Annotated in this window: 59 protein-coding genes (1 of these 59 cut by a window edge); 14 read left to right on the top strand and 45 right to left on the bottom strand. The window is 63.5% G+C overall.

Annotated elements, in window-relative coordinates:
* On the top strand, positions 1-264 hold the 3' portion of the coding sequence (locus L867_RS0116870) for a quinoprotein dehydrogenase-associated SoxYZ-like carrier (protein WP_051439045.1). Its footprint begins 567 nt before the window's first position; only the last 264 of its 831 coding nucleotides appear in the window; its start codon lies beyond the left edge, outside the window; its stop codon occupies positions 262-264.
* Here the strand turns inward: L867_RS0116870 and L867_RS0116865 are convergent.
* The 6 genes from L867_RS0116865 to L867_RS0116840 all read right to left on the bottom strand — a co-directional run bounded on the left by L867_RS0116865 (position 258) and on the right by L867_RS0116840 (position 6,325).
* A complete protein-coding gene (locus tag L867_RS0116865) occupies positions 258-848 on the bottom strand; it encodes a PQQ-dependent catabolism-associated CXXCW motif protein (RefSeq protein ID WP_028737971.1) in 591 nt (196 codons plus the stop codon). The genes L867_RS0116870 and L867_RS0116865 overlap by 7 nt on opposite strands.
* Positions 845-1,711: a substrate-binding domain-containing protein gene (locus L867_RS0116860; protein WP_028737970.1), complete on the bottom strand. Its 867-nt coding sequence runs from the start codon at positions 1,709-1,711 to the stop codon at positions 845-847. Before L867_RS0116860 ends, L867_RS0116865 begins: the two co-directional genes overlap by 4 nt.
* Positions 1,671-2,201, bottom strand: coding sequence for a c-type cytochrome, methanol metabolism-related (locus L867_RS0116855; RefSeq protein ID WP_028737969.1), 531 nt, complete (start codon positions 2,199-2,201; stop codon positions 1,671-1,673). The genes L867_RS0116860 and L867_RS0116855 overlap by 41 nt, the downstream gene beginning before the upstream one ends.
* Before the next feature lie 79 nt (positions 2,202-2,280).
* Positions 2,281-4,083, bottom strand: coding sequence for a lanthanide-dependent methanol dehydrogenase XoxF5 (xoxF5, locus tag L867_RS0116850; protein WP_028737968.1), 1,803 nt, complete (start codon positions 4,081-4,083; stop codon positions 2,281-2,283).
* A 275-nt stretch (positions 4,084-4,358) separates the two neighbouring features.
* The gene (gene fghA, locus L867_RS0116845) at positions 4,359-5,189 is read right to left on the bottom strand and encodes an S-formylglutathione hydrolase (protein ID WP_028737967.1); all 831 of its coding nucleotides are present in this window, start codon (positions 5,187-5,189) and stop codon (positions 4,359-4,361) included.
* 8 nt (positions 5,190-5,197) lie between these two features.
* A complete protein-coding gene (locus L867_RS0116840; protein ID WP_028737966.1) occupies positions 5,198-6,325 on the bottom strand; it encodes an S-(hydroxymethyl)glutathione dehydrogenase/class III alcohol dehydrogenase in 1,128 nt (375 codons plus the stop codon).
* Positions 6,326-6,494: 169 nt separating this feature from the next.
* Here L867_RS0116840 and L867_RS0116835 point away from each other — a divergent pair, with 169 nt between their 5' ends.
* Entirely contained in the window at positions 6,495-7,085 is a 591-nt protein-coding gene (locus L867_RS0116835) for a hypothetical protein (RefSeq protein ID WP_028737965.1), read from the top strand.
* A 9-nt stretch (positions 7,086-7,094) separates the two neighbouring features.
* On the opposite strand, the gene L867_RS0116830 is transcribed toward L867_RS0116835, so the two are convergent.
* On the bottom strand, positions 7,095-8,159 hold the full coding sequence (locus tag L867_RS0116830) for a quinoprotein relay system zinc metallohydrolase 2 (RefSeq protein WP_028737964.1): 1,065 nt from the start codon (positions 8,157-8,159) through the stop codon (positions 7,095-7,097).
* Between the two features lie 165 nt (positions 8,160-8,324).
* Between L867_RS0116830 and L867_RS0116825 the strand changes: the two genes are divergently transcribed.
* Entirely contained in the window at positions 8,325-9,137 is an 813-nt protein-coding gene (locus L867_RS0116825) for a quinoprotein dehydrogenase-associated SoxYZ-like carrier (protein WP_028737963.1), read from the top strand.
* A gap of 18 nt (positions 9,138-9,155) precedes the next feature.
* Here the strand turns inward: L867_RS0116825 and L867_RS0116820 are convergent, their stop codons facing one another.
* The 5 genes from L867_RS0116820 to L867_RS0116800 all read right to left on the bottom strand — a co-directional run bounded on the left by L867_RS0116820 (position 9,156) and on the right by L867_RS0116800 (position 14,407).
* Complete coding sequence (locus L867_RS0116820) at positions 9,156-9,506, bottom strand: hypothetical protein (protein WP_028737962.1); 351 nt, start codon at positions 9,504-9,506, stop codon at positions 9,156-9,158.
* A complete protein-coding gene (locus L867_RS0116815) occupies positions 9,503-10,183 on the bottom strand; it encodes a hypothetical protein (protein WP_028737961.1) in 681 nt (226 codons plus the stop codon). The genes L867_RS0116820 and L867_RS0116815 overlap by 4 nt, the downstream gene beginning before the upstream one ends.
* Before the next feature lie 74 nt (positions 10,184-10,257).
* A complete protein-coding gene (locus L867_RS0116810) occupies positions 10,258-12,504 on the bottom strand; it encodes a hybrid sensor histidine kinase/response regulator (RefSeq protein WP_028737960.1) in 2,247 nt (748 codons plus the stop codon).
* On the bottom strand, positions 12,501-13,670 hold the full coding sequence (locus L867_RS0116805; protein ID WP_028737959.1) for an FIST N-terminal domain-containing protein: 1,170 nt from the start codon (positions 13,668-13,670) through the stop codon (positions 12,501-12,503). The genes L867_RS0116810 and L867_RS0116805 overlap by 4 nt, the downstream gene beginning before the upstream one ends.
* 47 nt (positions 13,671-13,717) lie before the next feature.
* Complete coding sequence (locus L867_RS0116800; protein WP_028737958.1) at positions 13,718-14,407, bottom strand: response regulator; 690 nt, start codon at positions 14,405-14,407, stop codon at positions 13,718-13,720.
* A 425-nt stretch (positions 14,408-14,832) separates the two neighbouring features.
* Here L867_RS0116800 and L867_RS0116795 point away from each other — a divergent pair, with 425 nt between their 5' ends.
* Complete coding sequence (locus L867_RS0116795; protein WP_028737957.1) at positions 14,833-16,452, top strand: thiamine pyrophosphate-dependent enzyme; 1,620 nt, start codon at positions 14,833-14,835, stop codon at positions 16,450-16,452.
* A 36-nt stretch (positions 16,453-16,488) separates the two neighbouring features.
* Here L867_RS0116795 and L867_RS0116790 read toward each other — a convergent pair whose 3' ends face one another.
* The 5 genes from L867_RS0116790 to nirK form a co-directional block, all read right to left on the bottom strand.
* Entirely contained in the window at positions 16,489-17,088 is a 600-nt protein-coding gene (locus L867_RS0116790; RefSeq protein ID WP_028737956.1) for a DUF922 domain-containing Zn-dependent protease, read from the bottom strand.
* Between the two features lie 155 nt (positions 17,089-17,243).
* Positions 17,244-17,687, bottom strand: a complete 444-nt coding sequence (locus L867_RS0116785) for a pseudoazurin (protein WP_028737955.1) — start codon at positions 17,685-17,687, stop codon at positions 17,244-17,246.
* A 128-nt stretch (positions 17,688-17,815) separates the two neighbouring features.
* Positions 17,816-18,517, bottom strand: a complete 702-nt coding sequence (locus tag L867_RS0116780; protein WP_028737954.1) for a Crp/Fnr family transcriptional regulator — start codon at positions 18,515-18,517, stop codon at positions 17,816-17,818.
* 91 nt (positions 18,518-18,608) lie between these two features.
* Positions 18,609-19,505 carry an SUMF1/EgtB/PvdO family nonheme iron enzyme gene (locus L867_RS0116775; RefSeq protein WP_028737953.1) on the bottom strand — a complete coding sequence of 299 codons (897 nt, stop codon included), beginning with the start codon at positions 19,503-19,505 and terminating at the stop codon, positions 18,609-18,611.
* An 86-nt stretch (positions 19,506-19,591) separates the two neighbouring features.
* A complete protein-coding gene (gene nirK / locus L867_RS0116770) occupies positions 19,592-20,734 on the bottom strand; it encodes a copper-containing nitrite reductase (protein WP_028737952.1) in 1,143 nt (380 codons plus the stop codon).
* Positions 20,735-20,993: 259 nt separating this feature from the next.
* Between nirK and L867_RS0116765 the strand changes: the two genes are divergently transcribed.
* Complete coding sequence (locus L867_RS0116765; protein WP_028737951.1) at positions 20,994-22,205, top strand: NnrS family protein; 1,212 nt, start codon at positions 20,994-20,996, stop codon at positions 22,203-22,205.
* Between the two features lie 69 nt (positions 22,206-22,274).
* On the opposite strand, the gene L867_RS25565 is transcribed toward L867_RS0116765, so the two are convergent.
* The 4 genes from L867_RS25565 to L867_RS0116745 are packed head-to-tail and all read right to left on the bottom strand — an operon-like array spanning position 22,275 to position 24,800.
* Positions 22,275-22,595: a metal-sulfur cluster assembly factor gene (locus tag L867_RS25565; protein WP_051439056.1), complete on the bottom strand. Its 321-nt coding sequence runs from the start codon at positions 22,593-22,595 to the stop codon at positions 22,275-22,277.
* A 4-nt stretch (positions 22,596-22,599) separates the two neighbouring features.
* Positions 22,600-23,121 carry a DUF2249 domain-containing protein gene (locus tag L867_RS0116755; protein WP_028737950.1) on the bottom strand — a complete coding sequence of 174 codons (522 nt, stop codon included), beginning with the start codon at positions 23,119-23,121 and terminating at the stop codon, positions 22,600-22,602.
* Positions 23,121-24,479 (bottom strand): hypothetical protein, encoded by a 1,359-nt coding sequence (locus L867_RS0116750; protein ID WP_028737949.1) that lies wholly within the window; start codon positions 24,477-24,479, stop codon positions 23,121-23,123. Before L867_RS0116750 ends, L867_RS0116755 begins: the two co-directional genes overlap by 1 nt.
* Positions 24,480-24,518: 39 nt before the next feature.
* A complete protein-coding gene (locus tag L867_RS0116745) occupies positions 24,519-24,800 on the bottom strand; it encodes a DUF2249 domain-containing protein (RefSeq protein ID WP_028737948.1) in 282 nt (93 codons plus the stop codon).
* 215 nt (positions 24,801-25,015) lie between these two features.
* Between L867_RS0116745 and hemN the strand changes: the two genes are divergently transcribed.
* Positions 25,016-26,368, top strand: a complete 1,353-nt coding sequence (gene hemN / locus L867_RS0116740) for an oxygen-independent coproporphyrinogen III oxidase (protein WP_028737947.1) — start codon at positions 25,016-25,018, stop codon at positions 26,366-26,368.
* An 82-nt stretch (positions 26,369-26,450) separates the two neighbouring features.
* On the opposite strand, the gene L867_RS0116735 is transcribed toward hemN, so the two are convergent.
* From L867_RS0116735 to L867_RS0116710, 6 genes are all read right to left on the bottom strand, one after another.
* Positions 26,451-28,349: a nitric oxide reductase activation protein NorD gene (locus L867_RS0116735; protein WP_028737946.1), complete on the bottom strand. Its 1,899-nt coding sequence runs from the start codon at positions 28,347-28,349 to the stop codon at positions 26,451-26,453.
* An 11-nt stretch (positions 28,350-28,360) separates the two neighbouring features.
* Positions 28,361-29,167 carry a CbbQ/NirQ/NorQ/GpvN family protein gene (locus tag L867_RS0116730; RefSeq protein ID WP_028737945.1) on the bottom strand — a complete coding sequence of 269 codons (807 nt, stop codon included), beginning with the start codon at positions 29,165-29,167 and terminating at the stop codon, positions 28,361-28,363.
* A 187-nt stretch (positions 29,168-29,354) separates the two neighbouring features.
* Complete coding sequence (locus L867_RS0116725; RefSeq protein ID WP_028737944.1) at positions 29,355-30,701, bottom strand: nitric-oxide reductase large subunit; 1,347 nt, start codon at positions 30,699-30,701, stop codon at positions 29,355-29,357.
* Between the two features lie 28 nt (positions 30,702-30,729).
* The gene (locus tag L867_RS0116720) at positions 30,730-31,182 is read right to left on the bottom strand and encodes a c-type cytochrome (protein ID WP_028737943.1); all 453 of its coding nucleotides are present in this window, start codon (positions 31,180-31,182) and stop codon (positions 30,730-30,732) included.
* A 178-nt stretch (positions 31,183-31,360) separates the two neighbouring features.
* The gene (locus L867_RS25560; RefSeq protein ID WP_051439044.1) at positions 31,361-31,642 is read right to left on the bottom strand and encodes a cytochrome C oxidase subunit IV family protein; all 282 of its coding nucleotides are present in this window, start codon (positions 31,640-31,642) and stop codon (positions 31,361-31,363) included.
* Between the two features lie 4 nt (positions 31,643-31,646).
* Complete coding sequence (locus L867_RS0116710) at positions 31,647-32,216, bottom strand: cytochrome c oxidase subunit 3 (RefSeq protein WP_028737942.1); 570 nt, start codon at positions 32,214-32,216, stop codon at positions 31,647-31,649.
* Positions 32,217-32,318: 102 nt separating this feature from the next.
* Between L867_RS0116710 and L867_RS27480 the strand changes: the two genes are divergently transcribed.
* From L867_RS27480 to L867_RS27010, 4 genes are all read left to right on the top strand, one after another.
* Positions 32,319-32,474 carry a hypothetical protein gene (locus L867_RS27480; protein ID WP_104367982.1) on the top strand — a complete coding sequence of 52 codons (156 nt, stop codon included), beginning with the start codon at positions 32,319-32,321 and terminating at the stop codon, positions 32,472-32,474.
* A 13-nt stretch (positions 32,475-32,487) separates the two neighbouring features.
* Positions 32,488-32,961, top strand: a complete 474-nt coding sequence (locus tag L867_RS0116700; protein WP_028737941.1) for a hemerythrin domain-containing protein — start codon at positions 32,488-32,490, stop codon at positions 32,959-32,961.
* Positions 32,958-33,641, top strand: a complete 684-nt coding sequence (locus L867_RS0116695) for an NnrU family protein (RefSeq protein WP_028737940.1) — start codon at positions 32,958-32,960, stop codon at positions 33,639-33,641. Before L867_RS0116700 ends, L867_RS0116695 begins: the two co-directional genes overlap by 4 nt.
* Positions 33,642-33,726: 85 nt before the next feature.
* Positions 33,727-34,560 (top strand): IS630 family transposase, encoded by an 834-nt coding sequence (locus tag L867_RS27010; protein ID WP_028737939.1) that lies wholly within the window; start codon positions 33,727-33,729, stop codon positions 34,558-34,560.
* 12 nt (positions 34,561-34,572) lie between these two features.
* Here L867_RS27010 and L867_RS0116685 read toward each other — a convergent pair whose 3' ends face one another.
* From L867_RS0116685 to hupE, 16 genes are all read right to left on the bottom strand, one after another.
* Positions 34,573-35,817, bottom strand: a complete 1,245-nt coding sequence (locus L867_RS0116685) for a sensor histidine kinase (RefSeq protein ID WP_232363954.1) — start codon at positions 35,815-35,817, stop codon at positions 34,573-34,575.
* A gap of 106 nt (positions 35,818-35,923) precedes the next feature.
* A complete protein-coding gene (locus tag L867_RS0116680) occupies positions 35,924-37,378 on the bottom strand; it encodes a sigma-54-dependent transcriptional regulator (RefSeq protein WP_028737937.1) in 1,455 nt (484 codons plus the stop codon).
* Positions 37,375-39,066 carry an enoyl-CoA hydratase-related protein gene (locus L867_RS25550; protein WP_037173675.1) on the bottom strand — a complete coding sequence of 564 codons (1,692 nt, stop codon included), beginning with the start codon at positions 39,064-39,066 and terminating at the stop codon, positions 37,375-37,377. Before L867_RS25550 ends, L867_RS0116680 begins: the two co-directional genes overlap by 4 nt.
* Positions 39,067-39,074: 8 nt before the next feature.
* Positions 39,075-40,127, bottom strand: a complete 1,053-nt coding sequence (gene hypE / locus L867_RS0116670) for a hydrogenase expression/formation protein HypE (protein ID WP_028737936.1) — start codon at positions 40,125-40,127, stop codon at positions 39,075-39,077.
* A complete protein-coding gene (gene hypD, locus L867_RS0116665; protein ID WP_028737935.1) occupies positions 40,124-41,299 on the bottom strand; it encodes a hydrogenase formation protein HypD in 1,176 nt (391 codons plus the stop codon). The genes hypE and hypD overlap by 4 nt, the downstream gene beginning before the upstream one ends.
* On the bottom strand, positions 41,296-41,523 hold the full coding sequence (locus L867_RS0116660; RefSeq protein WP_028737934.1) for a HypC/HybG/HupF family hydrogenase formation chaperone: 228 nt from the start codon (positions 41,521-41,523) through the stop codon (positions 41,296-41,298). The genes hypD and L867_RS0116660 overlap by 4 nt, the downstream gene beginning before the upstream one ends.
* Positions 41,514-43,790, bottom strand: a complete 2,277-nt coding sequence (gene hypF, locus L867_RS0116655; protein WP_028737933.1) for a carbamoyltransferase HypF — start codon at positions 43,788-43,790, stop codon at positions 41,514-41,516. The genes L867_RS0116660 and hypF overlap by 10 nt, the downstream gene beginning before the upstream one ends.
* A 4-nt stretch (positions 43,791-43,794) precedes the next feature.
* On the bottom strand, positions 43,795-44,712 hold the full coding sequence (gene hypB, locus L867_RS0116650) for a hydrogenase nickel incorporation protein HypB (protein ID WP_028737932.1): 918 nt from the start codon (positions 44,710-44,712) through the stop codon (positions 43,795-43,797).
* Positions 44,712-45,053: a hydrogenase maturation nickel metallochaperone HypA gene (gene hypA, locus L867_RS0116645; protein ID WP_028737931.1), complete on the bottom strand. Its 342-nt coding sequence runs from the start codon at positions 45,051-45,053 to the stop codon at positions 44,712-44,714. Before hypA ends, hypB begins: the two co-directional genes overlap by 1 nt.
* Positions 45,046-46,158 carry a nickel-dependent hydrogenase large subunit gene (locus tag L867_RS0116640; RefSeq protein WP_028737930.1) on the bottom strand — a complete coding sequence of 371 codons (1,113 nt, stop codon included), beginning with the start codon at positions 46,156-46,158 and terminating at the stop codon, positions 45,046-45,048. The genes hypA and L867_RS0116640 overlap by 8 nt, the downstream gene beginning before the upstream one ends.
* Positions 46,155-46,682, bottom strand: coding sequence for a [NiFe]-hydrogenase assembly chaperone HybE (gene hybE, locus L867_RS0116635; RefSeq protein ID WP_028737929.1), 528 nt, complete (start codon positions 46,680-46,682; stop codon positions 46,155-46,157). Before hybE ends, L867_RS0116640 begins: the two co-directional genes overlap by 4 nt.
* A complete protein-coding gene (locus L867_RS0116630) occupies positions 46,672-46,887 on the bottom strand; it encodes a rubredoxin (protein ID WP_028737928.1) in 216 nt (71 codons plus the stop codon). Before L867_RS0116630 ends, hybE begins: the two co-directional genes overlap by 11 nt.
* On the bottom strand, positions 46,884-47,732 hold the full coding sequence (locus L867_RS0116625) for a hydrogenase expression/formation protein (protein ID WP_028737927.1): 849 nt from the start codon (positions 47,730-47,732) through the stop codon (positions 46,884-46,886). Before L867_RS0116625 ends, L867_RS0116630 begins: the two co-directional genes overlap by 4 nt.
* Positions 47,729-48,178 (bottom strand): thioredoxin domain-containing protein, encoded by a 450-nt coding sequence (locus tag L867_RS0116620; protein ID WP_028737926.1) that lies wholly within the window; start codon positions 48,176-48,178, stop codon positions 47,729-47,731. The genes L867_RS0116625 and L867_RS0116620 overlap by 4 nt, the downstream gene beginning before the upstream one ends.
* Before the next feature lie 175 nt (positions 48,179-48,353).
* Positions 48,354-48,644, bottom strand: a complete 291-nt coding sequence (hypC, locus tag L867_RS0116615) for a HypC/HybG/HupF family hydrogenase formation chaperone (protein WP_028737925.1) — start codon at positions 48,642-48,644, stop codon at positions 48,354-48,356.
* An 89-nt stretch (positions 48,645-48,733) separates the two neighbouring features.
* The gene (hupE, locus tag L867_RS0116610; protein ID WP_028737924.1) at positions 48,734-49,309 is read right to left on the bottom strand and encodes a nickel permease HupE; all 576 of its coding nucleotides are present in this window, start codon (positions 49,307-49,309) and stop codon (positions 48,734-48,736) included.
* A 111-nt stretch (positions 49,310-49,420) separates the two neighbouring features.
* Here hupE and tnpA point away from each other — a divergent pair, with 111 nt between their 5' ends.
* The 3 genes from tnpA to tnpC all read left to right on the top strand — a co-directional run bounded on the left by tnpA (position 49,421) and on the right by tnpC (position 51,819).
* Positions 49,421-49,807 carry an IS66-like element accessory protein TnpA gene (tnpA, locus tag L867_RS0116605; protein WP_028734975.1) on the top strand — a complete coding sequence of 129 codons (387 nt, stop codon included), beginning with the start codon at positions 49,421-49,423 and terminating at the stop codon, positions 49,805-49,807.
* Positions 49,804-50,157, top strand: a complete 354-nt coding sequence (tnpB, locus tag L867_RS0116600) for an IS66 family insertion sequence element accessory protein TnpB (protein ID WP_028734976.1) — start codon at positions 49,804-49,806, stop codon at positions 50,155-50,157. The genes tnpA and tnpB overlap by 4 nt, the downstream gene beginning before the upstream one ends.
* A 69-nt stretch (positions 50,158-50,226) precedes the next feature.
* Positions 50,227-51,819, top strand: coding sequence for an IS66 family transposase (gene tnpC, locus L867_RS0116595; protein ID WP_028734977.1), 1,593 nt, complete (start codon positions 50,227-50,229; stop codon positions 51,817-51,819).
* 54 nt (positions 51,820-51,873) lie between these two features.
* Here tnpC and L867_RS0116590 read toward each other — a convergent pair whose 3' ends face one another.
* Together L867_RS0116590 and L867_RS0116585 are read right to left on the bottom strand one after the other, a co-directional pair.
* Positions 51,874-53,055 carry an MFS transporter gene (locus L867_RS0116590; protein ID WP_028734978.1) on the bottom strand — a complete coding sequence of 394 codons (1,182 nt, stop codon included), beginning with the start codon at positions 53,053-53,055 and terminating at the stop codon, positions 51,874-51,876.
* Complete coding sequence (locus L867_RS0116585) at positions 53,055-53,408, bottom strand: DsrE/DsrF/TusD sulfur relay family protein (RefSeq protein WP_028734979.1); 354 nt, start codon at positions 53,406-53,408, stop codon at positions 53,055-53,057. The genes L867_RS0116590 and L867_RS0116585 overlap by 1 nt, the downstream gene beginning before the upstream one ends.
* Positions 53,409-53,479: 71 nt before the next feature.
* Here L867_RS0116585 and L867_RS0116580 point away from each other — a divergent pair, with 71 nt between their 5' ends.
* Complete coding sequence (locus L867_RS0116580; RefSeq protein WP_028734980.1) at positions 53,480-54,148, top strand: ArsR/SmtB family transcription factor; 669 nt, start codon at positions 53,480-53,482, stop codon at positions 54,146-54,148.
* Positions 54,149-54,259 lie beyond the last annotated feature (111 nt).

Here is a 54,259-nt window from a genome sequence, read left to right as displayed (position 1 = left end):
ATGAACCTCAAGATCAACCATCCCAGCCATTCCGGCATGCAGATGGACCAGATCAGCCTGCTCTTCATTCCGATGCGTTATGTCGAGACAGTCGGGATCGATCTGGACGGGCGCCCCTTTGCCGAGCTTACCGGCTCGATCTCGCTCAGTGAAAACCCGGAATTCAGGCTTTCGATCCCGGCAGCGGCCCATGTGATCGATGTGACGATGACGGACACAAACGGGACGATCAGCCGCAAGACGCAGAGGCTGACGAGTTACTGATCGGCGCCAGGCTCTGGTTGCAGCTGCACGGTCGGATGGCCGGCCGCGGCCCAGCCTTCGCTGCCCTCCGGATACCAGTAGACCTTGCCATAGCCGAGTTCCAGCGCGCGCTTGGCGGCGTTCCACGACATCCAGCAGTCGGGAAGGCAGAAGAACAGCAGCGGCTTCGTTTGGTCGCCCCCGGTCGCCTTTTCCAGACCGTTGCGGAAATAGGCGAGCGTGAGATCCGCCAGCTTGCCATAGCCGGTATTCGGCAGCCAGATCGCGCGCTCGATCGAGATGCGCGGCTTCTCGTTCCACACCGTGCCCTCGGGCAGGTTGGCCGGCTTGGGCGGCCGTGGCAGCACGTCGATGAAGGCGGCGCCCCCGCTCTCCCAGAGTGCATGCGCTTCGGCGGTCGAAACGACCGTCGCGCCGGCAAGCGTCGCCGGTACCGGAGCACGATATTCGTCTTCCCGGTAGGCTGTCGGCTCCTCGACCGTTTGTCGGATTGTTCCCGCCTGTGGCGCGGCTGTTTCCTCGGCAGCGAGCGCCGTCGGAAGCAACAGAAACATGCTGACAAGAAGCAGCTGCGCACGGGTCATTTTACTGCCTCCAGCGGGGCCGTACCCATGTCGTTCAGCAGTGGCACGCCCGCCTCCATCAGGATCTCGTTGATCTTCGTCTGATTGCGGCGGATGAGCGAGTTGAGCTTGCGCTCCCAGACCTTCTCGCCCTGCCGGACACCCATGGTGATGCGGTAGAAAAGCTTCGGAGGCAGCGGCTCCGAAAGAAGCGGCGTCACCTTGAAATCCGGGTGGCTCTGCTTCACCAGGGGGCCGCCGATCGGTCCCCACAGGATCGCCGCATCGATGACGCCGGCCTTCAGATCGGCCAGCATATCGCCGGCCGGATCCTGGTAACGGCGGTCGACCATCAGGTCATAGCCCTTGGCCTTGGCCAGAAGCCCATGAAGCGCCATGTGTGTTCCCGGCGGACTGCCCGCGACCACCCCGACGCGCTTGTCCTTCAGGGCCGGGTCGCCGATGGCCGTCACGCCGGCGAGCGGGCCGTCCGCGGGCACGATCAAGACGAAGCCCGAGGTGTAGTAGTGATTGGTATTCAGCACCATCTCGTCGCCTTGCGCATAGCCGATGACGACGTCGCAATTATAGGCCTGCAAGGTCTTGCGGATGAAGCCGGTCGCCATCGGGAACCAGGTATATTCCAGCGGCAGCTTGAGCTCGCTCGCCAACAATTCGGCAATCTTGTTTTCGAAACCTGCCCCCGACTTGTCGGACATCGGCAGGTTGGCCGGATCCGCGCAGACCCGGAATGCCGTCTTCGACACCAGGTCTGAGGTCTGGCCCGCCGCCGGGGCTGCACTGCCCAAGATGAGAAGCAGGCCTGCCAGGACGGAAAGGCGGCTAGTTGCCAAGGCAATCGGCTTCCGCTTGACGAATAGCATCGGATTTCGGCTCCTTCTTTCCCGGCCGGCCTCTCGGCAATGCCTCGCTGCCGCGCGCCTTCAGATAGGTATAGATGTCGTCGAGATAACACATCACATTGGCGTTCTGCCCGAACGACGGCATTACCGAGTTCTGCGAGGCATCGACCTTCTTTCGGCCGTTGGTGACAACCTCGACGAAGGCGTAGTAATCCAGGTCGATCGCCGAGGTCTTCAGCGCCGGCGCATAGCTCGACCCTTCGCCTTCCGGCCCGTGACAGACATGGCACTCGGAATGATAGCGGCGGAAGCCGGAATAGGTCATCCAGTCCATCGTCCCGTCCGGAGCGATATTGAAGGTCGGTACACCATCGGCGGTGTAGTAGCGGCCGTTCTCGTTGGTCACGGCAGTGATGTTGTCGGGCTTTGCCGCATCCTGCGCCGTCGCTGCACTGGCAAACAGCGCCAAGGCGGCAAACGAGGTCGGCAGAGCTGATAGTCTTCTGGTCATGTTGCGTCCTTTTGGGCCAGAGAACGAACTGGCGCGGGCTGATGTCACCCGCGCCAGCTTCATTGGCGTTGGGCTGCCGTTAGTTCGGCAGCGAGAACACGGTGAGCGTGCCGCCGAGCGCGGTGTAGTCGCTGAGGGCTGCATAGCCGCCCACGGCGCCGAGACCTTCGTTCGGGTTGGTCAGGCCGGCTGCAAGACCGATACCAGCCCAGCCACCGACACCCGAGAGCACGGCCACATACTGCTTGTCGCCATGGGTATAGGTCATGACGTTGCCGATAATGCCGGACGGGGTCTTGAAGCGATAGAGCTCCTTGCCAGTCTCGGAATCGACGGCCTTCAGGTAGCCTTCGAGCGTGCCGTAGAACACGACATCACCAGCCGTTGCGAGCGCGCCGGACCAGACGGAGAACTTCTCAGGCAGAGACCACTTGATCTTGCCTTCCTTGCCGTCCCAGGCAATGAAGTTGCCCATGCCGCCATGGCTGCCCGGAGCCGGATACATCGACAGCGTTGCCCCGACATAGGGCTGGCCGGCGGTGTAGCTGACACGGAAAGGCTCGTAGTCCATGCAGACGTGGTTGGTCGGAACATAGAACAGCTGGGTCTTCGGCGAATAGGCCGCAGGCTGCTGGTCCTTGGTGCCGAGTGCGGCCGGGCAGACACCGGTCGAGTTCACGTCTTCGCCGTTCTGTTCGGTCGAATACTGCGCGACGACCTGCGGACGACCATACTGGTCGGACTTCGGATCCATCACGACTTCGGTCGCCCAGTTTACGGCGGGGTCGTACTTCTCGGCCACCAGCAGGTCGCCCGAAACGCGGTCCAGCGTATAGCCGAAGCCGTTACGGTCGAAGTGGGTCAGCAGTTTGCGTGCCTTGCCGTCGATCTCCTGTTCGGTCAGGATCATCTCGTTGATGCCGTCATAGTCCCATTCGTCGTGCGGGGTCATCTGGTAGACCCATTTGGCCACGCCGGTATCGGCGTCACGAGCGAAGATGGTCATCGACCAACGGTTGTCGCCCGGGCGCTGTGACGGATTCCAGGTCGAAGGGTTGCCGGAACCGTAGTAGATCAGGTTCTCTTCCGCATCATAGGAATACCAGCCCCAGGTCGTGCCGCCGCCGATCTTCCACTGATCGCCTTCCCAGGTGTTCAGGCCGGAATCGGCACCGACCGGCTTGCCGAGGTGGGTGGTCTTCTCGGGATCGATCAGCGTGTCGCTGTCGGGACCCATCGAATAGCCGCGCCACAGAAGCTTGCCATCGGCGATGGAATAGGCCGTGACCGAACCACGCACGCCGAATTCGCCGCCCGAAATGCCGACGATGAGCTTGTCCTTGACCGGCAGAACGGTCGCCGTGTTGGTTTCGCCCTTCTTCGGATCGCCGTTCTTGACGCTCCAGACCACTTTGCCGGTCTTCGCGTCGAGCGCGACGACCGTGGTATCGGCCTGGTGCAGGAAGATCTTGCCGTCGGCGTAGGCTACACCGCGGTTGACGGTGTCACAGCACATGACCGGAATGACGTCCGCGTCCTGCTTCGGCTCGTACTTCCAGACGATCTGGCCTTCCTTGCTGAGATCGAGCGCGAACACGGTGTTCGGGAACGGCGCATGGACATACATCATGTCGCCGATGACCAGCGGCGAGCCTTCGTGACCACGCAGGACGCCGGTCGAGAAGGTCCATGCGACCTGCATCTTGCCGACATTGTCCTTGTTGATCTGGTCGAGCTTGGAATAACGCTGGTTGGCGTAGTCGCCCGTCTGGATGGCCCATTGGTTGGGGTCATCGATGATTTTCTGCAATTCCGGATTGGCGAAGGCGACCTGTGAGCCGCCTATGGTCAACACGGCAAGCAATGTGAGAAGTCGTTTCATTGTATCCTCCCGTTGAGTGATGCCGATCAGGGTCATCCACCCTCTTCGCCCCGGGAAAACCTCGCGGTCTCCTCCTTCCCGGCATCGGCTTTGCGAAAATCCCCCGAGACCTTGCACCTCGGATGTCCGAGGCTTCGATCTCATCATCCTGCTGGTCTCGTCCCTCCTGTCGTTAAAGGTGCGCGGCGACTTACACTATGAAGCCGCGAACCCACCTGTCGCCTTCTGGTGCGACACATCGGCACCGGTTGATGCCGGTGCCATGCGCAGTCTTGTCACGCGGCGTTGAGCCGCTCGGCGTGCCAGCGCACGTGGTCCTCGCCGAAACTCGCAACAAAATAGTAGCTGTGATCATAACCCGCCTGCATGCGCAGGACGCCCGGCTGGCGCCGCTCTGCGATCAGGCTGGCCATGGCCTCCGGACGCAGCTGTTCGAGGAACTGGTCCGTCGCGCCCTGGTCGATCAGGATCTCGCCGGCCCAGCCCCGTTCGGCGAGCAGCAGGCAGGCGTCGTACTCCACCCAGTGCGCCTCGTCGTCGCCGAGATAGGCGGAGAACTGCTTGCGCCCCCAATCCGATCGGGTCGGATTGACGATCGGAGCAAAGGCGGACACCGAACGAAACTGCGCCGGGTTCCGAAAGGCGATCGTCAGGGCGCCGTGCCCCCCCATCGAATGGCCGGTGATACCGTGCACCCCGTTGAGCGGCTGCTCCGCCATGAGCAATTCGGGCAGTTCCGAAACAATGTAGTCGTACATGCGAAAATGCCGGGACCACGGCTTCTGCGTGGCATTGACGTAGAAGCCCGCGCCTTGACCGAGGTCATAGGCCTGATCGTCGGCCACGCCCTCGCCCCGCGGCGAGGTGTCCGGAAAGACCAGCGCCAAGCCATGTTCCGCCGCGTGGCGCTGCAGCCCCGCCTTGGTCATGGCATTCTCATGCGTGCAGGTCAGCCCGGACAGGTACCAGAGCAACGGCACCGGCCGGTTCCCGGCCTGCGGCGGCAGGAAGAGGCCAAAGGTCATCTCGCCCCCGCAAACCTCGGAGCGGTGCCGGTAGACCGACTGTGTGCCGCCGAAGCACCGGTTTTGCGATAGGAGTTCCATGGTCCCGCTCAATAGATCACCACGCCGCGGATGCTTTCGCCCTTGTGCATCATGTCGAAACCCTTGTTGATGTCGTCGAGCGGCATGGTGTGGGTGATCATCGGGTCGATGAGGATCTTGCCCTGCATGTACCAGTCGACGATCTTCGGCACGTCGGTGCGGCCGCGCGCGCCGCCGAACGCGGTGCCCATCCAGTTGCGGCCGGTGACCAGCTGGAACGGCCGCGTCGAGATCTCCTGGCCGGCGCCGGCCACCCCGATGATGATCGACTTGCCCCAGCCGCGATGCGAGGCCTCCAGCGCCTGGCGCATGACCTTGGTATTGCCGGTGCAGTCGAAGGTGTAGTCCGCCCCGCCGATCAGGTCGCCATTGCGCTTGGTCAGGTTGACCAGATAGGGCACGATGTCGTCGCCGACTTCCTTCGGATTGACGAAATGCGTCATGCCGAACTTTTCGCCCCAGGCCTTGCGGTCATTGTTGATGTCGACGCCGATGATCATGTCGGCGCCGGCCAGGCGCAGGCCCTGCAGCACGTTCAGCCCGATGCCGCCGAGCCCGAAGACGATGGCCGTTGCGCCGATCTCCACCTTGGCGGTGTTGATCACGGCGCCGATTCCGGTCGTCACGCCGCAGCCGATATAGCAGATCTTGTCGAAGGGGGCGTCCGGGTTGACCTTGGCCACCGCAATCTCCGGCAGCACGGTGAAGTTGGAAAAGGTCGAGCAGCCCATATAGTGGTGGATCTTGTCCTTGCCGATCGAAAACCGCGAGGTTCCGTCCGGCATCAGGCCCTGGCCCTGGGTGGAGCGGATGGCGGTGCACAGGTTCGTCTTGCGGCTGAGGCAGGAATAGCACTCGCGGCATTCGGGCGTGTAGAGCGGAATGACATGGTCGCCCTTCTTCACCGAGGTGACGCCCGGCCCGACATCGACGACGATGCCGGCACCTTCATGGCCGAGAATGGCCGGAAACAGGCCTTCCGGATCGGCACCCGAGAGGGTGAAGTCGTCGGTATGGCAGATGCCAGTCGCCTTGACCTCGATCAGCACCTCGCCGGCCCGCGGGCCTTCGAGCTCGACTTCAGTGACGACAAGGGGTTTTCCGGCCTGAACAGCCAGAGCAGCGCGTGTGCGCATGGAATGCCTCCCGGTATCTGCGTTATGAATGCCGGCCTTTTGCGACCTTGGGGTGAGAGTACAGACCAGCCAAGCGCACTGACAATTGCGACCTTAGTGTGTAAATCAGCACCTTTGGCATCTCCCTTCGTTTGCCTATAGTGACACAAGGTCGAGGAGGGACTTCATGATGAAAGCCGTGAACCTGGTGCTTCTGTTGGCGCTCGTTCCGGGGCAGGGTGTCGCCGCGGACTTTTCCGACCCCGACTGGCCCTGCATCCAGCGCAAGGTGGAGAACCTCTCGGCGGGACTGATGTGGCCGCATCCCGTCACGAAGAGGGACCTGCCACCCGAAGCCGAAGAACTCGCCGCCGTGCTGGCGCTGCGCCGCGTCAGCCTGGAGGAGGCTGAAACCCAGGTGCGCGATTTCGTCGCCAAGCATCCGTCCGACGAACAGGCGCTCGGTGCTGTCTTCCTGAGTGTTTTCGACAGGCTGTCGGAAAACCGCAAGCGCCTGATGTCAGGCATTGCCCGCTATTCGCAAAGCCAGATCGCCCTCTCGGCCAAGATCGACGCCGATCGCATAGAGATGGCCAAGCTCAGTGCGGAGAAAGCGCCGGATTTCGACCGGATCGACAAGCTCGAGGAAGAAATGGACTGGAACGAGCGCATCTATCTCGACCGCTCGCGGGCGCTCACCTATGTCTGCGAGACGCCGGTGTTGATCGAGAAGCGCGCCTACGCGATCGCGCAGGTCCTACTCAAGCATCTGCCGAAGTAAGATTAGCCGCTATTCCCATTCGAGCTCGGTATAGGCGACGGTGGCGTTGCGCGGATTGTGCAGGTCGAACAACTGCCAGTGACCCGCCTCGCTGCGGCCGATCGTCCTGATCGCCGCGCTGAGCGTCAGTCCCGACTCCAGCGCGGCGCGCGTATCCGCCTCCAGCACGCCGAGATAGCGCGATTGAGGCGCCGCCGCTTGCGGCCAGGCCAGAATGGGGCCTCCGTGGCCGGGAACAACCTTGTCCGCCGGCATCAGCATCATGTCACCGAGCACCGCCCGCCAACCCTTCAGCGAACCGTCGAGTGCCGGGGCATATTCGTCGAACAGCAGATCACCGGCAATGAGCACCCGAGACGTGCGGTCGAGCACCGTCAGGTCAGTCGCTGTGTGCGCCGTCGGCCAGGAGCGAAGCTCGAGAACGCGCCCGCCAAGGTCGATGGTCTCCAAAGGTGCCGCATTGCGATCCGGGGCAATGATCCGGCTGCCGAGAAACGCCTGCGCCCCGATCAGCCGGCCGAAGCTGGTCTCGTAGCTGCCGGCCCGATCGGCCAGCGCCCGCGGCAGGTTCTGCTGCCCGACAACCACGGCGCCTGCCTCGCGCAACGCCTCGGCGCCGAACACGTGATCCGGATGCATATGGGTCAGGATCAGGTGCGAGATCGGCAGGTCGCTGTGTTCGCGAATGGCGAGATAGACCTGTTCACCAACCTGACGTGACCCGCCGGAATCGATGACCGCGATGCTGTCCGCTCCGACGATGAAGGCGATGTTGGCGACATCGCCGACATTCGACGCGTCCGGCTCGGCGATCGCGCCGCGATGGAGGAACAGACCGGGCATCGCCTCGGAAAAGGTGAGACGCGATCTCGGTCTCATCGCGCAGAATGGCTTGTCCGCACCGCCCTTTGCCAGCCATGCCGGCGGACTGGCACGCACGTGCGTCTCGCAATCCGCCTGGCTCGGTGCGGCGTGGCCCGGCACAAGCGCGGTGCGGCAAGCCTGTTGCGAAACGGCCGCCCCTTGCGGATCGGCGGATGCAAGCAGGCAGATGGTCACGAATGCCTCAAACACACCTCACCTCCGCCTCGAATATCTGGTCGCGACCAGCCTGGGACCGGGTCGGTCCCCCCGCAACACATCCGAAAGGCTCGGTTCTGCGCACCGGCGGGCTGGAGTATGATGCATTTCCACACGGCTCCACGCCGCGTCTGGTCCTTGAAGCGGGGACTTACCGTCATGAGACAGGTACTGGCAGGATTGTCCTTCTTGCTCGCCGCTGGCCTCGCCGGCGCAGAGGAGCCTTTGCCCGACAATCCACTGGTCGATGGACCGACATGGAACACGATCAAGGACGCCATTGCCGGCGATGCGGTTCTGCGCGATGCGGCGCCGCTGCTGGCCCTCGTCGCGCCCTATCGCGCCGACGACGCGGCGACCGTACCGGTGACGATCGAGCAGACCGATCCGACCGCCGGCCCGATCAATGCCATCAAGCTGGTGATCGACGAGAACCCGGCCCCCGTGGCCGCAGAAATCCGTTTCGGTGCGGCCATGATGCCGCTGAAGTTCGAGACGCGCGTCCGGGTCAACCAGTATTCCAATATCCGCGTCATCGCCGACACCCCGAACGGCAGCTACATGACGGGGCGCTTCGTCAAGGCGTCCGGCGGTTGCTCCGCGCCGGCCACCAAGGACTCGGCGGCGGCGCTGACCGGCATAGGCGAGATGCGGCTGAAGCTCTTCGACCTTCCTATCCCCGATCAGACCTCGCGGCGCGAGGCGCAGATCATGATCCGCCATCCCAATTATTCCGGGTTGCAGCGCGATCAGGTCACTCAGCTCTTCATCGGCGCGCATTTCATCAACGAGCTTGAGGTCCGCCAGGGCGACGACCTGCTGTTCTCGCTCGAAGGCGGGATCTCGATCAGCGAGAATCCGGTCTTCCGCTTCACCTACATCGACAATGGTTCGCCCGACTTCACTGTCCATGCCGTCGACACAGAAGGCAATGCCTTCGACCGGGTTCTGCCGAAGCGGCCACCCGCATGAAGTCCTGAAGCAATATCCTTAGAAGCAGAGCATCTCGGCTTCCGCCTGGGCGCGACGGAGTTCGGCGACCATGGTCTGCGACACGACCGCCGTCTTATACATCGCCAGCTGTTCGCCGCTCCCCTGCTGCAGGGCGAGCACTGTTTCAGCCTCGACATATTTCTCGTAGGGCAGGATCGACGCGATGGTGTCGATGGAACAGGCGCATTTGCGCAGAACCTCGCGGTTCTGGCCATTGGTCGCCATGCAGCCGAAAACATAGTCGGTGCGGGCCTCCGTCGGATAGTCGTTCAACCGCTCGGAAACGCCCTGCCCGCCGGCCGGCGCGGCCGACAGCATCGCCGCGAGGCAGAACGCAACCCGCCTCATGGCTTACCCTCCCCGCCGTCCGACAGGGTGATGGCTGCGGTATAGCCGATGTCGGCTTCGCCCGTTCCTTCCGGCACGGTTGCCTGCAACGAATAATACCAGCCGGGTATGTCCTTGGAGACGGTTATGGCAAGCGCCGTTTCGGCAAAACGTCCCATCTGGGCGCGCGCCTTGTCCTCGGCGAACGGCCGGATCGTCACCTGGCTCGCGGAAATGTCGCGCTTACCGAAGTGTAGCGACACCGGCACGATCTCGGCTTCTTTCAGCAAGGCTTCCTTGACCCGGTTGCGCATGTAGAACGGGCTTCCACCCGACTGCTTGGCGATGTCGGCAAGCGCGCTCTCGAGGAAATACATGATCAGCGGATTGCCGACCGAGGCCGGGAAGGTGCCGATGAACCGCATTTGTGGCCCGCGATGCAGGATCAGTGCGACATTGTCGTCCGAGGTCAGTTGCAGGCCGATCGTGTCGTTGTCGGGCGACTCGCCTTTCTTCAGGGGAGAGACGACCCGCTCATAAACCAGCGTGTCGGTCCCCTTCGCGCCCTCGGGCGGTGGCGGCGAAGCCTCAAGGCCTGAGAGTGCGCCCTTGCGGAACAGCAGATCGTAGGTTTCCGCGGCCGACAACGGCGCGGCCGTCATGCCGAGAAAAACCAGAAGAAGCAGAAAGACGCGCATGGCAAACCTCCCTTTTTCTGTTGAGCCTAGTGTCGCCGGCGCGCTAGTCACCGCAGACATTGGTCGGTATTGGCTTATGCCGCCCGCCCACGGGTCTGCCAGTCGATGAGGGCCCTCAACCGCACCAGTTGCACCGGCTTGTTCAGCACGGAGAATGACATTTCCTGGCCAAGCTGGAACAGTTCGCGCTGACGATTGGCCGAGATGATGACCGCCGGTATCTGCTCGCCCGCCAGGGTCCTCAACGTCCGGATCGTGTCTATTCCCGTATCCTCGTCGTCCAGCTGGTAATCCGCGAGCAGGATGTCCGGTGGCGTGCCGATCTCCTGCATCAGCGCCACGGCTTCCGCCGTCGATCCCGCGGCCAGAACGCTCGCCCCCCAGTTTTCCAGCTTGCGCGTCATCGCATGGAGTTCGTCGGCATCGTTCTCGACGATCATCACGATGAGGTCGAGGCTGCCCTCGGGCATCGCCTCGACCATGGCGCTCTCGCCGCTGCCGACATAGCCGGGCGCGGCAAGGGGCACCTCGATCGAAAACATCGAACCGTGGCCCAGCCGCGATTCGAGCCGGACAGGGTGATCGAGATGCCGGCACGCACGCTCGACGATCGACAGGCCCAGGCCCATGCCGGTGCCCTTGCCGCCGCCTCCGCGGGTGAACTCCTTGAAGACGCGCGCCTTGTCCTTCTCCGAAATACCGATTCCTGTGTCCCAGACCTCGATGCTCAGGCGGTTGCCGGCCACCCGGCAACCCACCAGCACGCGGCCCCGCTCGGTGTACTGGATCGCATTGACCACCAGATTCTGCACGCAACGCATCAGATAGCGCTGGTCGCTGGTCACCCATCGGCCCGACGGCACGATGGTCAGTGTTATGCCCTTCTCCGCGGCCAGCGGCGCCAGATCTTCCGCCAATCCCTGCAGCATGCTGCCCAGGCTGAAGGACGTGATGTTGAACTCGGCGCCCGAGCTGTCGAGGCGCGAGATGTCGAGAAGGGCCTGCAGCAAGGTTTCGATCGAGTTGAAGGATCGGTTGAGGCGGCTCACCACCTCCTTGGCTTCGGACTGTTCGACGGTTTCGGTGAGGGTGGACAGATAGAGCTTCGCCGCATTGATCGGCTGCAGCAGGTCATGGCTGGCGGCGGCGAGAAAACGCGTCTTGGAGACATGCGCCGCCTCGGCCGCTTCCTTGGCCAGTCGGAGTGCGCCCTCGATCTTCGTCTGCTCGTTCGCGTGGACCTGCAGCAGGCGGTTGGCTTCGGTAAGCTCGGCGGTACGTTCCTGCACGCGCCGCTCGAGCAGGGCCGCCGCTTCCGTTTCGGCGGTAACGTCCATGATCGAGACGATGAAGCCGTCATCCGGAAGCGAATGAAGCCGCATGTCGAGGCTCATGCCGTCGCGGCGGCGGAAGCGCCGCTGCACGGTCTCTCCGCGCCGGAGCGCCTTGAACCAGCCGGCGACTTCCGGTCCCTGCGACCGCCGGTCGATGATCTCGTGGCGCTCGATATGCTCGATGATCCGCTGGAATCGCGTTCCCTTCTTCAGCAAAGGCAGCGGTATGCCGAGCAGTTCCCCGAACCGTTCGTTGCGCACCAGGAGCTCCCCGCTGGACGAGAACGTGCAGACACCGAGCGACATGTGATCGAAGGCGGCCTGCAGCAGATGCGCCTGCTGGTCGATCAGCCGGTTTTTCTCGCGCCGGTTTTCTCGCACCAGATCGGTGATCTCGGTCTGCAGGACAGCCATGTTGTCCGAACTGGTCTGGCGATAGGAGATCTGGAACCAGCGATCATTGCGCAGCGCCATGACGAAGGACGAAAAGCGCTGCCCCGCAGGTCCTTGCGCCGTGGCCGTAACCCCGCTCCTGGCATTGGCGCCTTCTCCCTCCTCGCGCGACAGGTAGCGGCTCGAATTGACAGCCGCGAGATAGTCGTCGAACGCGAGCCCCGGCTTGATCAGTTCCTCGACATCCGGCAGCAGATGGCGGAACTGGCTGTTGCAGACCTGCAGCCTGTCCTCGGAAAACAGCGCGAAGCCGCCTTCCATCGCCACCATGGCATCGGCGAGGTTTCGTTGGATTCGCTCCTGCGCCTGATAGGCGATCTCCAGTTCGCTCGACGCGCGGCCGAGCGTGTCGAGCGCCTTTTCCAGGTCCTTGGTCTTCTCCCAGACCTCCGTCTGCAGCGCGATGGCCGACTGGAACAGCGAATAGGCGGTGCCGCCCACCTCGTGGCCGCGCTCTGCGCGGTTGATCAGCGCCTCGATGATCTTCGCCTGCTTGGCGATCTGGATTTCATACGGGTCGCTCGGATCGATCACAGCGGCGCGCTCCCCCTGGGTCGAAAGAAGGCGACGCCGACGAAGGTCTGGTTCACGTGCACGCCGAGATGCTGTTCGCCATAGGTGCTGAAGCCGACGACGCGGCGTTCACGGAACCTGTCCGAGGCCTCGGCCTCGAGCCCTTTCCTGTCGATCTCGAGCTTGCGCAGATAGCAGTCGAAACCGAGGATGAAATCCGGCGCCTCTCCCTGCTTGTCGGTGACGGTCAGGCCGCTGTCGAGCGTGCGAATGATCTCCTTGCCCCGACCGAGCGTCAACAGCAGCCCGTCATCGATCGCCGACAGAAAGGTCAGGCCGTGCTCGCCATGGATCTGCTGGATCGCCCGCACGTGGTAGATATTGCCGTTGCGCACGAGAACCGGGTTCTCCGCAAAGATCGTCGGGGACAGCGCGTCGACCGGCACCCCCACGAGACGGGCGTATTCCTCGGCCGCCGGCGATCCGTTGATCTCCAGCACCAGCCGCTCCTCCGGCACCGCCTTGGTGACGACCATGCGGCTCTCGGTCGGCTGGAAATGGTCGAAACCGAGGCCACAAAAGGCAAGGTCGGTCTCCAGCAGCAGAAGCAGCGCGGCATTGCTGTGGAACTCGCCATTGCGCAGCACCTGGGTCCGCTCGAATCGCAGACCGTCGCCGGCCGATCCGCCGAAGACCGGGATGTCCTTCATCCCGGCTTCCAGCGCCGCGACGAGGATGTCCTCCTGTTTGGAGAGCCCGTCAGCGAAGATCAGGGCCAGACGCTTGCGACCGGGCGTGGCGCGGAATTGCTCTGCCAGGCGCTCGGTTTGCTGCACCACCTCGGCGATCGACACCGGAGAGATCGGGGTGAAGAGCGTCGAGGCCACACGAAAATGGCCCCGCTCGAAGGCAAGGGCCACCAATGCGTCGTCCTCATAGCCGCGCGGGGTGATCTGTCCCGCCGTCGTGCAGCCGAACACGACGGCGTCCGGCAATGTCGCCGGCAATGCCGCAGCGATGCCTTCGGGCGACAGGCGGTTCGGAACGAAGAGCAGGATGAAGCTCGGTCGGGCATGGTCAAGCTGGCGGCGAATGTCGGCAAGCGCCGCCGCCGGCTCGTCGGCATGAGACACGGCGATCCGCACCGCCTTCGCGGGGCTGCGTTCGAGATCCTCCAGAGCCTTCACCGCGCCGCCGTCCTCCTGTGAAAGGCCCGCCACCACTCGCGGTTCCGTCACTGCAGGCTATGGCGGATCGAGACTTCCCGCACGAGCATCGCCGCCTGGGTGCGATTGTGCACGCCGAGCCGGCGCAGCAGTGCCGTGATATGCGCCTTGACGGTGGCCTCGGCCAATTGCATCTCGTAGGCAATGAGCTTGTTCGGCATGCCTTCGCAGATCAGACTGAGAATGCGCGTCTGCTGTTGCGACAGATGGGCGATCTTGCGCGATATGGTCTCGACCGAACGGTCCGTGGCCTGCGCCCGCGTCGGCAGCGTGTAGCCGGGCGGCACATAGGTCTTGCCGTTCCAGATGTCGCGCATCGCGTCCTGGAAGGTCTGCCGGCCGGTATCCTTCGGGATGAAGCCCGCAGCGCCGGCGGCCATGACGGACTGCACGACGCCTTCCGTGGTGATCGCAGAGATGACGATGACCGGAATGTCCGGCGTCCTCTCCTTGATTTTCATGAATCCGCTCAATCCGGATGCATCCGGCAGATTGAGGTCGAGGATGATCAGATCGGGCGAGAAGCGCATCCGCAACTGCTGCAGCGCCTCGCCCAGTGAAGTTGCCGTTCGAATCCGTCGGGTATTGAAAATGCTCTCCATTGTCGTCGCGAGAGCATCGCAATAAAGCGGATGATCATCGATCACCAACGCCGATTTTATCGAAAGCAAGTGGTCGGACAATTCTGCCCGCGACATGGCTTTCCTCCCAAAATATTTCCTGATCGCCATCAGCGGAGCGGCCTCCAACCGCCCCGTATGCCACGGAAAATATTCCCGCTCTCAAGCGTGGCTGGGCTCTCCCAAACGCAACCACACGTAATTTGTTGCACAGATTCGAGGGTAGCGCAATTGCCGAGTTTCCAGCTGGACAGACGGCATAAAACGACAACCAGTTGACCATCAAGTATTTGTAAATAAAAGGATATTAACAGGCTTACCACAGAACATACGTTAGCGATTCTTTACATAAGAAAGAAGATTGTGGCTCAAGCGTGCCCGGCTTCGCACCGCACCATGTCGTTTGCCAGGGTCGTACGGCTGCGCTAGTAGTCATTCGACAGGCAAATCAATTTAACGCGTTAACAATCGGCATCGGACACTTTCTTACGAGGGATTAAACCATGGAGACGAAGAACACCGCCCGGGTCATGGTCGATGCGTTGATCGCGCAAGGGGTCGACACCGTCTTCGGCATACCGGGAGCCCACACCTACGACTTTTCCGACGCACTGTATAAGGCGCGCAACCAGATCCGCATGATCCACACCCGCCACGAACAGGCTGCCGGATACATGGCCTATGGCTATGCCAAATCGACCGGCCGCCCGGGCGTCTTCACGGTCGTCCCAGGGCCTGGCGTGCTTAACGCGGGTGCCGCGCTGTGCACCGCCTACGGGGCGAACGCGCCGGTGATGTGCATCACCGGCAACATCATGTCCCACCTGATCGGCCAGGGACGCGGCCAGCTCCACGAACTTCCGGATCAACTGGCACTCCTGCGCGGCCTGACCAAGTGGTCCGGTCGCATCGACCACGTCACCGAGGCGTCGGGGGTCATGGCCGAAGCCTATGAAAAGATGATGGGCGGCAGGCGGCGGCCCGTGGCGGTGGAGGTCCCCTGGGACGTCTTCGGCCAGACCGGTCCCGCAACACCCGTCGTGCCCAAGCCGGCCCCGGCCCCGATACCTGACCCCGCCCGCATTGCCGAGGCCGCGGCTCTGGTGGGCCAGGCAAAGCGGCCGATGATCATGGTCGGCGGCGGCGCGGTCGATGCGGGAGCGGAAGTCCTGGCGTTGGCGAGGGCAATCGGAGCCCCGGTCGTGTCGCACCGCTCGGGCAAAGGCGTCGTATCCGACGACGAACCCTGCGCCTTCGACCTGATCGCCGGCTATGACTGGTGGAAGGAATGCGATCTTCTGATCGGAATCGGCTCGCGGCTGGAACTGCAGTTCATGCGCTGGCGTTGGAAACCGGCAGGACTGAAGACAATCCGCATCGACATCGATCCAACCGAAATGGTGCGGCTGAAGCCCGATGTCGGTGTCGTCGCCGACGCGGCGGAGGCAACCCGCGCCCTGACCGCCGCCCTCGCGGGCCTTGCTCCGCCGGACCGCAGCGGGGAGTTCTCCGCCCGCCGCGCCGAGGCCCGCGCTCGGATGCAGGCAGTGCAGCCCCAGATGGCCTATCTCGACGCGATCCGCCGGGCATTGCCACGCGGCGGCTTCTTCGTCGAGGAGGTCAGCCAGATGGGCTTTACCGCCCGCTTCGGCTTTCCGGTCTATGCTCCGCGCCAGTACGTCACCTGCGGATATCAGGACAATCTCGGCTTTGGCTTCAACACGGCGCTCGGGGTCAAGGTCGCCAATCCCGACAAGGCTGTCGTATCGGTGTCGGGCGATGGCGGCTTCATGTTCGGCGTTCAGGAGCTGGCCACCGCCGTGCAGCACAATATCGCCGTCGTCGCGATCGTGTTCAACAACAATGCCTTCGGTAATGTCCGCCGCGACCAGGCGACCGTCTATGAGGGGCGGCTGATCGGCTCGGACCTCACCAATCCCGATTTCGTCGCGCTGGGAAAGAGCTTCGGCGTGGCGTCGGAGCGCGCAGACAGCCCGGCGGCGCTCGAAGAGGCGGTGAAACAGGCGCTTGCTTCGGGTCGCCCGGCCCTGATCGAGGTTCCGGTGGAAACCGGCTCGGAAACCAGTCCGTGGACCTTCCTCCACCCTGCCCCGCACGGGTGAACGCGGCACCACTCCGGAGGAGGGCGGGGGCGACGGCTATCCGCCGTTCACCAGCTGCAGGATGAGCGTATGCACATTGCCGCCCGGGCTGAGCTCGACGCGGTCGAAGTCGCGGCTGCGCTGCCGCTGTTCCTGCGACAGGGCGCCGAGACGCTTGGTCATCTCTTCCCTGATCTTGCGGCAGTTGGGATCGGCGGGCACGGTGAGCCCGACGGTCGCCGCCTCGATCTGTTTCACCATCTCGACGATATAGTCGCCGTGCACCCGCTCGTGATCGCGCACGCCGCTGATGAAACTCTCCCATTTCGCCTTGACCGGAGCCGGCAGGGCATTGGCCGGTTTCGGCAGCACATAGGTGATGATGAGCTTGGGTTTCGCCGTTGCCAGCACACAGGCATCGCCGCGCGTCTCGTATTTCCGGCTCCAGGTCAATGCAAAACTGGTCTGGGCGATCGCCCGCGTACCGATACTGAGCTTGGGTCCCCGCGCACCGATCGAGGCGTAGAGCTCCGCCCCGCTGGCGCCGGGAACCGAATAGGTCTGCACCTTTTCGACAGGTTGCCATTCGGCCGCCGCAGCAGGCGACTTTGCCGCAAGGCCGGCCAAGATGAGACTGAGTGCAATGCCTGCTTTCACGCGATGATCCTGTTCCCGTTTTCCGTCGAAACTAGTTTCGAAGCCTCGTTGGCGCAATCGGCCAGCTTGCCGTACCGCGATTTACAGGAACAGGAACGAAAAGGCCCGCGCCGATCGATACCGGCGCGGGCCTCTCATCACTTGAGACGCGAGGATTACTGGATGGATGCAAGCGCAGCCGCGAAACGTTCCTGGGCCTTCTTCGGCACCTTCACGTCCTTGTAGGCATCGAGATTGGCAGGAGCGTCGCCGACAACGACGAGGCCGACCATGCCCATGCCGACATGCGGTGCGCACTTGACGCCATAGGCACCGGGCACATCGAAGGTCACGGTGATCTTCTCGTTCATCTTGCCCTTGAACTCGGTGGCGCCGGCCGGAAGCATGCCCTTGATGATCTCGGCATTGTGGCCCTTGTCTGTCGGGACGAAGGTGACGGTATCGCCGGCGGCAATCTTCACGCCGGCGGGTTCGAAGACCATGGCGCCGTCCTTGCCCTTGTTCAGCATGTGGACTTCAAAATCGGCAGCGGCGGCGGAACCGGCAAAGGCGGCAAGCACGGCAGCGGCGGCAACAAGGCGCTTCAACATCATGGACATTCTCTTATCTCCTTGAAATCAGGACCCTTCGGATCCGTTGGGACAGGAGATACGCCTTTCGCATGTGCTCTTCTTTGTGCTTGCGCAACTAACAAAGCGCAATTTCGGACCCCTTCGGTCTTGCGGCTTCAGGAGTGATCCTTGCCCCCTTCGGCAAGCTCCAACAGGCCGGCAATGTTCCTCACCAGCAATTTTTGCCGACCGCCTTCGACGAGCCCCAGGCCCTCCCAGGCGCTGAGGATGCGAGAAACCGTGTGCAGCGTGGTGCCGGTCATTTCGGCGATGTCCTGGCGGGAAATGGGGAAGTCGATACGGATGCCGCCCTCTTCCTTGCGGCCGGCCTTTCGTGCCAGACGCACGACGGCATGGGCGACGCGGCGCTCGACCTCCTGCGTGGACATTTCCCGGATCCGCGTGTGCGCCTCTTCGAGTCTCTGCCCGATCGTCTGCATGGCCGTGACGGCAAGCCGAGGATTGCGCTCGACAAAGCTGGGCCACAGATCGGTCGGCCAGCCAAGCGTCAGGCTTTCGGCGGCGGCAATCGCGGTTCCCGGATAGTCGCTGCGCTGCAGCGCCTTGGCAAAGCCGAAAAGATCGCCCGGATGCACCACCCGCACGATGATCTGCTGGCCATCCTCGGTGACCTGGGTCACCTTCAGGCGGCCGTGCAACAGCAGATAGAAGCTGACGGCGGGCTGGCCCTGTTCGAAAACGTATTCACCCTGCGGAACCCGTCGCGAGGTCGCGTGTCCGAGCAGCTTGTCGAGCTCCTCGTCGCTCATCCGGTCGAACAGCGGAAGAGCCTTGACGACGGTCCGATCGATCTTCACCGTCGCTGATCCTTTCTGCGATCACCCGCGTCAGACTGTGCCGGGGGCCGAACGAAGCCGCCCATGAGCTACAGGCAATCTGGGTTCTAGACTAGGATGCCGCCTGACGAAAGGCAAAAACGAGCCTTGCATACCAGCTATCGTCACGGACCAGGCGAAAACCGACATTGTCGGGCGGTGTGCCGACCGAACAGCCGCCGCTCTTCGGATCGCGAATGAAGGCGCTCAGTGGCGAACGGTGCTTGCCCGACGCGATGTAGATCCCGCAGCTTTCGCTGGCATAGGCGGCCTTTGCGCCCTCGCCCAGCGTGACCTTGCGATTGCAGGTCGACGTCCACTCCCAGACATTGCCGGCGAAATCGGCCAGGCCGTACTCACTTTCGCCGAAGTGGCCGAGCGGCTGCGGCGCCGGATCGCGCGAGGCTTTACGCGACGCCTCGCGCTGGTAGTCGGCCAGCCATCGGAGGGCCGGGTTCTTGCTGTCTGGATCGACACCGAGGGCGTCATCCGGAAACTTCGAACCGGCGGCGAAGGCGAGATCCTCATCGCTCGGCAAGGTCCAGACCGCGTCGGTGCGTGTGCTCAGCCAGCGGGCATAGGCCGTGGCGTCATCATGGTTGATCGACGTCGCGGGCAGGTCGAACGACGACGGTGTGGTCGCCTCGCGGGCCGGGCACGCGCCTTGGGCGACGCAGGCATCGTATTCGGCCGTGGTCACCTGATACTTTGTGATGTCGAGCGGCCGCGTGCGGCGCACCTCGACCTTCGGCGCATCGACCGCGAAGTCGTTCTTGTAGAACTCACCGGCGGGCCGGTAGGTGAAATCGTGCGGCTCGATCCGGATCGTTACCGGCAGGGGAATATCGGCTGGCGCCGCCCTGAACAGGCCGGTCTGGAGGCCAAGACCGCCGGCGACAGCCATCATCAGAAGCGCCGGCAAGGCGACCGAGGCACCGGAAACGAAATGGGCATGACGGATGGCGGACATGGCGACCTCCCGGAGGCAGTCGATTGGCGGGCAAATGAAGAGGGAGCCCATGCCCGCACATCGCGGGCATGGGCATTGGGGGGTGATCAGCTGGCCGACGGTGCCAGCACCGAGGTCATCAGGTCGTCGTTCCACTCGCCGGTGACGGTGAAGTGTCCGGCGGCGCCGAGTTCGAAGGCCTCGATCAGGTTGTGGTTGACATAGGCGTAGATGCCCGGCTGCTGGAAGGTGTAGTAGGCGGCCCCTGCCGCACCGCCGGGGATGAACCAGGTTTCCTGGTCGGTTTCCGGAGGATTGTGGAACTTGCCGGTCGCCCAGACATAGTCGCCGTGACCGCCGATCAGATGCGGACGGGTGTCGCGGTTGGCCTGCGAATGGATGACCAGCACACGGTCGCCGACTTCGGCCTTCAAGGCATTCTCACCGGTCAACGCGCCGACAGCGCCGTTGAAGACGATGTGGCTCGGAGTGAGGCTGCGCATGACCTGCAGCACATCCTGATAGGCATCGCCGGCCGTTTCATACTTCTTGAAGTTGCCCTTTTCGTCCTTCGGAACGTAGAAGTCCTGCTCGCCGACATAGTAGACCTTGTCATAGACCAGCTCATTGCCCTTGCCGTCCTTCAGGCCGTCGCGCGGCAGCACCATGATGGCACCGTTCATGCCCGAAGTGACGTGCCACGGAACCATGCCGGGAGGTGCGCAGTGGTAGACGAAGACGCCGGCCTTGGTGGCCTTGAAGCGCAGTATCGTTTTCTCTCCCGGATTGACTACCGTCAGCGCGCCGCCGCCAAGGGCACCGGTGGCCGAATGAAAGTCGATATTGTGCTGCAGCGTATTGGTCTCGGGATTGATCAGCGTCAGCTCGACATAGTCGTCCTGATGGACGACCATCAGCGGGCCGGGAACCGAACCGTTGAAGGTCATGGCGTGAACCTCGGTCCCCTGGTCGTCGACGATGATCTTCTTTTCCTCGATCGTCATGGTGAACTCGACGACCTTCGGTCCGCCCTCGGCCTTCTGGCTATGGGCATGGACGAAGGGCGGCTTCACCAGTTCGATCTTCTGGCGCGGCAGGGCGGCGATCTGGGCCGCGGTTGCCTTGGCGTTGGTCTTGATCTCACCGCCTTCGGCGCGGGCTTCGGACGTGCTGATGATCGGCGCCAGTGCGCCGGCGAAGGCCGCACCGGCCAGGATCGTGCGGCGAGTTACCTGAAACTTCTCGGTCATCGGATTATCTCCTTTAGAGTAGAGCGGAGCGAATGTCGTCCGGTCGAGGATGGTTTTACGCCCGGACCGGAAACCGCAATTTGTGCCAGCACAAACTCCCGCAGGTGCGGGGCCACCTGCGTCATTTTGGCAGAGGAAGGCGTGTTTGAAGCTTCTGAATCCATTGAGAAACCAAGGTTTTGCTTGCGTCTGATCAAAGAGCGGAAGTCTGCGCGCCCGTACTGGTGATTGCGATTTGTCAAAACCACGGAGTTTCGCGATGAGCAGCCAGCACACAGTCCGCAGCGGCGGCATCCCCCGAGGACTGTCGAAGACGGGACCGGTCTTGTTCTCCTACGGCTTCAGGCCCTTCTTTCTGGGCGCCGGCCTGATGGCGATCGCCGCCATGATGTTGTGGATCCTGGCGCTGACGAGCGGCCTGGAGATCGGCGGATCGTATGGCAGCCATCACTGGCACGCCCATGAAATGCTGTTCGGCTTCGCACCGGCGGTCGTGGCCGGCTTCCTCTTGACCGCTGTGCCCAACTGGACGGGCCGGCTGCCGGTGTCCGGCCGCCCGCTGATGATGCTGTTCGGCTTGTGGCTCGCCGGGCGGCTCGTACTTCTGCAACCGGACCTGATCGGCGTCGAGATCGCTGCCGCGGTCGACAGCCTGTTCCTGCCCGCCCTGCTCTTCATCTGCGCGCGCGAGATCGTCGCGGGGCGCAAGTGGAAGGACCTGAAGGTTCTGGTGGTGCTCACTTTCCTGTCCGCCGCCAATATCGGCTTCCATGTCACGACATTGAGCGGTGAGCACGGCGGCCTCATGCAAAGACTGGCGGTGTCGGCCTATGTCGTCCTGATCATGATCATCGGCGGCCGGATCATCCCGAGCTTTTCCCGCAACTGGCTGAACCAGCATGGCGCGACACGCTTTCCCATTGCGTTCAACCGCTTCGACACAGTGGCGATCGTCGCAGGGGCCGTGGCGCTCGGAGGCTGGACACTCCTTCCCGAACGCCGCCTGACCGGGTTGCTGGCCCTCGTCGCCTTCAGCCTTCACGTCGCCCGTCTCGCGCGCTGGCGCGGCCATGCCGTCTTCGCCGAGAAGCTCCTCTTCATCCTGCACCTCGCCTACGGCTTCGTGCCCCTCGGTTTCCTCGCCATTGCCCTCGGCACGGAGGGTTACCTCGCCACCAATTCGGTGCTGCACGTCATGACCGTCGGTGCCATCGCCGCGATGATGCTGGCCGTCATGACCCGCGCCACCCGAGGCCACACAGGCCGCGTGCTGGCCGCCTCCCGCATCACCACACTGTCCTACGCGGCTATCCTGCTGGCTGCCTTGCTACGCCCCGCCGCCGACCTGCTGCCGAACTACATGATGGAACTCTATTCGGCGGCCGGCTTCTTCTGGATTGCCGCCTTTGCACTGTTCGTCTTCGAATATGGACCGATGCTGGCCCGCGTCCGGCGTGTGGCGATCGGCTGATCGATAGCCAAAGAGCCCGACGCTTACTGGCGCCGGGCTCTTTGCAGAGGACCGCAGATCGAAGCGGAATCAGCGCCGGGCGGCAACTGGAAAGACGCCGGAACGGATCAGGTCCGGCGTCCAGCGCGGTTCGTAGGTGAGGTCCACGACGGCCGCCGTCACCCCTTTGACGGCCTCGACGGCCGCCTGCACCGCCTGCTGCAGGAAGCCGGCGGCGGGGCAGCCCCGCGACGTGGTCGTCATCACGATGCTTGCAGCGCCATCCGCATCGACGCTCACCTCGTAGATCAGGCCGAGATCGACGATACTGCCGCCGATTTCCGGATCCGTGATCGTTGTGAGCGCCGCGACGATGTCGGCGGCAAGCCCCGATGCGCTGTCGATGTCCATCATCTCACTCCTGCGCGTCGCCGATGCGGATCAGCATGCGATAGGCCGTTCCACTCTCGTCGTAATTGCCCACCCACTGGTGGCCGCGTTTTTCGAGTTCCGGCATCAGGAACACCGGCTCGCGCGACAGGAGGGCGAACAACACTTCGCCCGGGTCCATGAGTTCGGTCTTGGAGAGGATTCGCGCCATCGGTTCCGGCGGATCGAGTTCGGTGAGGTCGAGGTGGAATACCGGTTCGGCCCATAGTGCTGCCGACACCGCATCGTCGGACGCCGCGACATCGGCCGGCCCGCCCGCTTCGGGCGTGAACAGCACCTGCCATTCGCCACCGCCGATTTCGGAGGCCTCGTGCGAGAAGCCGCGCTTGCCCATGACGCGAAACAGCGGCTCGGGCTTGAAGGTGGCGATGAGGCGGAGGCCCTCCCCGGGCTTGAGCGATTGCACGGCTTCCATGATCGCCTGGAAGGGTTCTCCGCCATTGCGCAGGATCGGCCGGACGTCGAGTTCTTTGTAAGGGTTTGTCATCATGACCTCGTAGGCTGAAGGGACGGCAGGAAGAAATTGGGACGGATGGCTCCGCCAGGCAAGCGCCTGTCGGGCGCTATTTCCATCAGGCGGCGCGTGCGCAGGAATTCGGCGACGAGCGCAAGGCTCGCCCCGAGCTGTAGCCCGGCCGCCGTCCGAAAGACCAGATCAAGGTCCAGCGCCAGCGCAAGGGCCGCGATCAGCACGCCGGCGTGAAACAGCAGAAACCACGCCCGGGCGCGAGGCTCCCTGACGAGATCCTGCACCCGCGGCGTCGGCACACGGCCAAGCACCGGACCATAGCATTCGAGCCAGGTGAGGAAAGGAACGATCTTGTAGAGCTTGGCGAGGCCGAGGCCGGTGAGCCATCCGAAGCCGAGCAGGTACACGATCGCCGAGATGTCGCTTGCCAGACGCCCGGTCGCCGCAGCCACCGCGAGCCAGGCTGCCCCGACGAAGAGTGCGGCAAAGGAAGCGATGCTGGCGAGACTGTTGAGTTCCAGCTTCGGCCGTCGCCGCGCGCGATAGATGGTGAGGAGATCGACCATGTAGAATCCCAGACCGGCAAGCGAGAACAGCAGGGCCAGCGTCAGGGCGATTGCACTTCCCGCCAGATCCGTCACGGACAGCAGCACGGCAGCGAGCAGGAGGGCGATGGCCGCCGCGCCGGTCAGCCACACCTTGCCGGCTCCAGCGGATGCGCCGTCGGGAGCAAGCAGGAACATCGGCAGCAGCTTGTAGCTGACGCCCACCGCCGACACCGTCAGCCAACCGCCAAGTCCAAGCGCCGCATGCAGCGGCAGCCCCGCCGGCAAGAAGCCGGCCCACGCCGACGGCAGATATCCGGAAAGGACGAGCGCGAAGGTTGCTCCCAGTGCGAGCGTCGCAACGAGCGCGATCAACCCCAGGGCGACGAAACGGGCAGGCAAGGGCAACGGCCATGCGCCGGCAAGCGTAACGCCGACAATCCCGGCGACGGTGAGGTAGCCGAGCGAAAGGAATAGAGCGCCGAACGAAAGCAGCGGCGCGGCGAAATCCGCACCCCCGCCCATTGCCACGAAGCCGAGCACGAGGCCGGTTTCGCCGGCGACGATCGCGATGAGCGCCGGCAGGGCGACGCCACCGCCCTTCAGCGGTTTCGCCACCAGCACCGGCACGAACTGCAGGAGTGCGCCGGACATCAGCAGGCCGAACCAGCCCGCGGTGATCAGGTGAACGACAGCCAGCGTCGGCGGCGCCTCGATTGCCGCGCCGGGATAGCCGTAACCCGCCACCAACAGGACCTCGGCCATAAGCAGGAAGAGGCAGGCGGCGGCGAAATAGCTCATCGTCCAGCGGGAGAGGCTCGCACCTGGCATGTCGGTCACCTCACTGCGGAATCGTTTCCGGCGATCCGCTCAATGCGCTCCGCCGCAGCAGCAGTCGCAACCGGCGCTTTCCAGCCGCGCGATCTCGACCCGCCACAGATCGGGGCCCTGTTCCAGATATTCCCAGCCGAACAGGCCGGAAAAATGCGTTTCCAGATGATAGTGCAAAGGCCGCGGATCGTGATCGCTGATGATATGCATCGAGCCACCCGGCAGAAGCGCGTTCAGCATCCCGAAGATGCGGGGATGGCGTTCCGATGGCGGCACGAGGCGCACGTCGATCGAGGGCTTGGTCTCTGCAATATCAGTCATTTATCGGTCCTGCTTGTTGAACGGCCCGCCAATCACCGTCGCGGCCCGGGCCCGGCCAGCGCTTTGGATTTAGACCCAAGTCGGGGGAGCGACCTTGTCGCCGCGCAAACAAATCCGCAAAGGCGAATCCGCTTTCGCCGCGATCCTTGGGATTTGGCAAAGAGCAAGAACGCGAACCGATCTACTTCAGGGACACGTTGAACCGGAGTAGCCCCATGTCCCGCGAACTGATCGAAAAATACGGAGAGGCCCGTCTGCCCCGTTACACCAGCTATCCCACCGCGCCGCGTTTTGCCCCCGGCATCGGGGCAGGCACCTACGGCGACTGGCTGGCCGCCATTCCGGCAAGCGAAGCGATTTCGCTCTACCTGCACATCCCCTTCTGCCGCTCCATGTGCTGGTACTGCGGCTGCCACACGTCGATCACCCAGAAGGACCAGCCGATCCTCGACTATCTCGACGTGCTGAAACGCGAGATCCGGCTCGTGGCAAAGGCGGCCGGCAAGCCGCTCAAGGTCGGCCAGATCCACTTCGGCGGCGGCACCCCGACCATCATGACGCCGGAGGAATTTCTCGATCTCTCCGCCTTCCTGCACCGGGAATTCAACGTCACGCCGAACGCCGGAACAGCCGTCGAGATCGACCCGCGGACCCTCACCCGGTCGATGATCGGCGCGCTCGGCCAGTCGGGCGTGACCCGCGCCAGCCTCGGCGTACAGAGCTTCGATCCTGTCGTGCAGAAGGCCATCAACCGCATCCAGACCGCCGAACAGACGGCCGATGCGACGCAGGGCCTGCGCGAAGCCGGCATCGACAGCGTCAACTTCGACCTGATCTACGGCCTGCCGCACCAGACCGTCGCCTCCTGCATCGAGACGGCCAGGACCGCGATCGCCATGCGGCCGGACCGTTTCGCCGTGTTCGGCTATGCCCATATCCCCTCGTTCAAGAAGCACCAGCGCCTGATCGACGAAAGGGCGCTGCCGGATGCCGCCGAGCGCCACGCCCAGGCGGAAGCAATCGCCGAAACCCTGTCCGCCGCCGGCTATCGCCGCATCGGCCTCGACCATTTCGCCTTGCCGGAGGACGATCTTTCGCTGGCGGCCGAGACCGGCCGGCTGCACCGCAATTTCCAGGGCTATACGACGGATGCCTGCAAGACGCTGGTCGGCCTCGGCGCCTCGGCGATCGGCCGGACCGTGGACGGCTATATCCAGAACGACGTGGCGATCGGGCAGTATGCGCAGCGCATCGCGTCCGGCAAGCTCGCCACTGTCAAGGGCTATCGGCTGACGGCGGAGGACCGGCTGCGGGCAGCGGTGATCGAACGGTTGATGTGCGATTTCCGCGTCGATCTCGCATCGCTCTGCGAGGCGCACGGCTTCGATCTTGACCAGCTTCTGTCCGGCAACGCCATGTTCCAGCGCCTTATGGAAGACGGGATCACGGAGATGAAGGACGGCGTGGTCACGGTGCGGCGCGACTGCCGCTTCGTCATCCGCGCCGTCGCGGCGAGCTTCGACGCCTATCTCGACCAGTCGGCCCGCACCCATTCCAAGGCCGCATAAGCCAAAAGAGCAGAGCAGACAGAGAAAGGCCCGGCGCCACCCCTAGCGCCGGGCCTTTCCTTTGCGCGGCCTTGCCTCCGCCTCAACTGGCAAGACCGCGATAGATGGCCGGCAGGGCCGCCGGCAGCCGGGCGATGTTCGACACCACGGCATAGCCGTGCTGGCCGAAGATCGCCGGCACATAGGATTTGGCGTCGCGGTCGACCGTCACACCGAATACCCGCACGCCCTTGCGCCGCGCCTCGATGACCGCGCGGCGGCTGTCCTCCAGGGCAAAGCGCCCCTCGTAGTGATCGACGTCGTTCGGCTTGCCGTCGGTCAGCACCAGCAGCAGCTGACGCCGGTTCGGCTGCTCGACCAGCTTGGCCGTGGCATGGCGGATCGCCGCGCCGATACGGGTGTAGTAGCCGGGTCTAAGCGCCGCGATCCGGTTCTCCACCACCGGCCCCATCTTCTCGCCGAAATCCTTGACCGTCTCGATGCGCACCCAGGAGCGGCGCCGCGAGGTGAACGTCAGGATCGAGTGGTTGTCACCGCAGGCGGCAAGCCCGTTGGCCAGCACCAGAAGCGCCTCCTTCTCGACATCCAGCACGCGCAGGTCGTCGAACCAGGCATCGGTGGAGAGCGACACGTCGACGAGCAGGGTGACGGCAAGGTCATGCGCCTGCGGCCGGCTCATCAGGTGGATGCGGTCGCTGCCCTCGCCGCCGGCCTTCAGGTCGGTCCGGCTGCGCACCACGGCATCGAGGTCGAGATCGGCGCCGTCGAGTTGGGCTCTCAGCATCTCGTGCTTCGGTCGAAGCACTTCGAACTGCCGGCGCACACGGCGGATCAGGCTCTTCATCGCGGCGCTGGCTTCCGGTCCCTGCACTTCCTCGGGCGCCGGCCCCGCCAGCACGCGGCAATAGTCCTTGAGATAGGCGTTGCGGCGATAGTCCCACTCCGGATAACTCAACTCCGCCGTCAGCGGCGTACGGTCGAGCGCCTCGGGCGGCAGATCGAGATCGAAACGAAACCGCGCCGACGGGCGGCCCTTGCGCTCGCCGAGCGTCATGTCGTCCAGTTCCTCGGCCGCGGCCGCATCGTGATCGTCGCTGTCGTCGCCGGGGCGGTCGACATTGACCATTTCCGCCATCGCGAGGATCTTTTCGAAACGGTTGAGAATGAACGGGCTGCGGTCTTTTTCGCGGCCGTCGCTCTTTTCGCGCGTCGCGATCTGGCGCCCGGTCGTGGCGCCCTGACGGTCCCCGCCTGCGGCAGGCCGGTCCTCTTCCGTGCGCGGTGCACTCTCTTCGCGCAGCAGCGCATCGGGCCACAAGGGCACAGGCATCATCGGCAGATAGCCGGGCGGCGCCTTGACCGGCAGCGGCACGGGATAGGCAAGCGGGGCAAGGTCAGCCCCGGCGCGCAGAAGATTGATGACACGGTCCTCGACAAGACGCTCGACGCGCGGCAGCTTGCCGCGCTGGCGCTCTACGAGCACTGCGGCGCAGAGCGCACGGTAGCGGGCTCTGAGGCCGGGAAACTGGTTGACAACGGCCTGCGCCGTCTGCGCGGCCCTCTCGAGCAGGACCAGGTCGCGGACGAGCGGATCACTTTCACAGACCGGATCGAGCGGCATGACCGCCATCGCGGCTGCCAGCCAGACATAGAGATCACGGTTGAGTGCGACCGTCGGAAGGAGATCGAGGACTGCAGGCAGCATGACGGTCGCGTGGTCGCGCCCGGGCTGAACCAGCTTCTCCTCGCCGAGACCCAGCCGCTGGCGGAATTTCAGCCGGTGACCGGAGGTTCGCCCCCGCGCCGGGGCAAGTTGCACGGCCCGCTCGCCACCAAAGCCGCGAAAGCAGACGGACAGAACCGGCTGGACCTCTTCGAGCAGGACCGCCGCCTCGGGATAACGCGGCCATGTGCGCGTATTCCCGGCGATATTGTGCCAGGCCCGCCCGACGGTCTCTTCCAGTTCCAGGAAGTCCAGCATGATACACCTCTTTAGCGGATGACCGCACCCGCCAGTTCGAGAAGAGCGGCGCGCACATCCGGCTCGTCGGTCAGCGGCTCGATCATGGCGCACCTGACCGCATCCCTCGGCGCGAGGCCGGCATCGATCAGGCTTGCGCAATAGACCAGAAGGCGGGTGGAGACCCCTTCCTCGAGATCGTGGCCCTTCAGCGCACGCAGCCGGCGGGCAAGCTCCACCAGCGGCGCGACCATGCCCTCGGCAAGGCCGCTTTCCGCCGAGACGACGGCAATCTCGCGGTCCTTGGGCAGGAAGTCGAATTCGATGGCGACGAAGCGCTGACGGGTGGAAGGCTTCAGCGTCTTCAGGAGATTCTGGTAGCCGGGATTGTAGGATACGACCAGCATGAAGCCGGGCGGAGCGCTCAGCACTTCGCCGGTGCGCTCCAGCGGCAGGATGCGCCGGTCGTCGGTCAGCGGATGCAGCACGACCGCCACGTCCTTGCGGGCTTCGACGATCTCGTCGAGATAGCAGATGCCGCCCTCGCGCACGGCCCGCGTCAACGGCCCGTCGACCCAGACCGTGTCGCCACCCTTCAGCAGATAGCGGCCGGTCAAGTCAGCCGCGGCCAGGTCGTCGTGGCAGGAAACGGTCGACAGCGGCAGGCCAAGCTTGGCGGCCATATGCCCGACGAAACGCGTCTTGCCGCAGCCGGTCGGTCCCTTGAGCAGCAGCGGCAGCTGGCGCATCCAGGCCGTCTCGAACAGTTCGCATTCGCTTCCGGCCGGCGAATAGGCCGGAATGTCGGGCGATGGCGGATTGGTGAGCACGAGGTTCATGGGGTCTATCCTTCTTGGGCAATATTGACGTGAGGCCTGGGCTCGCCGACTGCTTCTCCCCCCTGGGGGAGAAGCGTCGAACATTCGTCGACAGGCTTGGGGGCGAGGCGATGAGGGGGCCGTTGGCACAAGCACCCCCTTACCCGACCCTGCCGGCCATCTTCTCCCCGACGGGGAGAAGGCTGGATCATTCGGCGGGTTCGGCCACGCCGCCGAAGGCCGGCGCCTTTTCCTTGCCGGGCATGAGCACCGACCAGATGAACATCAGCGCAGAGATCAGAACCACGACGCCGGAGCCGAGACGGACCCAGTAGAACAGCGCGAGCTGATCCTGGACGGCCATGTAACTTTCGCCGAGCACCCGCTGCAGATGGACCTGCAGCACGCCGGCGAAGGTCAGCGCGAAGGTCATCACCGACATGGCCGTGCACATCATCCAGAAGCTGGCGATCGACAGCCACTGGTTATAGGGCTGGCGGCCGCGGATTTCCGGGATGGCATAGGCCATGATGGCCAGGTTCAACATGACATAGGCGCCGAAGAAGGCGAGGTGGCCATGGGCCGCGGTGACCTGCGTGCCATGGGTATAGTAGTTGATCGAGGACAGCGTGTGGAGGAAACCCCATACGCCGGCGCCGAAGAAGGCCATGACCGAGCAGCCGATCGACCACAGAAGGGCAGCCTTGTTCGGATGCTTGCGGCCGGCCTTCCAGGTCATCACGAAGGTGAAGATCACCATGGTGAAGAAGGGGGCGACCTCGAGCGTCGAGAACAGCGAACCGATCCACTGCCAGTATCCCGGGGCGCCGATCCAGTAGTAGTGGTGGCCGGTGCCGAGAATGCCGGAGAACAGCGCCAGGCCGACGATGACGTAGAGCCACTTCTCGACCACTTCGCGATCGATGCCGTTGAGCTTGATCATCAGGAAGGCCAGAACCGAAGCCATGATCAGTTCCCACACGCCTTCGACCCACAGATGCACGACATACCACCAGTACATCTTGTCGAGCGCCAGATTGACCGGATTGTAGAAGGCGAACAGGAAGAAGATCGCCACGCCCCACAGCCCGAAGATCAGGATGTTGGTAACGACGGTCTTACGGCCCTTGAGCACCGTCAGCGTGATGTTGAACAGGAACATCAGGCAGACGATGACGATGCCGACCTTGATGGCGAAGGGCTGCTCCAGGAATTCGCGGCCTTCATGGATCTTGAACAAGTAGCCGACCACGGCGACCGCGGCGGCAATCAGGAAGATCCAGAACTGGGCGATCGCCAGCTTCGGGCTATAGAGTTCCGTCTCCGCCTCTTCCGGCAGAAGATAATAGGTGGCACCCATGAAGCCCATGAGCAGCCAGACGATCAGCGCATTGGTATGAACCATGCGCACGATGTTGAAGGGCAACAGTTCGGACAGCGTATTGGGCAGCACGTAGATCGTGCCGGCGAGCACGCCGAACAGCACCTGGGCGAGGAAGAGGCCGAGCGCGCCGTAGAAATACAGCATCGCGACCTTTTGGGTTTGGTATTTCATTGTCTCTTCTCCTTGTCGCAGCGCTTGCTCAGCCGGCGTCGTTCGGCGGCCATTTCTGCGTCTTGATGCGGCTCGTCCATTCGAGGAAGTCGGCGAGGTCGTTGAGTTCCTGTTCGCTCAGGTTGAACTGCGGCATCTGCCGACGACCTTCGACGCCCGACGGCTGTGCGGCCATCCAGGATTTCAGCGTTTCGCGGGCCCCTTCCGGATCGTCCTTGCCGCCCCAGCGCACCCAGACATTGCCGAGTTCGGGGGCGAAATAGGCGCCTTCGCCGAGCAGGGTGTGACAATTGATACAGGCGTTCTTTTCCCAGACGTGCTTGCCGCGCGCCACGCCGTCGGTCAGCGTGGACTCGTCGGTGGAGGTCGTTCTGATGTAGTAGTGGCTGTGGGCGGTCAGGCCCACGAAGATCGTGAAGAAGAAGATGGACCCGCCATAGAAGACGTTGCGGGCCCCTGTCTTGGTTAGGCGCTCTGCCATCCCCATGGTCCTTTCGTTCGCCGCAGCTTTCATTCCGCCGCCGGCCTGGTGAAATCCCCCCTGCAGCGGTCGGCGGCCTGGCCGCCCCTCATGCCGTTCTGCGGGACGGTCCCTTTCTAGCGGCGGATGAAAAGCCTTCTTTGCTATTTGGCAAACAAACGGGCGATGGTCCGATAACTCAGACCGGAGCGGCGATCGCCACGAGAATGGTGCGCGAAAGGGCCAGCAGCACGAAGGTGAGCGGCCAGGCGACGAGCGCGAAGCGCAACGCTCCGCCGACGCGCCTGAGGCCCATGAAATCGAGAATGACGATGCGCGCCTTGGCAAGTGCTGCCACGAGAACGATGGCGATCGGCACCAGCATGTTGCCGCTGAGGGCCGCCGTGATCGCCCCGCCAACCGCCAGCACGCTGGCCATGACGAAGGCCCAGTGAAGACGCTCTTGGGAAAATCGGTCCATCGGTTCAGGCCAGGTAGATGATCGGGAACATGACGATCCACACGAGATCGATCGCATGCCACAGCGTGGTGATCAGCACGACATTGCCGCGCGTCGGCCGCCAGGCGATCAGCAGCATGACGAGCGCACCGAACACCACGTGCAGCAGATGGAAACCGGTGATGATGAAATAGAGTTCGAAGAAGCCGCTGAACGTGTCTTCTCCGGCATAGCGGATCTCTCCGGCATATTCGAAGAGCTTGACGGCCAGGAAAACGAAACCCAGCAGGGCCGCCGCGATCAGCGAGCGACGGACCTGCCGGGTTGGGGCGGTACGGCGCACCGCCAGCGCCGCCTGCCAACCACTGGTGAGAAGCACGACAGTGTTGATGGCTGCGAGGCCCGGGCTCAGATGCAGGCGCGCCAGGGCGAACCGCTCGGGTTCGAAGGCCGACATCACGAGAAAGGCGCCAATCAGGATCCCGAAGGCGACAAGCTCGCTCCACACGAGCACCCAGAGCAGGAGAACGTCGCTCTCCTCCTCCTCGACCGGGGCCGCCAGGGCGACCGCTGCAATATTGGTTCCCATCATCATGGGCTATTTCTTAGGGACAGCCGATCGGCGCGTCTTTGCGGCAGCACAAAGAAAAATGACAGTCGCCAAGTTAAGGTCGCAGCATCAAAGGAGATTGCTTCCATGACTGACGCCCAGATCGGCCTTACCGTCGCCACGCCCATCATCATCGGCTTTGCGATCCTGCTCTACCGGATGGGTGTGCTGCAGCGCGGCGGCACCATCTCCGCCGTGCTCGCCTCGGTCGCCATCGCCACCGTGCTTTTCGTCAGTCAGTGAAGAGGAATTTACCATGCACCCCGACCGCATCCTCGACGAACAGGAACTGAACACTCTGAAGCAGAACCATGAGGATCTGCTCGGCCTTTGCCGCAGTCTCGAGGAGTTGGCCGACAGCCTGCCCTTCGCCATTAATGAGAAACAGTGCCGCGAGGTATCGGACACGGTCCTGCCGCTGCTGGCGAGGACCCAGGAATTCGAAGAGCAGCTGCTTTTCCCCGACCTCGACCGCAGCGCCGGTTCCTGCTTCACGGCGATGATGATCGAGCGGCTGAAGAACGAGCACCGCTGCGACCGGCTGGCCGCGGAGGAGATCTCGCTGACGCTGAAAGCCATGCTGCGCGGCCATTGCGGCCTGACCTTCGAGACCATCGGCTACATGCTGCGCGGTTTCTTCGAATGCGTGCGCCGCCACGTCGCCGCAGAGAAGGCGATGATCGACCAGTTGATCCCGATGGAACCAGAACCGCGATTGGTCCTGGCATGACCAATCTGCTGATCGCGCTTGCCGCTTTCCTCGCGCTTCACTCCGTGCCGGCCATTCCGGCGGTCCGCGCCGGTGCGATTGCCATGCTGGGCCGGCGCACCTATCTCGGGCTCTATTCGCTGGTCTCGGTGCTCGTCCTCGCCTGGGTGTTCCAGGCCGCGCTCGCCACCGACCACATCCCGCTCTGGGAGCCCGCCGGCTGGCAGGCCAAGGTGACGCTGGTCACCGCGCCGATCGGCGTCTTCCTCGTGCTGGCCGGTCTTGTCAGCGCCAATCCCCTGTCGATCACCATGCGGCAGGACGCAAGCCCGGGCGCCATCACCACGGTTACCCGCCATCCGGTGCTCTGGGGCTTCCTGTTCTGGTCGCTCGGCCACCTGGTGCCGAACGGCGACCTGCGCTTGCTGATCCTGTTCGGCGGGCTCGCACTGTTCACCGTCTCGGGTTTCGTGCTTCTAGACCGTCGCGCCCGCAAACGCCTCGGTGCACGCTTCGAGCAAATGGCAAGGGCGTCCTCGCTCGTGCCCTTCGCAGCCGTTCTGTCGGGTCGGAACCGGCTGCGGGTCGACGGCCCCCTCCTGCTCTCGGCCCTTGCCGCTGCTGCGATGACAGGCTGGCTGCTTTCCGGCGGGCACGCCCTTCTGTTCGGCGCCGATCCCCTGCTTGCTACCACTTTCTAGAGCAGATCCTGCGATTGATGAATCAAACGTGATGTGACGAGAGCGACCGAAGCTGATCAACATGTCTACGAATAGGCGGTTGATGATGGCACGAGCACTGAGCGATGATCTTCGGATCCGCGTCTTGAAGGCTTCAGCTACCGGCATGTCTGCCCGCCCGGCTGCCGGTCGGTTCGGGGTTGGGGTTTCCACGGCGATCCGATGGATTGCACGAGCGGCAAAGGGCGAGCCAACACCGCGGCCGAGGGGTTGGAAACGACCTTCCCTTCTGGACGCTCACGAGGCGTTTGTTGTCGAAACGATCGACGATCGCCGGGACGTAACGCTCGATGAAATGGTCGAGCGCCTGTCGGCTGAACGGCAGGTCAGCATCAGCCGAAGCGCGCTCGGTGCCTGGCTGCGTGGTCGCGGCTGGGCATTTAAAAAGTCCGCACACGCATTGGAGCCGGATCGGCCGGACGTCCTGAAGCGCCAGCGCGCCTGGTTTGATGAGCAGCTCGATCTCGATCCGCAAAAGCTGATCTTCATAGAAGAGATCGGTCTTTCAACGAAGATGGCACGGCTGCGCGGCCGTGCAATTCGAGGCGAGCGCTGTCGAGCTGGCGTGCCGCACGGACACTGGAAGACAATGACATTCACCGGTGCTCTGCGCCTGACCGGCATGACCGCGCCGTTTGTCTACGACGGAGCGATGAACGGCAACGTCTTCCTGGCCTATGTCGAGCAAGTGTTCCTGCCGCCCCACTGCCCCGACTTCAATCCCATTGAGAACGCCTTCTCAAAATTAGAGGCCATGTTGCGGGCTCGAGCAGAGCGAAAGATCGATGCTTTGCGGGACGCGGTCGGCGCATTGATGCCCCGCTTCACGCCGACAGAATGCGCAAACTACTTCAGGGCTGCTGGATATGGCCCGGATTGAACAGGATATGCTCTAGCCATCCAGTGGCAGCATAACGCGGAATTCGGCACCGCCGGCGTCACTGTTGTGCGCCGTGATCGTGCCTCCGTAGTCCTCGACAATCGAAAAGCTGATCCACAGGCCAAGCCCGGTCCCCTCACCGACAGATTTCGTGGTGAAGAACGGTTCGAATATCTTTCCCATGTCGCTTTCGGCAATGCCGGGTCCGTTGTCCACAATGCGGATCTCGATGACCGATTCCAGACGGGCGGCGGTGATGCGGAGTTTTGGGTTCGCACACCGGGCGATGGCATCCAGCGCATTGTCGATCAGGTTGACCACGATTTGGTGGATCTGCCCCTCATGCGCATTGATGATCAAGCCAGGGTTGCTGTCGATGACCACGTCGGCAAGCGAGTTCTTGGCCCGGATCGCCAGATGCGCTGCATTACGCAGCAGGCGGTCGAGATCCACGGGCTGGCGCTCGGCCGTCTTGCTGAACGATAGCCGCCGCAGGTTCTTGACGATGTCGCTGATGCGGTCGGCACCTTCGATCGTCCCTTCCAGCAGCGGATCGATATCGGCAAGGATCGAATCGATTTTCAGTTTCCTGCGCAGCGCGTCGATCTCCAGTGCATCCGCACCCTTGTGGACGGCGTCCAGATAGAGAACCAGATTCTTCCGGTAGCGGTCGAGCGTGTAGATATTGGCGTAGACGAAGCTGATCGGGTTGTTCAGTTCATGGGCAACGCCGGCGACCAGCCGCCCGAGGCTGGCCATCTTCTCCTGTTCGATCAACCGTCTTTGGGCCTGCTGCAATTCGCGATGCGCAAGATGCAATGCCTGATAGGCTTGCCGTAATTCGCTGATGGGCCGACCTGTCAGCACCGCCCCGAAGCGCCGCCGCCGTCCGTCGAACAGCGTGGCGCAGCGCATGGCAAGGCATTCTTCGCGACCGTCGGCGGTGCGGAAGTGCAGGTCGCCCTCCAGCACCCGGCCCTGTTGCCCGGCGCTCGCCAAGCGTTCGGCTTCGTCGCGATCTTCAGGCAGGACATAATCGAAAATGCGGCTGCCGATGACATCGCTTTCGCTTATGCCGAGCAATGTGAGGAAGGCGGGATTGGCCTTCTTAATCACCCCGTCGCTGCCGCAGACGATGAGGATGTCGGAGACCGAGGCAATCACGCTCGAGATGAAGGTCTGCGCTTCTTCGAGCTCTGCATTCTTGCGCTCGAGATCGGTCTCGTTGCGCAGCAATTCCGAATAGACCTCGTCCATGCGGTGGATGACATCGACCCACACGGATTCACTGTCACGGTCGAGCTCAAGCAGACCCGAGACGGAGATCTTGCTGATCAGGTCTTCGCCGGTGCGCCCGGCCGTGTCACTCAGTCGTGTCATCTGGATAGCGCCGCAGGTCGTAGCGTTCGATTTTGCTACGCAAGCCGACGCGGGACAAGCCCAATTCTTCCGCCGTATGACTGATATTGCCGCCGTGACGCTCCAGGCTTTCCTCGATCGCTGCCCTTTCGATTTCGGCGACGATGTCTTTCAGCTGGCGCGAGCCGTTGTTCCGGTTACCGACCTGGCCGTCACAGCCGTTGCGGATCTCGGGCGACAACAGGCCTGGCTCCAGCGGCTGGCTGCCATCGGACAGCACGACCATACGCTGGATTTCGTTCTGCAGTTCCCGCACGTTCCCGGGCCAACCGTAGGCGGTCATCAGATCGAGTGTCTTCGGGTGAAAGCCTGCGACCTGCCGATTGAAGGCCTGGTTGGTCTGGGTCAGGAAACGGGCCGCGATGGTTGGAATATCCATCGAGCGTTCCTTCAGCGACGGCATGTGGATCGGAAAGGCGGCGAGCCGGTAATAGAGATCGCGACGGAACCGACCGGCGGCAACCTCTGCCAGGAGATCGCGATTGGTCGCCGAAATGACCCGCACATTAACCTTGCGCGGCCGCTGGGCGCCGAGCGGACGGATCTCGCCCTCCTGCAGCACGCGTAAGAGCTTGACTTGGAAGGCCGGGGATGTCTCCCCGATCTCGTCGAGAAAGATCGTGCCGCTGTCGGCCAGTTCGAACAGACCGATACGGTCCTGGTAGGCGCCGGTATAGGCACCTTTCTTGCAGCCGAAGAGTTCGCTTTCCAGCAGATCGTCGGGCAGGGCGCCGCAATTCTCCACCACGAAGGGGCGGTCGGCGCGGCCGGAGCCATGGTGCACGGCCCGGGCCAGCAGTTCCTTGCCGGTGCCCGAGGCGCCGGTGATCAGCACGGACACGTCATAGCGCGCCGCCCTCTTGGCAAGCGTAATGGAGGAAATCAGCGGGCTGTCTTCCGTGTGGATGATCCGGTCGAAGCCGAACAGCTGCTGTTCGCTGCGCCTTCTGTCGCTGACGACCTTCTGCAGCATTTCGGCGGCCGGCTTGACCTCGACGCGCACATCGCCAGCCTCATGCTGCAGCCGCCAGAGATTGGCACTTTCGCGCACGCAGTCGATCAGCTTTTCCGGGCTCCACGGCTTGGTGATGTATTGGAAGATGCCGGCATTGTTGACGCCCTCGATGATGTCGTCACTGTCGGTATAGCCTGAAATGATGATGCGGATCGTATCCGGCCAGAGTTCGCGGACACGTTTCAGGAAGTCGACGCCGGATTCGCCGGGCATGCGCTGGTCGCAGAGGATGACCTGCACCAGTTCACCCTCCAGCACCGCCTCGGCTTCTCTGGCGTTGCGCGCGCCGATCACCTCGAACTCATCGGAGAGAACCCGCTGGATCGCCTCGATGGAACGGACCTCATCGTCAACGACGAGAACGGTTGCATGGCCGTTGCTCATGGCATTGTTCCTCCCGACTGCCGGTCCGGCCAGCCGATGGCGCGGTGGATCGCAAGCGTCGCCGGCGTCCGGGACTTGGGGACCTTGCGGATGAAATTGTAACGCGCCACGTGGTAGCTCGGATCGAACCCATAGAAGTTGCGCCGCATGCGCTGCAACTCCTCCTCACGATACACGGCGAGCGGCTTCTGCGCCTCGTGCCGCTGCCTCTTCATTCTCTTGTCCGCAATGCGTTCGCCGATGTCAGACTGCGCTGCCAGTGCCCTGGCTGCGGAGCGCAATTCCGCGCGTGCGGCACCGGCATCGCTCGCCAGCACGCGGCTTGCAAGGCCGAGCTCCATCGCTTCCCTCACACCCATCGGCAGTCGCGCCTGCGTGACGCGGCGCGCGCGGGCCTCGCCCAGCCGGGCGGGCAGGAGATAGGTCCAGTACTCGGAGCCGTAGAGATTGCCCATGTCCTTGTAGTGCGGATTGAGGATGACGCCGTCGCGCATCCAGACTTCGTCGGCGGCCAGCGACAGGAATACGCCGCCGGCACCGGCATTGCCAAGCACCCCGGCAATCACGATGCGGTCGTCGCAGGTGATGATCTCGCGCACCAGGTCGTTCATCGCATTGATGTTGCGCCAGGATTCGTCAGCCGGACTGTCTGCCGTCTCGATCAGGCCGAGATGGATGCCGTTCGACCAGCAATCCGCGCCGCTTTGCAGCACGAGCACCGGACGCTTGCGGGCCTTGGCCGCCTGGACCGCAGCGCGCATCGCCTGGCAATCCTCCGTCGACATCGCGCCGTTGTAGAAACCGAATTCGAGAAAGCCGACATCGCCATCTTCATGATACCGGAAGGGATCCGGCCGTTCGACAGGCGGCAGGTCTTGCGCTGGCTGTCCGAGCAGGTGCACCGCCGGCAGCTTGAGCGTGCGCGGCCCCTTCTCCCGCAGATGTCCGATCCACAACGCGCCCTCGCGACAGGCGAGCGCCACCGATTGGCGCGAGCGCCCCAGGAGTTCGCCCGGCGGACCTTGACGATCCAGCGCGAGTTCGGCGTCGAAGACCTTGTAGGGTTTTCCCGCAATCGTCATCTCGGCACCCGGATCGCCGTCCGATGCGCGAATGATGGTCAGCACCTGCTCGGCGGTCAGTTGGGCGGGGTCAATCAGACGCTCGGCGGCGCTCAAGACCGACCATTCCCGGCCTTTGCCCCAGTTGGCTTGCATCAGCGGCTGGGCGTCGCCGCCGGAAAGACGCGCGATCGCCTCCATGACGCAGGCGACAGCGGCCTCCGTCACCTCGTGGCGATAGAGGCTCGACTTGCGGGCATGCCGCATCGGAAATTCCCGCCAGGCCCAGACCGGGCCGCCATCCATCTCTTCGCGCGCCTCGATCAGCGTGACGCCCCAGCGGTCTTCGCCGCGCAGGATCGCCCGGTCAAGTGCGCTTGGCCCCTTGTCGCCGCGGATGCCAGGGTGGACGATCAGGCTGAGGGTCTTGCGCCACACGTCCTCGGGTAGCGCCCGCTTGAGGAAGGGAGCGACGATCAGGTCCGGGGCAAACAGCCTGACCGCTTCCCGCGTCAGGTCGTCATGGATGTCGAGCTCCACCGACACCTCGTGTCCGGCCTGGCAGAGATCGACATGCAGACGCTGCGAGAGCGAGTTGAAGCTGTGACAGACAAGGAGGATGCGCATGTCGCGGCTCAACAGATCCGCGGCAGCTGTTCGCCCGACAGCCAGTCGACGATGCGTCCCCCGCCGAAGCTCGTGGTCATCTGCACGAAACCATTGGCATCCTCCATTGCATGGCCGATCAGGGCTGCCTCGCCGCCGAGCGGATGGGCTCGCATGGCCGAGAGGATGGCGTCGGCGCCCTCCGGCGCGACGATCGCCACCAGCTTGCCTTCATTGGCGACGTTCAGGGGATCAAGCCCGAGGAATTCGCAGGCTGCCGCCACTTCCGGCTTGAGCGGGATTGCCTCCTCGTCGATGCGAAAGCCGACGCCCGACTGGCTGGCGATCTCGTTCAGCGTCGCCGCGATCCCGCCGCGCGTCGGATCGCGCATCAGCCGGATATGCTTGCCGCCCGCTGCCACCATGGCGGCGACGAGCCCGTGCAGGGCGGCACTGTCGGAGAGGATGTCGGTGTCGAATTCGAGGTTTTCGCGCTTCGACATGACGGCGACGCCATGATCGCCGATCGAGCCGGAGACGATCACCGCGTCGCCCGGGCGCGCCGCATCGGAGCGCAGGTCGAGGTCTGCCGGTACCACGCCGATGCCGGCGGTCGAGATGAACACGCCGTCCGCCTTGCCGCGTTCGACGACCTTGGTGTCGCCGGTGATGATCGGCACGCCGGCCTCGCGCGAGGCCTCGCCCATGCTCTCGGCGATCCGGTTGAGGTCGGCGAGCGGAAAGCCCTCCTCGATGATGAAGCTTGCCGACAGATAGAGCGGCCGGGCGCCCGCCATGGCGATGTCGTTGATCGTGCCGTGCACGGCGAGCGTGCCGATATTGCCGCCGGGAAAGAACAGCGGGGAGACGACATAACCATCCGTCGTCATCACCATGCGGCCGGCCTCAACCGCAAAGGCCGACTGGTCGTTGCCGGCCCGCAGCCATTCATTGTCGAAGGCCTTGTGAAAGATGCTTTCGATCAGCAGGCCCATGGCCCGGCCGCCAGCCCCGTGCGACAGGTCGACAAGGCCGGTCCTGACGTCGAGCTTGCGCTTGTAGGGTTTCGTCATCACGTTCATGCGACGGCCTTTCCTGCTTCGACGGTCCTTGCCTGTTCCCCGGTGCGGGCATGTTCGCGGAACCGGCCATAGGTCCAGTGCGCCGCGCAGGCGCCTTCGCTCGAGACCATGCAGGACCCCATCGGGTTGTCGGGGGTGCAGACCGTGCCGAACAGCTTGCAGTCGGCCGGCTTCTTGACGCCGCGCAGGATGGCGCCGCAGTCGCAGGCCGGATTGTCCTTCGAGGCAGGCGTCACCATGGCAAAGCGTTTCTCGGCGTCGTATTCGGCAAATTCCGGCCGCAGCCGCAGCGCGCCATAGGGCACTTCGCCGAGGCCGCGCCACTCGAAGCTCTCGCGCAGCTCGAAGAAGTTTGCGACCTCCGCTTGTGCCTTCTCGTTGCCGAAGGTGGTGACGGCCCGGATATACTGGTTCTCCACCTCGTGGCGGCCGTCGTTCACCTGATGCACCAGCATCAGGATCGCCTGGATCACGTCGAGCGGCTCGAAGCCGGCGACCACCACCGGCTTCTGGAACTCCTCGGCGAAGAATTCGTAAGGCTCGGTGCCGATCACGGTCGAGACATGGGCCGGACCGATGAAACCGTCGATCTTGACCGTGCCCAGCTTGCGCACGTCCGGGCTTTCCAGAATGTTCTGGATGGCGGCAGGCGTCAGCACGTGATTGCAGAAGATCGAGAAATTCTTCAGGCCCTTCTGAATGGCAAAGCGCAGCGCCAGCGCCGTCGGCGGCGTCGTCGTCTCGAAGCCGATAGCGAAGAAGACGACCTCGCGCTCCGGCTCGGCCTCGGCGATCTTGAGCGCGTCGAGCGTCGAATAGACCATGCGGATATCGGCGCCGGCGGCCTTCGCCTTGAGCAGGCTGGAGCCATTGGAGCCCGGAACCCGCATCAGGTCGCCATAGGTGCAGAGCGTGATTTCGGGCCGCATGGCCAGCGCGATCGCCGCATCGATGCGACCGATCGGCAGCACGCAGACCGGACAGCCCGGCCCGTGGATCATCCGCACGTTCGGCGGCAGCAGGTCTTCAAGCCCGTAGCGGGAAATCGCATGCGTGTGGCCGCCGCAGAACTCCATGAAGTGATAGGAGCGTGCGGGATCTGCCGCTGCCGTGATCTGCCGGGCGATGTCCTTGGCGACGCGCCCGTCGCGATATTCGTCGATATATTTCATGCTGCATCTCCCAAGGCGGCCTGACGGAGGAGTTCGAGGGTCCGCTCCGCTTCCTCCGGATCGATCTTCGCCAGCGCATAGCCGACGTGAAGCACGAGGTAGTCGCCCGGCTTGACGTCGTCGACGAGCGCGGTCGAAATGATCTTCGACACGCCGTCGAGCGTTACCTTGGCCATATTGTCGGGCAGCACTTCCTTCACCTGAACGGGAATGGCTAGGCACATGTGAGATTCTCCTCCACTTCGGCGGCATTGTATCGAATGATCTGGCGTGCATAGGCCGCCTGGCCAAGGGCGATGCCTCCGTCATTGGCCGGGACCTTGGATGGCAGGACAGGCTTGAGACCTTGCGCACGCAGGGCCTGGGCGAGACCGCCGGCGAGCACACGGTTCATCATGCAGCCGCCGCCCAGAGCGATAAGGTCGATGCCGCTCGCCTCTGCCAACGCGGTTGCCCATGCGGCAAGGCCGGCGATCAGCGTGCCATGGAACAGGTTGGCAGCGTCGCAACCGGCCAGCTGGTTCTCGGCCATGTGGATCAGCAGGTCGCGGAAATCGAGAACGCCGTCGTCGATCCGAAACCCACCGGGAAAGCTCTTCGGTGCATCGACAAGCGCTTCCAGTTCCATCGCCGCCTGACCCTCATAGGCCTGTTCAAGCCGGACGCCGGATATCGCGGCGGCGGCATCGAAGAGCCTGCCGAGGCTGGATGTGCGGGGCGGTTGCATACCGCGGTCGAGCATGGCGGTCAATCGTGCAACGCCTTGGTGTTCGGGCCAGAGCAGGGGACCCAGATCGCTGCGGTCGGCGGCATGAAGTGCTGCAACGCCCATCCGCCAGGGCTCGCGCGCAGCCTTGTCGCCACCCGGGAGCGCCAGGTCCTTGAGAGATCCGCTCCGCTTCCAGGTGTGGCCGTCCACCACCAGCCGTTCGCCGCCCCAGATGCCGCCATCGGCGCCGTAGCCGTGGCCGTCCAGCGCCAGGCCGATCACGGGGCCGGACAGATGATGCTCGGCGGTGACCGCGGCGATGTGGGCAAGCTGGTGCTGGACCCGCACCAGCGGCAGACCGAGGGCTTCCGCCGTCCGCACAGAGCGGAAATCCGGATGCAGGTCGCAGGCCGCATAGTCCGGCCGCACATCGAGGATGGATGTGAGATGGGCGATCGTCTCCCGCTGGAATCGGATCGCCTCGGCATTGTCGAGACCGCCGACATGCTGCGAGAGAAAAGCCTCACGGCCGCGGGTGATGCAGATCGTATTCTTCAAGTCGGCGCCGAGGGCGATCACCGAGGGGCCGTCTTCACCGAGATCGACCGGTTCCGGCACGAAGCCGCGCGCCCGCCGCAGGAAGGATGGCGCCCCGTCGATCACTTGCATGACCGAATCGTCGGCGCGGACGGCGATGTCGCGATTGTGGATGACGATCAGGTCGGCAATGCCGGCAAGCCGCCGTTCGGCGTCGTCATTGTCGGCGCAGAGCGGTTCGCCGCCCGGATTGGCGCTGGTGGCAACGAGCGCCTGGACACGTTCGGGCATCATCGCCGCCAGCGCGTCGAGCAGCAGGTGGTGGACCGGCGCATAGGCGAGCATGATCCCGACACGCCTGAGGCCGGGGGCGACGAGCCGGGACACGGCATCGCGCGTATCGCACAGCACCACCGGGTGTGCCGGACCCTCGAGCAGGCTCGCCTCCTCAGCGGAAATCTCGGCCAGCTGGCGGGCGGCTTGCAATGTGCGGACCATCACGGCAAACGGCTTCTGGTCGCGTGCCTTGCGCTGGCGCAGGCTTGCGATCGACGCGTCATTGCGGGCGTCGCACAGCAGGTGAAAACCGCCGATGCCCTTGAGGGCGACGATCTCGCCGCGACAGAGCGCCTTAGCGATCACATCGATCGGATGACTGAGCCTCGGCCCGCACTCGGGGCAGGCGACGGGCTCGGCGTGAAAACGACGATTGTCGGGATCGCGGTAGTCCGCGCTGCAGGCGGGACACATCGCGAAGGAGGCCATGGAAGTCTGCGCGCGGTCATAGGGCAAGGCCCGCGTGATGGTGAAGCGCGGACCGCAATGGGTGCAGTTGACGAAGGGATAGCCAAAGAAGCGGCTTTCGGGATCCGTCAGTTCGCGCTGACATTCTTCGCAGGTGGCGGCATCGGCGCCGATCCGCGTCGTCGCCTGTCCGCCGCGGCTTTCGAGGATCTCGAAGCGCTCACCACCCGAAGCCGGCAGCTCGATGATATCGACCGCGTCGATGCGGGCGAGCGGCGGGGCTTCGCCATACATCGCCTCGACAAAGCGGCCGGCCGAGGCGCCCTCGACCTCGATCAGCACGCCGGCATTGTCGTTGAGGACGAAGCCCGACAACTGCATTTTCCGGGCAAGCTGGTAGGCAAAGGGGCGAAAGCCGACGCCTTGTACGCAACCGCGAACCCGCAGCCGCAGCCGCAGGACGGGTTGGTCTTCAAGGCGTATCGCGCTCGCGCCCGTCATGGTCTCAGGCCGCCTTTGCCGCCTGCCGGGCGGCAGACGCTTCGAGCCAGGCATAGAAGGCCTCCATGCCTTCGCCGGTGCGCGCCGAGACGATCAGCGTCTGCAGGCGCGGATTGACCCGCAAGGCGTTGGCGATGCAGAGGCCGACATTGAAATCGAGATGCGGCAGCAGGTCCGACTTGTTGAGGATCATCAGGTCGGCGGCGGCGAACATATCCGGATATTTGAGCGGCTTGTCCTCGCCCTCGGTGACGGAGAGCACCGCCACCTTGTGCGCTTCGCCGAGATCGAAGGCGGCCGGGCAGACCAGATTGCCGACATTCTCGATGAAAAGCACCGAGCCGGGCTTGGGACCCAGATCCTCGACGGCATGGCCCACCATATGGGCGTCGAGATGGCAGCCTTTGCCGGTGTTGATCTGGATCGCCGGCGCTCCGGTCTCCCGAATGCGGGCCGCGTCGTTCGAGGTCTGCTGGTCGCCCTCGATGACGCCGATCGCCAGCCGGTCCTTCAACTCGTTGATCGTGCGCACCAGCAGGCTGGTCTTGCCGGAGCCGGGACTGGAGACGAAGTTGAGCGCGAAAATGCCATTGCGTACGAAGAAGGCGCGGTTCTTATCGGCATGGCTGTCGTTCTTCGACAGGATGTCGGTCTCGATCTGGATGATGCGTTCCTGGCTGAGGCCGGGCACATGCACGCCGGCGATACCCTTGCCATAATGAACAGCGCCATCTTCGGCATGGTGATGATCATGGTCCCCATGATGATGGTGATCGTGGTCATGAGCGTGGCCATGATCGTGATCGCCGTGATGATGGTCATGGTCATGGCCGTGGTGATGCGCATGTCCGTGTCCATGCGCGGTCGGGGCCTTGCCGTTGTCGATCACTGCCTGCGTTCCGCAGCCGCATACCGTGCACATCAGATCACCTCCATGTCCCTGATCTTCAATTCATCGCCAGCCGTCATCTGGACACGGTGATGTCCGCAGTTCGGGCAGGCGCCAAAACGTTCCGTCAGTGCCACCGTCTTCCCGCAGTCGAGGCACCAGCCTTCCCCCGCAATGCGATTGATCTCCAGCACGGCATCCTCCGCCAGCGTTCCGCGCCGGATCGCCTCGTAGCAGAAGGCGAGCGAGTCCGGATTGACGTGACTCAAAACGCCGACATCCAGCCGGATCGAGCGGATGGCGCGCGCGTCGTTCGCCCTGGCCGTCTCACAGGCGATCTCCACGACACTTTCCATCAATGACATCTCATGCATGGGCGGCCTCGCACATGTTGATTTCGAAAGCCACGCAGGGGTCGAACAGCGCAGCCAGCTGCGACACGGCCTTGCGGCCGCTTTCGCCTTCTCCGATCCTACAGGAGAGCAGCGTTTCGACGAAGGGACCCGCAGGGTGGAAATTCCATTCGGTTGGCGCAAGAATGCGATAGGCGCCGATCAGCCCGTCATCGCCGATTTCCGCCTGGTGATAGAGACGGCCACGCGCGCATTCGACCACGCCATAGCCCCCGGCGTCCGGAGCGGAGCCGTCGCCCATCAGCGGCGCAAGGTCAAGATCTTCACCCTCGGCGATGCCCTGCAGCAGGTCGAGACAGAGGCGAACGTCCTCGATGCGCGCGAGCAGACGCGCCGCCAGATAGGGTTCGTCCGGCACCGCCGAAGTGCAGATCCGGGCATAGGCCCCGGTTTCGGCGACCCGTCCGGCCAGATAGGGAAGGGCCGCATAGCCGGTCTCATGGACGAGATGGTTCAAGACCTCCTCGTCGTCGCGGGAGGTCAGCGAATCCGGCCGGCGCCGGCGAAAGATGCGCTCGTGGCGGGTCTCGTCGTGGATCGCGGCGCATAACGTGCCGGTTGTGGGCGCATCGCCTTGCCGCGGGATGCCGAGGGCGCTGGCCGCGCGCTCCAGGCGGGCAGCCGGCAAGGACAGGTCGCCGAGCGATCGGCTGACGGCACGGGCATCGGCGATGATCTTCTGCGAGGCGGCCAGTGCCTCGCGCAGATGAACGCCCGCCGTCGCTGCCAGATTCACAACCCGGGGCGACGGCCAATGAAGCACGAGCGCCCGCAGCGTTTCGAAGGCGCGCTCGGCCAGAAGCCCGGCCGTGACCGTCCGCCGTTCGTCCGTGTCCATGGCGAGACCCGCCGCGCGCAGGACAGCAAGCCGGGCGGCGATCGATTGCGAGAAGCCGCAGAGCGAAAAGAGCTGACCGGCGAGCACCGGTGCGTCCTCGGGACGGCGGCCGGCGAACATGCGCGACAGGCCCTGCGGCCGGCTGCCGGTCAGTTCGACGGCGCAGACCTGCCCCCGCGACACCGTCACGTCGATCCGGATTGCACCTGCCCCGAGCGCAAAGGTCATGGCCCCGTCGCCTCTTCCTCGTTGCGGAAGCGTCCGCGCAGCAGGTCGCGGCGGTTGACTTGCGCGGGCGGTGGCGGCGGTTCGTGAAGGGATGCGGCATCGAAGAAGGCGCGGACCGCTTCCTCGGCCGTTTCGAGCGCCGCATCCATCGACCCGAATTCGAACACCGGCGAAAACAGCGAGCAGCTGTCCAGCCGGCCAAAACCGTCGAGTTGACCAGCAATGAAGTCCACTTCGCCGGCCGGCAGGCCGATGCGAACGGTCGTTCCCGGCACGACGGCCGGGGCGGGGTCTCCCTCCGGCAGGTCGGCTGCGACGAGGTTCATGAACCACGGCGTCGTGATGATGCCGAAGGCGCGTCCGCCATAGCTGCGAAAGCCGCTCGCCGCGATGCTAAGCGCCGTATTGCAGATCGGCACGTCGTGCATCGAGCGCTCGAAAATGCCGCGATAGAGCGTTTCGAGGCTCTGTCCGAGCGCCCGGGCCGCGGCGTCGCGATCGGCGAGGGCGAGGTCAGCGTGCATCGCCCAGTCTCATGAATTTCGACTGCAGGGCATCGCAGTTCGGACAGCGCCAGTCCTCGGGAAGCGCCGCAAACGGCGTGCCGGCTTCGATCTGCCAGACGGGGTCGCCCTCGGTGGGATCATAGACGTGCCAGCAGATGCCGCACTCCATCCGGTCGTCGTCCGAGACCGTCTCGCGCTTGCCGAAATTCTCGAAGCTGCTCATTTGAAATAGGCCTCTTCGATTTCGCGCAGCCGCATTTCGGAATCGCGGAAATCCTCTTCCGCGGCGATCGCGACGGAGGGGATGTCGCAGATTTCCAGCGTGTCGAGAATGATCGTGTCCATGGCATTGTAGAACTGCACGGACCAGACATTGCGGGCGCCCGTCGCCACCACGCGGCATGTGCCGTAGCCGCGCGAGGTGAGCTGCACGGGCCCGGCGCCGAGCGTCTGCTGCAGGAAGTTCATGTCCTCGGGGCTCATCGGAAACAGCGAGAAGGTGATGATGTGCGGCTCGTCACCATCCTTGTAGCGCGCAATCCGGTCGCCAATCTCGTGCAGCACCGGCATGACGTTCATGGCGCCAGCGGGGGCCGGGCCATGGACGATCTCGGGCGCAAGTGCGGCGCAGGCCTGCCGCACGGCGGCCGGGATCGAGGCGACCTCGACATAGTCCGCCAGCAGTGTCCCGTTGGCATCGGCGAAGCGGACGCGCCAGACGCCGGCCATGACGGCCTCCTGGATCTGGGCCAGCACGCCGTTTGCAAGCGCCGCCACGCCGGCGACTTCGCCTTCGCCGAGCGTCTGGGTGATGAGCTCCTTGTCGTCAGCCGGAAAGTCGGTGATGTCGAAGAGCTGGCCCGGCTCATCCGCTTTCTGCATGGCCAATGCGTCGGCGATCCGCGGCAGGAGCTCGGCGGTCTGGCGACAGCGCCTGATCATCTCTTCCGCCGAACTGGTGGCCAGATAGTTGAGCTTTCGTGTGCGTAGCGGCGGCTCGGCACCGATCGGCATCACGGTCATGGTCGCATCGTCGCCCTCAGGCGCTACCCAGAAACCTGCTTTCATCGAACGATCTCCTTGCCGGAATGGGTGATTTCGACGCGCGGGCCGCCTGATGGGGCAAGCACCGGTGCATCCGATGACAGCCAGGCGCCGATCTTCTCGACATATTCCGACCAGTCGCGGATCTTGCCGAGCACGCCGACCGGCTGGTCGCGCCGCGTCACCACGAGGCTCGGCATCACCACCGCATTGAAACGCCCCTTGAGGCCCTCTTCGGCCGCCCTGTCGATCACGGCACCGCGCAGTCTGCCATGGAAGGTCCGGAGCAGTTCCGGCAGGACGACCGCCACGTCATCGGCTTCGGGCCGCTGCTTGGGATCGCCGGTGAAGAAGAGGATGCAGTTTTCCGGCTCGCCTTCGGCCGGTGCCAGGAAGGCCTCGATGTTCGTCTCGTCGACGAATGGCAGCCCCGCCTGATGGCGCAGTGCGCCTATGAGATATGATGGCATTGTGTCCTCCCCTGATCGGCATGCCGGTATTTTAGGGAAGGATTTGCAAGTGCCGTGCCAGCTGGAAGGAAAGACGAATTCCATTGATCTGAAAGGATAATTTCCAGCTACGAGCGCGCGGGATGCGGCGGATGTGGAAAGTTAGTTTTCAGTATGAAAACTAACATCTCACACGTCAACGCAGATGTTCGGGCAGTTCCGGCTCCCGGGTGAGGAGATCGGCGAACAGATGTTCGAAATTGCGCCCTGCCACTGCTTCGGCGAGCCCCTCCAGGGCATTGTCGATCGCCTGTGCCTCGGCATCGTCCAGGACCCGGATGGCCGAGCCGAGATGGGTCAAGACGAAGGTGCCGGGCGGCTGGGCGCCTACGAGCATCATGGAAATGGATGAAATCGCGCCATGACGTCTGCAGCGCGCGGTCAATTCGTCGCCTTCAACCACCTGCATGGGTATGCCGATGCACATGTCGCTCTCCTCTTGTTGGTTGTCCGGTATGGAAACAGCAAACGCGCAAGGCTGGCCTTGCGCGTTTGCGTGTCGAAATCTGCCGGCGGTCAGCCTGCGAGAAGGGCTGCGCCCGAGATGGCGACGACTGCGCCGGCATAACGCGCCACGATCTGCCCGGCCTTGCCGAAGCGAAGCGCACCGAGGCCGATGCCGGCCGCGTGGAGAACGATCGTCGCGGCAAGAAAACCGGCCACATAACCGGCCGCATGCGACATGGCCGGCAGTTCGGTGCCGTGCGCATGACCATGGAACAGGGCGCAGAGGCCGACGATGGCAGCTGCCGCTACGGTCGGAACCTTGACTTCAAAGGCAACCAGCAGGCCGAGGATCGCGACGGTGAGCGCGATGGCGGTCTCGACCATTGGCAGCGGCACCCCATAGATGCCGAGCATGCCGCCGACGGCCATGACGGAGACGAAGGCTGCGGGCACGATCCAGCGGGCCGCGCCGCCGAGCGTGGAAGCCCAGAAGCCGACGGCGACCATGGCCAGCACGTGATCGAGGCCGCTGATCGGATGGCTGAGGCCGGCCAGTGCCCCGTCGCTGTGCAGGCCGACATGGGCATGGGCGACCGATGGCAGGGTTACGGCCGCCAGCGTGGCCAGTATGCGAGCATATCTCATGACTTCCTCCCTAGATAACCGGTGCGGGGTAACCGGTGTTCAGGTCCCACGTTGCTCGTTGCCGCCTGATCTGGGATCGACATTCCATGGATCATGAACGGGAGTTTCTCCATGGAGACCTCATTGGAGTTTCTCACAACCAGGAAGCCTGGACGTGAGGTTCACCGACATTGGCCCGATGAGGTCAAGGCGAAGATCGTTTCGGAAAGCTTGAGGCCTGGCACGACAGTCAATGAAGTTGCGCAGCGCTATGGATTGCGAGCCAATAGCCTTTCCACCTGGCGGACGATGGCGCGGCAGGGCAAGCTGATCCTGCCAGCACCAGAGGATGCGGTAGAGTTCGCGGCGGTGATCGTTGATCCGCCTGTTTCGGAACAGCCGCCTAAAATGCTCAGTCGCCCCGAGATCGTCCTCGGTCCCGTCACGATCCGTCTTGAGGAAGGTGCGTCTGCTGCCCGGATCGCTGCCATCGCCCGCGCTCTGGCGGCGGCGACATGATCTTTCCGTCGAACCGTGTTCGGATCATGGTGGCGACCAAACCCGTTGACTTCCGCAAGGGCCATGACGGCTTGGCGGCGCTAGTGAAGAATGAGCTTCACAAGGACCCGTTCACCGGAACGGTCTTCGTGTTTCGGTCTCGCAAGGCGGACCGGTTGAAGCTGATCTACTGGGATGGCTCCGGGATCGTCATGGCCTACAAAAGGCTGGAAGAGCACACATTCACGTGGCCTGGCATCAAGGATGGATTGATGACGCTCACCCACGCCCAGTTCGAAGCGCTGTTCGCAGGCCTCGATTGGCGGCGGGTTCATGCCGTCCAGACGAGAGTGCCGGAGGCCATCGAATAGCTGCGGCACGATGACTCAGCACGGCAGATTCTGAGGGCAAATCGGCTCGGGATTTGGTAGTTTCCGGTCATGCTCCATGCCGCCGACCTTCCCGATGATGTTGCTGCCCTGAAGGCGATGCTGATTGCGGCACAGGCACGCGAGGCGGCCAAGGACGTCGCGATAGCCAGCAAAGACGAGCATATCGCTCGCAAGGATGAGCGGATCGAGCGGCTTGAGAAGCTGGTCGCAGCGTTCAAGCAGGCAGCCTTCGGACGCAAATCCGAGAAGACCGATCCTGACCAATTCGACCTGGCGCTGGAAGACCTGGAGACGGCCATGGCTGTCATCCATGCCGAGGATGAGGGGGACGCTCCTGCGGCAAATAGGATTGCCAAGCCACGTGCGATCAATCGGGGCTCCCTTCCGAAGCATCTTCCGCATATCGAGGAGGTGATTGAGCCAGAAAGCCTGATCTGTGCCTGCGGTGGTTGCCTGCACTGCATTGGCGAGGATGTCTCCGAGCGGCTGGACGTGATCCCGGCGCAGTTCCGCGTGATCGTCACCCGCCGCCCTAAGTATGCCTGCCGGGCCTGCACCGACGGGGTCGTCCAAGCCCCAGCTCCGGCGCGGCTGATCCAGGCTGGGCTCCCGACGGAAGCGACCGTCGCGCATGTTCTGGTCTCCAAGTATGCCGATCACCTTCCACTCTATCGGCAGGCGCAGATCATGAGCCGCCAAGGGATCGATCTCGACCGCTCCACGCTGGCCGATTGGGTCGGTCGGGCAGCCTATGAACTGCGGCCCGTCTTCGATGCGTTGATCGTCGACCTGAAGCGCTCGACCAAGCTGTTCATGGATGAGACCCGCGCCCCAGTTCTCGATCCCGGCTCGCGCAAAACCAAGACCGGATACTTCTGGGCGCTGGCGCGTGATGATCGCCCATGGGGCGGTGGCGCTCCGCCGGGTGTCGCCTTCACCTATGCTCCTGGTCGGGGAGGCATTCATGCCGAACGTATACTGCAGGGTTTCTCTGGCGTCCTGCAGGTGGATGGATATGCCGGATACAACAGGCTGATCGCGCCTGAGCGTGTCGGCCCAGACATTCAGCTTGCATATTGCTGGGCGCATGCCCGGCGCAAGCTGGTGGAGATCACCCGCAACGGGTCAGCACCGATTGCTGAGGATGGCGTCAAGCGGATTGGCGAACTATATCGCATCGAGGCCGAGTTGCACGGTCTTGATCCGAAGGCTCGACTTGCCGGACGACAGGAACGATCAGCACCGCTTGTGGCAGAACTGCAGACTTGGCTGGTCCATCACCGCGCCCGCATCGCTACGAAGTCGCCGCTCGGCGAGGCATTGGCCTACATCGCCAATTACTGGGATGGTCTGAAGCTCTTCCTGACCGACGGCCGCATCGAGGTCGACAACAACAGTGTCGAGCGGACCATCAGGCCTATCGCTCTCAATCGCAAGAACGCGCTTTTTGCGGGTCATGATGCCGGAGCGGAGAATTGGGCGATCATCGCCTCGCTGGTCGAGACCTGCAAGCTCAATGCTGTCGATCCGCAGGCCTATCTGACCAGCACACTCACCGCCATCGTGAATGGTCACAGGCAGAGCCGGATAGATGAACTTCTCCCGTGGAATTACTTGGTTGATCGTATCAACGGCCACTGATGACACGTCGTGGATCGTCAAGGCTTAGGCGTGTATGCAAATTCCATGGCCGGATTATGCGACAGCTCCCAGTCTTGCTCTGGAGAAAGCAAGATAAAGGATCGCGATGCCAGCCAAAGCAAGCCACGGCAGCAGCACGAGATTGAGCGTTTGCCAGCCGAGGCTACTATGTAGCGCTCCCGCGCCTAGTGACGACACGAGTCCGACCAGGAAGATCGACAGATCGTTCATCGCTTGTGCTTTACCCTTTTCGGCAGGGGTGTAGGTGCTTGTGAGCAGATTGGTGCCGCCGATGTAAAGGAAGTTCCAGCCGATACCGAGCAAGATAAGCGCTGCCGTAAAGGAATAGAACCCAGTGCCGGATAGGCTGAAAGCCACATGGCCGAAGAACAGCAAAACACCAGCCAGCATGATCCGGAGAACACCGAAGCGAGCAATGAGCGACCCCGTGAAGAATGAGGGCAGGAACATGCCGAGCACATGGAGCTGGATCACGGTTGCCGTCTGAGACAGGCCGTGATGATGATGTGCCATTGCAATCGGTGTTGCTGTCATCGCGAGGATCATCACGCCGTAGCCTGTTGCGGCTCCAAAGAGCGCAACAAGGTAGGTCGGTTGCCGCATTATCTGGCCCAGCGACCGGGCTGCTGCGTCCACTCCCGAGAGCACAGCAGGACGGGGTACGTTCACCCCCGTCAGAACACCGACTGCAAGCAGCGAGACAATTGAAAGAATGAGGAAAGAGCCAGTATAGGCAGGCTGCAGGAGATCACCGCCAAAGCCGCCAAGGGCAGGTCCAGCGAGAGCTGCAACGACACCACCTGCGAGGACGAAGGAGATGGCTCGGGGCTGGAAAGCGTCATCTGCTACTTCCGATGCCGCAAAACGGTAGAATTGTGCAAACCCTTGATAGGCCCCAACGAACAAGGTGCCCAGGCAAAGCATCCATAGCGATCCTGCATACACCCCGCCTGCTGCCACAAGTCCCCCCACCACGCCAAGGATAGCGCCCAACAAAAAGCCAATCCTGCGTCCTACCCGAGCCATCCACATCGAGGCAGGAACGGTCGCCAGCGCCGTGCCGAGGAACATTGAGGCGATAGGTGCCGTGGCAAAGGCGGGGGAAGCGGCAAGCTGGCTTCCGGCTAGTCCTCCAACTGTCATTACCAGAACCGACGCAGTCTGGAACAGAGCCTGCGCAGACGCCAGCAGTGCGACTTGACGATACATGGCCATCAGAACACCAGCACCTTGTCGGCAGCCACTGTTGCGGCGGCTAGGGCATCCATTGTGCTGGACTCGGCCCCTTCCGCCATCTCGCTTTGCGTTAGGCCCCGTGCATCCATGCAGGTGCCACAGAGAAGGACCTTCCCACCTGAAGCGAGGACGCGTTTGATCATGCGCTCGACGTTGTAGTACCCTTCTGGTGTCTTCTGGCCCGCCTTCGCGGCAAGTACCGCATCGGCCATCAAGAAGACCGTGATGGCCGCTTCGCTGTCGGCTTTAGGTAGTGCAATTGCCAGCCGAAGAGCATTGTAGACGCGCTCGGTGCCATAAGGAGGGTCGTTGAGGATGAAGAGGATATTCATAGTGCCTCCTAAGATTGACAATCGACGCTCAATCATTCAATCGTCCAATTGAATGAACACCAGGATGTCGAATGTCAACCCCATCTCCGAAGCTACAGCTCTTTGGTCACTTTGCGAGTTTGGCAAGGACTCTAGGTAACGAACACCGCTTGGAACTGTTGGAGCTTCTTGCTCAGAGTCCACAATCTGTGGAAGTTCTCGCGACCAGGACGGGCCTTGCTTTTGCAAATGTATCGCAGCATCTGCAGCACCTGAAGAAGGCCGGGCTTATTGTCGGGCATCGCGAAGGCAAGAACGTCCGCTACAGTCTGAGAGACGGACCCATCATCGAGGCGATCACCGCGATCCAGAACCTGGCCGAGCATAATATGGCGGAGGTCAAAAGCGTTATCCACGGCTACTTCCATCGCCTCGACGATATGGAGGCCATCGACATGGCTGAGTTGATGAAGCGCCTCGACAGCGAAAGCGTGACTCTCCTGGACGTACGCCCAGAAGACGAATATCGGGCCGGACACCTGCCGAACGCCGTCAACATCACCGTGGAAGAACTAGAAAGTCGCCTGTCGGAGTTGCCACCTGGACAGCAGATTGTTGCCTACTGCCGTGGCCCCTATTGCATTCTTTCGTTCAAGGCCGTGCAGTCATTGCGACAGCGTGGGTTCAATGTGCGTCGACTTGTCGATGGCTTCCCTGAGTGGAAAGCGGCGGGGTTCCCAATAGAGACGGCTGCTGTCTGACTATGCCGCGACTTCCGATTTTTCGCGTATGGTGCCACGCGCTATGCGGCCCGGCGTGTGACCTCGTTTGCTCGAAACTGATCGGCCGTGTGTGAGCGGCACACCGCTTAC

This window comes from Paenirhizobium selenitireducens ATCC BAA-1503 (assembly GCF_000518785.1).
Lineage (GTDB): Bacteria > Pseudomonadota > Alphaproteobacteria > Rhizobiales > Rhizobiaceae > Allorhizobium > Allorhizobium selenitireducens.
The sequence above is the reverse complement of the archived record's forward strand: the minus strand, read 5'-3'. Positions and strand labels throughout refer to the sequence as shown.

What these genes read in the sequence shown, in the direction of transcription:
- L867_RS0116865 (WP_028737971.1), bottom strand. Translation starts at nt 848, where the DNA reads ATGACCCGTGCGCAGCTGCTTCTTGTCAGCATGTTTCTGTTGCTTCCG.
- L867_RS0116860 (WP_028737970.1), bottom strand. Translation starts at nt 1,711, where the DNA reads ATGCTATTCGTCAAGCGGAAGCCGATTGCCTTGGCAACTAGCCGCCTT.
- L867_RS0116855 (WP_028737969.1), bottom strand. Translation starts at nt 2,201, where the DNA reads ATGACCAGAAGACTATCAGCTCTGCCGACCTCGTTTGCCGCCTTGGCG.
- xoxF5 (WP_028737968.1), bottom strand. Translation starts at nt 4,083, where the DNA reads ATGAAACGACTTCTCACATTGCTTGCCGTGTTGACCATAGGCGGCTCA.
- fghA (WP_028737967.1), bottom strand. Translation starts at nt 5,189, where the DNA reads ATGGAACTCCTATCGCAAAACCGGTGCTTCGGCGGCACACAGTCGGTC.
- L867_RS0116840 (WP_028737966.1), bottom strand. Translation starts at nt 6,325, where the DNA reads ATGCGCACACGCGCTGCTCTGGCTGTTCAGGCCGGAAAACCCCTTGTC.
- L867_RS0116835 (WP_028737965.1), top strand. Translation starts at nt 6,495, where the DNA reads ATGAAAGCCGTGAACCTGGTGCTTCTGTTGGCGCTCGTTCCGGGGCAG.
- L867_RS0116825 (WP_028737963.1), top strand. Translation starts at nt 8,325, where the DNA reads ATGAGACAGGTACTGGCAGGATTGTCCTTCTTGCTCGCCGCTGGCCTC.
- L867_RS0116820 (WP_028737962.1), bottom strand. Translation starts at nt 9,506, where the DNA reads ATGAGGCGGGTTGCGTTCTGCCTCGCGGCGATGCTGTCGGCCGCGCCG.
- L867_RS0116815 (WP_028737961.1), bottom strand. Translation starts at nt 10,183, where the DNA reads ATGCGCGTCTTTCTGCTTCTTCTGGTTTTTCTCGGCATGACGGCCGCG.
- L867_RS0116800 (WP_028737958.1), bottom strand. Translation starts at nt 14,407, where the DNA reads ATGTCGCGGGCAGAATTGTCCGACCACTTGCTTTCGATAAAATCGGCG.
- L867_RS0116795 (WP_028737957.1), top strand. Translation starts at nt 14,833, where the DNA reads ATGGAGACGAAGAACACCGCCCGGGTCATGGTCGATGCGTTGATCGCG.
- L867_RS0116785 (WP_028737955.1), bottom strand. Translation starts at nt 17,687, where the DNA reads ATGTCCATGATGTTGAAGCGCCTTGTTGCCGCCGCTGCCGTGCTTGCC.
- L867_RS0116775 (WP_028737953.1), bottom strand. Translation starts at nt 19,505, where the DNA reads ATGTCCGCCATCCGTCATGCCCATTTCGTTTCCGGTGCCTCGGTCGCC.
- nirK (WP_028737952.1), bottom strand. Translation starts at nt 20,734, where the DNA reads ATGACCGAGAAGTTTCAGGTAACTCGCCGCACGATCCTGGCCGGTGCG.
- L867_RS0116765 (WP_028737951.1), top strand. Translation starts at nt 20,994, where the DNA reads ATGAGCAGCCAGCACACAGTCCGCAGCGGCGGCATCCCCCGAGGACTG.
- L867_RS25565 (WP_051439056.1), bottom strand. Translation starts at nt 22,595, where the DNA reads ATGGACATCGACAGCGCATCGGGGCTTGCCGCCGACATCGTCGCGGCG.
- L867_RS0116755 (WP_028737950.1), bottom strand. Translation starts at nt 23,121, where the DNA reads ATGACAAACCCTTACAAAGAACTCGACGTCCGGCCGATCCTGCGCAAT.
- L867_RS0116750 (WP_028737949.1), bottom strand. Translation starts at nt 24,479, where the DNA reads ATGCCAGGTGCGAGCCTCTCCCGCTGGACGATGAGCTATTTCGCCGCC.
- L867_RS0116745 (WP_028737948.1), bottom strand. Translation starts at nt 24,800, where the DNA reads ATGACTGATATTGCAGAGACCAAGCCCTCGATCGACGTGCGCCTCGTG.
- hemN (WP_028737947.1), top strand. Translation starts at nt 25,016, where the DNA reads ATGTCCCGCGAACTGATCGAAAAATACGGAGAGGCCCGTCTGCCCCGT.
- L867_RS0116735 (WP_028737946.1), bottom strand. Translation starts at nt 28,349, where the DNA reads ATGCTGGACTTCCTGGAACTGGAAGAGACCGTCGGGCGGGCCTGGCAC.
- L867_RS0116730 (WP_028737945.1), bottom strand. Translation starts at nt 29,167, where the DNA reads ATGAACCTCGTGCTCACCAATCCGCCATCGCCCGACATTCCGGCCTAT.
- L867_RS0116725 (WP_028737944.1), bottom strand. Translation starts at nt 30,701, where the DNA reads ATGAAATACCAAACCCAAAAGGTCGCGATGCTGTATTTCTACGGCGCG.
- L867_RS0116720 (WP_028737943.1), bottom strand. Translation starts at nt 31,182, where the DNA reads ATGGCAGAGCGCCTAACCAAGACAGGGGCCCGCAACGTCTTCTATGGC.
- L867_RS25560 (WP_051439044.1), bottom strand. Translation starts at nt 31,642, where the DNA reads ATGGACCGATTTTCCCAAGAGCGTCTTCACTGGGCCTTCGTCATGGCC.
- L867_RS0116710 (WP_028737942.1), bottom strand. Translation starts at nt 32,216, where the DNA reads ATGATGATGGGAACCAATATTGCAGCGGTCGCCCTGGCGGCCCCGGTC.
- L867_RS27480 (WP_104367982.1), top strand. Translation starts at nt 32,319, where the DNA reads ATGACTGACGCCCAGATCGGCCTTACCGTCGCCACGCCCATCATCATC.
- L867_RS0116700 (WP_028737941.1), top strand. Translation starts at nt 32,488, where the DNA reads ATGCACCCCGACCGCATCCTCGACGAACAGGAACTGAACACTCTGAAG.
- L867_RS0116695 (WP_028737940.1), top strand. Translation starts at nt 32,958, where the DNA reads ATGACCAATCTGCTGATCGCGCTTGCCGCTTTCCTCGCGCTTCACTCC.
- L867_RS27010 (WP_028737939.1), top strand. Translation starts at nt 33,727, where the DNA reads ATGGCACGAGCACTGAGCGATGATCTTCGGATCCGCGTCTTGAAGGCT.
- L867_RS0116685 (WP_232363954.1), bottom strand. Translation starts at nt 35,817, where the DNA reads ATGGACGAGGTCTATTCGGAATTGCTGCGCAACGAGACCGATCTCGAG.
- L867_RS0116680 (WP_028737937.1), bottom strand. Translation starts at nt 37,378, where the DNA reads ATGAGCAACGGCCATGCAACCGTTCTCGTCGTTGACGATGAGGTCCGT.
- L867_RS25550 (WP_037173675.1), bottom strand. Translation starts at nt 39,066, where the DNA reads ATGCGCATCCTCCTTGTCTGTCACAGCTTCAACTCGCTCTCGCAGCGT.
- hypE (WP_028737936.1), bottom strand. Translation starts at nt 40,127, where the DNA reads ATGAACGTGATGACGAAACCCTACAAGCGCAAGCTCGACGTCAGGACC.
- hypD (WP_028737935.1), bottom strand. Translation starts at nt 41,299, where the DNA reads ATGAAATATATCGACGAATATCGCGACGGGCGCGTCGCCAAGGACATC.
- L867_RS0116660 (WP_028737934.1), bottom strand. Translation starts at nt 41,523, where the DNA reads ATGTGCCTAGCCATTCCCGTTCAGGTGAAGGAAGTGCTGCCCGACAAT.
- hypF (WP_028737933.1), bottom strand. Translation starts at nt 43,790, where the DNA reads ATGACGGGCGCGAGCGCGATACGCCTTGAAGACCAACCCGTCCTGCGG.
- hypB (WP_028737932.1), bottom strand. Translation starts at nt 44,712, where the DNA reads ATGTGCACGGTATGCGGCTGCGGAACGCAGGCAGTGATCGACAACGGC.
- hypA (WP_028737931.1), bottom strand. Translation starts at nt 45,053, where the DNA reads ATGCATGAGATGTCATTGATGGAAAGTGTCGTGGAGATCGCCTGTGAG.
- L867_RS0116640 (WP_028737930.1), bottom strand. Translation starts at nt 46,158, where the DNA reads ATGACCTTTGCGCTCGGGGCAGGTGCAATCCGGATCGACGTGACGGTG.
- hybE (WP_028737929.1), bottom strand. Translation starts at nt 46,682, where the DNA reads ATGCACGCTGACCTCGCCCTCGCCGATCGCGACGCCGCGGCCCGGGCG.
- L867_RS0116630 (WP_028737928.1), bottom strand. Translation starts at nt 46,887, where the DNA reads ATGAGCAGCTTCGAGAATTTCGGCAAGCGCGAGACGGTCTCGGACGAC.
- L867_RS0116625 (WP_028737927.1), bottom strand. Translation starts at nt 47,732, where the DNA reads ATGAAAGCAGGTTTCTGGGTAGCGCCTGAGGGCGACGATGCGACCATG.
- L867_RS0116620 (WP_028737926.1), bottom strand. Translation starts at nt 48,178, where the DNA reads ATGCCATCATATCTCATAGGCGCACTGCGCCATCAGGCGGGGCTGCCA.
- hypC (WP_028737925.1), bottom strand. Translation starts at nt 48,644, where the DNA reads ATGTGCATCGGCATACCCATGCAGGTGGTTGAAGGCGACGAATTGACC.
- hupE (WP_028737924.1), bottom strand. Translation starts at nt 49,309, where the DNA reads ATGAGATATGCTCGCATACTGGCCACGCTGGCGGCCGTAACCCTGCCA.
- tnpA (WP_028734975.1), top strand. Translation starts at nt 49,421, where the DNA reads ATGGAGACCTCATTGGAGTTTCTCACAACCAGGAAGCCTGGACGTGAG.
- tnpB (WP_028734976.1), top strand. Translation starts at nt 49,804, where the DNA reads ATGATCTTTCCGTCGAACCGTGTTCGGATCATGGTGGCGACCAAACCC.
- tnpC (WP_028734977.1), top strand. Translation starts at nt 50,227, where the DNA reads ATGCTCCATGCCGCCGACCTTCCCGATGATGTTGCTGCCCTGAAGGCG.
- L867_RS0116590 (WP_028734978.1), bottom strand. Translation starts at nt 53,055, where the DNA reads ATGGCCATGTATCGTCAAGTCGCACTGCTGGCGTCTGCGCAGGCTCTG.
- L867_RS0116585 (WP_028734979.1), bottom strand. Translation starts at nt 53,408, where the DNA reads ATGAATATCCTCTTCATCCTCAACGACCCTCCTTATGGCACCGAGCGC.
- L867_RS0116580 (WP_028734980.1), top strand. Translation starts at nt 53,480, where the DNA reads ATGTCAACCCCATCTCCGAAGCTACAGCTCTTTGGTCACTTTGCGAGT.